Here is a 56,118-nt window from a genome sequence, read left to right as displayed (position 1 = left end):
GCGAGCGCGACGGTCAGCCTGCTCGTCTCCGAGAGCAGCACCTTCGGCTTTCGCTCGCTGACCAACACGATGGCGCTGGTGCAGAGCCTGTTCATCGCGCTCGCCTATCGCCTCGAGCTCGACATGCCCTGAGGCGACCTCGCGCTCCCCATCCCGTCTTCCCGTCCCGCTTCCACTGATCGGAGTTCCCCATGAAGAACGTCGCCGTCTTCGGCGCCGGCCGCATCGGCCGCATCCACGCCGCCAACCTCGCCGCGCTGCCAGGCGTGACGCTGAAATACGTCTGCGACCCCATGGGCGACGCGGCCGCGCAGCTCGCGGCGCAGCTCGGCGCCCAGGTCTCCACGCCCGAGGCCGTCTTCGCGGACGCCGGCATCGACGTCGTCGCCATCGCCGCGCCGACCGACGCGCACAGCGACCTCATCACGCGGGCCGCGCAGTCGGGCAAGCACATCTTCTGCGAGAAGCCCATCGACCTGTCGGTGGCTCGCGCGCAGGCCTGCGCGGAGGCGGTGCGCGCGGCCGGCGTCGCCTGCATGATGGGTTTCCAGCGCCGCTTCGACCCGACGTTCAACGAGGCGAAGGAGCGCCTGGCGCGCGGCGACATCGGCAAGCCCGAGATGCTCGTCGTGACGAGCCGCGACCCCGGCGCCCCGCCCGCGCACTACCTGAAGGGGTCGGGCGGCATCTTCCGCGACATGCTGATCCACGACTTCGACATCTTCCGCTGGATCCTGTGCGCCGACGGCGACGAGGCCGAGTGGCTCGCGGCCACGGGCTCGTGCCTCGTCGACCCCGAGATCGCCACGGTGGGCGACATCGACAGCGCCGTCGTCACGCTGCGCACGCGCCAGGGCCGGCTGGCCCAGATCAACGCCAGCCGCCGCGCCGCCTACGGCTACGACCAGCGCTTCGAGATCCTCTGCTCGAACGGCATGCTCCAGTGCGGCAACCACCGGCCCAGCGAGGTCGTGCAGTCCGACGCAGCGGGCGTGCATGCCGACAAGCCGGAGCATTTCTTCCTGCAGCGATACCGCGAGGCGTATCGGCTCGAGCTCGCGCACTTCTTCGAGACGCTGCAGTCGGGTGGGGCGTTCCGCACGACGATCGAGGACGGTGTCGCGGCGCAGAAGCTGGCCGATGCGGCCAGCGAGTCGTTGGCCAGCGGGCAGGCCGTGAGGCTCTGACGCCGCGTCTCGCGGCGGCCGCTCCCGCTACGGGCGCGACAGCCCGAGCCGCGCGAGGACGCTGTCCCGGCTTCGCTGCAGGATCGAGTCCGACTGCGCCTTGTCTCCCACCGCCCGCGACAGGGCCAGTGCGCCGATGAGTTCGGCAACGACGGAACCAGCCGCCGCATCGGCGTCCGCGTGTTGCAGCGCGCGCAGCCGTTTCGCGACCAGCTCCGTCAAGCCCGCGACGATGGCGCCGTAGTGCTTGCGCGGCGACGCGCCCAGGCGCGCCACGTCGCCCGCGACCCAGGGCAGCGGGCACGAGGTCTGGTCGTTGTCGCGGTGCTTCGGCGACAGGTAGAAATCGATGTAGGCCCGCAGCGCCTCGTCGGGGCCGAGGTCGCCGGTGACGGCCTCGAAGCGGCCGCGCGCCTGCAGGATCATCTCCTTGATCGTCTCGTCGATCAGCGCGTCCTTGGAGTCGAAGTGCGCGTAGAACGCGCCGTGCGTGAGGCCGGCCTTGGCCATCACGTTGGCGACGCCCATGCCCGGGATGCCTTCGGCGCGCATCGTCTTGCTGGCCTCGGCCAGCACCTTCGCGCGCGTCTTGGCCTTGTAGTCGGGTTCGTATCGCATGGCTGTCTCCAATCGGGTCGATTGTCGCCTCAGCGGCTGGCGACCTGCGGCGAGGCGGGCAGCGTCCAGCCGCCGCCGAGCGCGCGGAAGGCCGCGACCGCGGAGCGGGCGTCGTCGGTGCGCACGCTGGCGAGCAGGTCCTGCGCCGCGAGCAGCTGGCGGTCCTCGTCGATGACCTCGACCAGGCTCACCGCGCCGCCCTTGTAGGCGTCCTGCGCGGCGTCGCGCGCCTGCACGTGCGCGTCGACCTCCCTGGCGAGCAACGCGTGCTGGCTCTCGAGTTCGGTGAGCGCGACGATCGCGTTCTCCACATCCTCGGTCGCGCGCAGCATCGCCTCGCGATAGCGCAGCAGCGCCTCGCGGTTCGCGCCGCGCGCCTGGTCGACCTCGGCATCGACGCGCCCGAAATCGAACAGCCGCCAGTGCAGGCCGACGAGCGCCGCGGGCTGGAACGCGGAGGCCGTCAGCGTCTTGCCGACGTCGAGCGACTCGAAGCCGAGGGCGCCCGACAGCGAGAACGACGGATAGTAGCCGGCGATCGCGACGCCGATGCGCGCGTTGCTCGCGGCGAGCCGCCGTTCGGCGGCGACGACGTCGGGACGCCGCCGCAGCAGTTCGGCGGGCCCGCCGGCCGTGGCGATGGCGGGCACCTTGAACGCGACCGGCGTGGCGGTGACCTCGGCCTCGGACGTGCCCGGCACCACGCCGGTCAGCACGTCGAGGCGGAACAGCTGCGACGCCATCTCGCGCCGCAGCGGCGGCACGGTGGCCTGCGCCTGCAGCAGCACGCCCTCGGCCTGGGCGACCTCGCGCGCCGTGCCCAGGCCCTTGTCCTTGCGCAGCCGGACGAGGTCGACCAGCTGCGCCTCGTCGGCGATCTGCGACTGCGCGATGGCGATGCGCGCCTGCGCGCCGCGCACGCGCAGGTAGGCGTCGGCGGCCTCCGCGGCCAGCGAGACGCGCACGCCCGCGTGCTCCGCCTGCGCGGCCTGCAGCTCCGCGTCGGCGGCCTGCTCGCCGCGCCGCAGGCCGCCGGCGATGTCCGCCTCCCAGCTCGCACCGACGCCGAGCTGCGCGAGGTCCTGCGTCCGCTCGTAGCCCGGCAGGTGGCTGGCGACCTTGCCGAGCGGGCTCTCGAGCGACTGCCGCTCGCGCGCGACGCTGGCGTCGACGCTGGCCTCGGGCAGGCGATCGGCGCCCGCGCGCGCGGCCGCGGCGCGCGCCTGGGCGACGCGCTCCTGCGAGGCGGCGAGGTCGAGGTTCTGCGCGATCGTGCGTTCGACGATGCGCGCGAGTTCGGGGTCGTCGAAGCCGCGCCACCATTCGGCCAGCGCGGGCGCCGGCGCCTCGCCCTCGCGCGCCGCGAGCGTCGTGGCACCGTGGTAAGCGAAGGTGCCGGTCATCTCGGGCGCCTGGTAGTTCGGCCCCACGGCGCAGCCGGCAAAAGTGGAAAACGCGACCGCGGCGGCGACGATGGCGGACAAGCGGGGGAGGAGGTCAGTGCGCATCGGCGGAAGGTCCCTTGGGCGGCGCCACCTTGCGCATCAGCGGCACCAGGACGGTGGCGACGGCGAAGCAGGCCAGGATGGAGAAGAAGGCGTCGTGGTACGTCAGCACCTGCGCCTCGCGGAACGTGAGCTGCCACAGCGAGCGCAGCGCGGAGGTCTGCGCCTCGGGATCGGTCGAGCCGCCGGCGATGTTGGCGAGCAGCCCGTTCATCGCCTCGTTGGCCGGATTCAGGTGCTCGGCGAGGCGGTAGAAGTGCAGGTTGGTGCGGTTGGTCAGGATCGTCGCGCAGGCCGCGATGCCCATCGCGCCGCCGAGATTGCGCATCAGGTTGAACAGCCCCGACGCCTGCTTCAAGCGGTTCGGCGCGAGCGCGCCGAGCGACAGCGTCACCGTCGGCGGCACCGCCAGCTGCTGGCCGATGCCGCGCAGCGCCTGCGGCAGCAGCAGCTCGTGCGCCGACCAGTCGTGCGTGATCGGCAGGTACTCGATCATCGAGACCGCGAACAGCGCGAGCCCGGCCATCAGGATCCAGCGCAGGTCGAAGCGGCTCGCGAGCATCGCGTAGACGGGAATGGTCAGGATCTGGAACACGCCGGTCGAGAACACCGCCTCGCCGATCTGCAGCGCGCTGTAGCCCTCGACGCGGCCGAGGAACAGCGGCGTCAGGTAGATCGACGAGAACAGCCCGATGCCGGTGACGAACGAGAACAGGCAGCCGAGCGCGAAGTTGCGGTCCTTCAGCGCGCGCAGGTCGACCACCGGATGCGCCGCCGCCAGGCCGCGCCAGATGAACAGCACGCCCGAGATCGCGGTGATCCACGCGGTGGTGCGGATCGTTCCGTCCTGCATCCAGTTCCAGCGCGGGCCCTCTTCGAGCGTGTACTCGAGGCAGCCGAGGAACGCGGCGATCAGCGCGATGCCGATCCAGTCGCCGGTCTTCAGCAGCGCGAGGTTGACGTGGTCGATCTTGACCAGCATCGGCACGACGAACATCACGAACAGCCCGGGCGCGAGGTTGATGAAGAACAGCCAGTGCCACGAGTAGTGGTCGGTGATCCAGCCGCCCAGCGTCGGGCCCAGCGTCGGCGCGAGCGAGGCGAGGGCGCCGATGGTGGCGGCCGCGACCACGCGCTTCTTGCCGTCGAAGAACACGAACGCGCTGGTGAACACCATCGGGATCATCGAGCCGCCGAGGAAGCCCTGCAGCGCGCGGAAGGCAATCATGCTGTGGATGTCCCACGCGACGCCGCACAGCAGGCTCGCGACGGTGAAGCCGGCGGCCGACGCGGCGAACAGCCAGCGCGTCGAGAACACCTGGCTCAGCCAGCCCGAGAGCGGGATGACGACGATCTCGGCGATCAGGTAGCTCGTCTGGATCCACGCCGTGTCGTCCGCGCCGGCCGACAGACCGCCCCCGATGTCGCGCAGCGAGGCCGAGACGATCTGGATGTCCAGCAGCGCGATGAACATGCCCACGCACATGCTCGCGAAGGCGAACACCTTCTGCGCCTGCGTGAGGCTGGCGAGGTTCGAGCTCATCTCACGACTTCGTGTTGATCGACGCCTTGACCGACAGCCCCGGCCGCAGCAGCTCGAGGTCGCCGTCCTTGCCGTCGAGCGCGATGCGCACCGGCACGCGCTGCACGATCTTGGTGAAGTTGCCGGTCGCGTTCTCGGGTGGCAGCACGCTGAACTGCGCGCCCGTGGCCGGGGCGAGGCTCACGACGTGGCCCTTGAACGCGCGCTCGGGCGCGACGTCCGCGCGCACGTCCACCGCCTGGCCGACGCGCAGGTGCTCCAGCTGGTCTTCCTTGAAGTTCGCGTCGACCCACAAACCGTGCGATGGCACGACCACCAGCAACTGGCTGGCGGACGTCGCGTACGCGCCTTCGCGCGCGCGGCGGTTGCCGATCACGCCGTCGACCGGCGCGCGCAGCTCGGTGTACGACAGGTTCAGCTTCGCGGCGTCGAGTTCGGCGGTGGCCTGCGCGAGCGCGGCCTCGGCCTGCTGGCGCTGGCTGGCGATGACGTCGAGCTGGCGCTGCGAGCCCTGCTGCGCGGCGCTCGCGCGATCCTTGCCGGCCTGCGCCGTCTGCGCCGCGGCATGGGCGCGCTGCGCGCTCTCGATCGACACCGCCGAGCGGCTCGCGAGGTCGCGGTACCGCGAGTCGTCGAGCTGCGCGCGCGTGGCCTCCGCATCGGCCGCGGCCACGCCGGCGGTGGCCTGCGCGATGACGCTGCGCTGCAGCTTCTCGGTGGCGTCGAGGTTGACCAGCAGCGCGCGCGCCGCCGCGACGCTGGCCTCGGCCTTGGCGACCGCGGCGCGGTAGTCGCGGTCGTCGATCTTCACGAGCAGGTCGCCGCGGTGCACGAGCTGGTTGTCGGTGACGGCCACCGTCTGCACGTAGCCCGCGACCTTCGAGGCGATCACGGTGACGTCGCCGCCGACGTAGGCGTCGTCGGTGTCCTGCAGGAAGCGGCCCACCGTGTACCAATGCGTGCCCCACACGGCCGCCGCGACGGCCAGCGCGAACGGGATCGCGATCTTGCCGAGACGGCGTTTCGACCTGGGCGGCGGCGCGCTCGCCTCGGGTTGGGCGTCGTGGACGACTTCAAGGGCGGCGGCAGCGGTCACGGGTGCACCTGTTCGACATTGCTATGACGTTCATAATATTATGAACGTCATACCAATGCGCGCGGGTCGGGTATCCCGGGCCGCCGGCCTGGCCGCGGCTACCTCGCGTTGATGACGCGCTTCATGGATTTCTCGATCTCGCCGCCGCAGTAGCTGTCGCCGAACTGCTCCCAGGACACCCTGGCCAGGTTGGCCAGCGCCGGCTCGGACACCAGGCGCCCGGTGAGTCCCGCGATCGCGGGGGCTTCGTCGTCCAGCATCTCGCCGATGGCCGGGAAGCGTTCGCCGGCCGTGCTCCACAGCGTGGCCGTGACGATGTCGGCCACACCGGCCTTGCCGCCCAGCAGGTGGCCCGCGTCGGCGGTGAGCCCATGGCGGAGGCCGGTCTCCTCGAAGATCGCCATCCAGCGCTTCAGCCGCGGCCGGAACGCCTTCCAGCGCCGTGGCGTCCACATCTGCTTGCCGCCGTCCTGGCTCAGCTCGTCGATGATGTCGTTGGCGTCGTTGACGACCTTCAGCGTCAGCGCCTTGCCGTCGACGCTCGCGGGCAGCAGCCCGTGCTTCTCGCCGAGCCAGTACGCGATGGCCGGCATCTGCGCGAGCGCGAAGTCGCTGCGCCTGTCGACGAGCATCGGTGGCCCCTTGAACGGGATCGCCTGCTTGCCGACGTTGGCCTCCATCGTCTTGCCCACGATGCCGTCGTCGAACTCGTCCCAGCGCTGGCCGGCCCACGCGAGGATGGCGCGGATGAACTGGCCGCGGAAGGGCATCTGCCAGTAATAGAGCGCGTAGTCGGACATGGCGGCCTGGGGTCGAGTGGCGGAACCGACCGGGCGGCAATCGACGCGCCCTCGCGCGCTCAGGCGTGCGCGGCGGCCTCGGGCAGCGGGATCCAGTCGGCCTTCGCCTCGGCCAGCGGCGCGTCGCCGAAGGTGGCGATGTAGAGCACCGAGACGCCGCCGGGCGGCCCGTCCGGCGCCGTGCGCGGCGCGGGCGGATCGTCGGTGGCCTTGTTGGCCGAGGCCCACTCGTGCGCCTGCCGGCCGACGCTGTCGACGCTCGCGATCAGCTCGTCGACGTAGGCCTCGAAGCTCTGCTCGCGGTCGATGGTGGACGTGAGCTTGGCGTTGACCTCGACCGACAGGAACGACTGGATGAACGCCAGCGCGGCGCGCCGCCTGGGCAGGTCGACGCCGCCGACGCGCTGCACCTGGTGCTCGAACGGAATCGAGCGCTCCAGCAATTGCCGGACGAGGTGCGACCAGTGGTCCTCCGGCGGGGCGTCGACGTGCCACGGCCGGCCGTGCGCGCCGCTCACGAGGCCGGCCAGCGCGGCGGCCAGGCTCAGCGTGCCGCGCGATTCGCGCCCGTGCCCCGGCTCGGGCGGCAGCGCGCCGCCCACGGCCCAGGGGCAGTTGTCGGGAAACTTCTGGCCCTTGCACGAGCGCTGGCTGGAGACGATGCCGTAGACGCTGGTGACCGGATGCGGCGCCGGGCCCGGGCCGAGGATCCACTTGTCGCCGACCGGCGGCGGGCCGATGTCGCCGTTGGGAAACGCGAAGGGCGTCGACCAGTCGGCCTGGAGGTCGAAGCGATGCGCGTCGCGGCCGGTCAGGCGGCCGGTGCGCGGCGTGGTCGATGCGCGGGCCTGCAGCAGCAGCGCGCGACCCTCCGGGCGCGTCTGGCCGGTCTGGAAATGGTGGCGCACCAGCAGCAGGTCGGCGAGTTCCACCTGCGACGCGCTCTTGCCGAAGCGCACCCTGGGCGGATGCGCATGGAAGACGCCCGAGACCAGCGGGCTGCCCTTGCAGAGCTCGGGCGCCAGGCCGGACTGCACCGCCTTCGCCAGCCTGCGGCGCAGCAGCGGCGAGTCGGCGAGCATCGAGACGAATGCGGGCTCGCCGGGCATCGTCCACTTGTCGGTCGTGCGGCGCGACAGGCCATAGAGCGCGGCGTTGCTCCTGATCCAGTCGAACTGCGACCATGCGGTGTGGCAGGATTGCTCGATGAGCTTCTGGAGGTCGGCGGCGAGTGTCATCGGCGGGGGGCTGGTCCGGTGTCGGGCGGCGAGGAAACGGCAGGGGGCGCCAGTCTATGCGCTCGGCCCTGCGGATCCGGCCGAGCTATCCGCGAACAGGCATGGATCGATGACGAATGCACGCACTTGCCGGGCGGGACCGCAAGGCCTTTGGCGCGGAGGTAACCTTGGGGGATCCATCTGACCCGGAACCCTGCCAATGACCGAGACCACCTCCTCCTATCCCGACACCCGCCTGCTGATCGCCGGCGAGTGGCGCGACGCCACCGGCGGCAAGAAGATCGCCGTCGCCAACCCGGCCACCGGCCAGACGATCGGCCACGTCGCGCACGCGAGCATCGCCGATCTCGACGCCGCGCTCGCGGCCGCGCAGTCCGGCTTCGACAAGTGGCGCAACATCCCCGCGGCCGATCGCGCCGCGATGATGCGCAAGGCCGCCGGCCTGCTGCGCGAGCGCGCCGACGCGATCGCGCGCGTCATGGTGCAGGAGCAGGGCAAGCCGCTCGCCGAAGCCAAGGTCGAGATCGTGGCCGGCGCCAGCATCATCGAGTGGTTTGCCGACGAGGGCATGCGCGTCTACGGCCGCATCGTGCCGTCGCGCAACCTGGCCGCGCAGCAGCTCGTGCTGAAGGAGCCGGTGGGCCCCGTCGCCGCGTTCACGCCGTGGAACTTCCCGATCAACCAGATCGTGCGCAAGCTGGGCGCGGCGCTGGCCACCGGCTGCTCGTTCCTGTGCAAGGCGCCGGAAGAGACGCCGGCCTCGCCCGCCGCGCTGCTTCAGACCTTCGTCGACGCCGGCGTGCCGGCCGGCGTGGTGGGCCTGGTCTTCGGCGACCCGGCCGAGATCTCGAACCACCTGATCACGAGCCCGATCATCCGCAAGGTCACGTTCACCGGCTCGACGCCGGTCGGCAAGCAGCTGGCGGCGCTGGCCGGCCAGCACATGAAGCGCGTGACGATGGAGCTGGGCGGCCATGCGCCGGTCATCGTCGCGGAGGACGCCGACGTCGCGCTGGCCGTCAAGGCCGCCGGCGCGGCCAAGTTCCGCAACGCCGGCCAGGTCTGCATCTCGCCGACCCGCTTCCTCGTGCACAGCAGCCTGCGCGACGAGTTCGCGGCGGCGCTGGTCAAGCACGCGCAGGGCCTGAAGCTGGGCGACGGCCTCGAGGCCGGCACCAACCTCGGCCCGCTCGCCAACAGCCGGCGCATCACCGCGATGGCCAAGGTGATGGAGGACGCGCGCGCCAAGGGCGCCAGGATCGCCACCGGCGGCGAGCGCGTCGGCAGCACGGGCAACTTCTTCGCGCCGACGGTGCTCACCGACGTGCCGCTGGACGCCGACGTGTTCAACAACGAGCCCTTCGGCCCGGTCGCCGCGGTGCGCGCGTTCGACACGCTGGACGAGGCGATCGCCGAAGCCAACCGCCTGCCCTACGGACTGGCCGGTTATGCGTTCACCAAGTCGATCAAGACCGCGCACATCCTGGGCCAGCGGCTGGAGCTGGGCATGCTGTGGGTGAACCAGCCGGCCACGCCGTCGCCCGAGATGCCGTTCGGCGGCGTCAAGGATTCGGGCTACGGCACCGAAGGCGGTCCGGAAGCGCTCGAGCCCTACCTCGTGACGAAGGCGGTCTCGATCCTGGGCGTCTGACCGCGCGGGTCGACATGCCGCGCTGAGACAATCGCGGCATGATCGACATCGGCGTCAACTTCCATTCCTCGCAGCTCAAGGGCCTTGCGCCCGAACTGCTCGCGCGCGCGGCGGCCGCGGGCGTCACGCACATCCTGGCCACCGGCACCTCGCTGCACGCCAGCGAGCTCGCGCTGGCCTTCGCAGGCTCGCACGAGCGCGTGTGGGCGACGGCGGGCGTGCACCCGCACGACGCGAAGCACTGGGATGCGGCGTCCATCGCGGCTTTCGAGGCGATGTGGGCGGACGAGCGCGTCGTGGCCGTCGGCGAATGCGGCCTCGACTACAACCGCATGTTCTCGCCGATGCACGAGCAGCGCGCGGCCTTCGAGGCCCAGATCGCCGCCGCCGTGCGCACGGGCAAGCCGCTGTTCCTGCACTGCCGCGACGCCTTCGACGACTTCGCGGCGATGCTGCGCGACGCTGCCGCGGCCGGCGCGCACGGCGTCGTCCACTGCTTCACCGACGGTGCTGCCGAGGCCGAGGCCTTCCTCGCGCTGGGCTTCGACATCGGCATCACCGGCTGGGTGACCGATGCCACGCGCGGCTCGGCGCTGCGCGACGCCCTGCGCGTGATCCCCGCCGACCGCCTGCACCTGGAGACCGACGCGCCCTATCTGCGCCCGAAGAACGCGGGCAAGACGCGGCCGTACAACGAGCCCGCGCTGCTGCCCTTCGTCGCCAGGGCGGTGGCCGAGTTGAAGGGCATGGACGCGGCGGCGTTGTCGGCGCAGGCCACGGCCAACAGCCGGCGCCTGTTCAAGCTGCCGGAGTGACGATGGGAACGTGATTTGCCGCTCGTCGCCTGGCCGGGTCTGCGTTGTGTCGGGGGTCACCACAAGGAGTGCGATCTTGGGGCAGTCGACCAACAACGCGCGCGGGCGAGTCGCCCTGAGTCTGATGTTCGCCGCCAGCATGCTGGCGCCGGCCGCGTCGGGCGCGAAGGAGCTGACCTCGCCGTACGGCATCTTCATCGAGGGCGGAATCTCGGACGACTCGCGCTCCGCGGTCGCCGGCATCGCGTGGACGTGGGTCCAGCCCTCGAAGTGGGGCGCGGGCAACGCGAGCGGCTACCTCGAGACGTCGATCGGCGAGTGGGCCTGCCACCGCCGCCAGGGCGAGCGCTACCACGCATGTTCCACGCAGGTCGGCGTGACGCCGGTGATCCGCTACCAGCCCGAGGCCTGGGAGCACTGGTACATGGAACTGGGCATCGGAGCCGACGTCGTCGCGCCGGCCTGGAAGACCGACCGGCGCCGCTTCTCGACCGAGTTCAACTTCGGCGACCACGTCGGCCTGGGCCGCAAGTTCGGCGACGAGGGCCGCGACGAGATCGAACTGCGCGCCGAGCACTATTCGAACGGGGGCTACAGGAACCCCAACTCCGGCGAGAACTGGTTCCAGCTGCGTTACATGCACTGGTTCTAGACACGCCTCGTCGTAACCGAGCAGTCCCGCCTTCACGAAGCTGGTTTATTCTCGTTTTCGATGTGTCGCCGAGCTCGGCGGTGCCTGCAACGAGATGGAGACCGCGATGAACCCAGCAACGAACGAGGGCACGCCCCAGTTCCCGATCAACGGCCGGTCGCACGTGGCGGGCTGGACGGACATCCCGCTGTCCAACGCGACCATCTACGGCCTGCTGGCCGACACCGCGAAGGCGTATCCGGATCGCCCCGCGGTCGTGTTCCGCGAGCAGGGCATCCGCTGGACCTGGGCCCAGTTCCTGCAGGAGGTCGACGACCTCGGCGCCGGCCTCGCCGGGCTGGGCCTGGCCAAGGGCGACCGCGTGGGCATCTGGTCGCCCAACCGCGTCGAGTGGCTGGTGACCCAGTTCGCCACCGCGCGAATGGGGCTGATCCTGGTCAACATCAACCCGGCCTACCGGCTGTCCGAACTCGAGTACGCGCTGAAGGTGTCCGGCTGCCGCGCCATCGTCTCGGCGGAGCGCCTGAAGACGTCGATGTACCTGGAGATGCTGCAGAAGGTCCGGCCCGGGCTGCCGGCGCTGGAATTCGTCATCCGAATGGGGAGCGACCAGACGCCCGGCATGCTCAATTACGCCGACGTGCTCCAGCGCGGCCGCGGCGAGCCCGTGCCCTTCGCCGACTGCCTCGCGCACGACGCGATCAACATCCAGTTCACCAGCGGCACCACGGGCAACCCGAAGGGCGCCACGCTGACGCACCACAACGTGGTCAACAATGGCCGCTTCATCGCGATGGCGATGGACTTCGACGAGAAGGACTCGCTGTGCATCCCGGTGCCGCTGTATCACTGCTTCGGCATGGTGCTGGCGGTGCTGGCATCGGTGTCGACGGGCGCGGCGATGGTGTTCCCGGGCGAGGTCTTCGACCCGGCTGCCGCACTCGCCGCCGTCGCCGACGAGCGCTGCACCGCGCTGCACGGCGTGCCGACGATGTTCATCGCGGAACTGGCCCATCCGCGCTTCGCCGAGTTCGACCTCACGTCGCTGCGCACCGGCATCATGGCCGGCTCGCCGTGCCCGATCGAGACGATGAAGCAGGTCGTCTCGCGCATGCACATGCGCGAGGTGACGATCGCCTACGGCATGACGGAGACGTCGCCGGTGTCGTTCCAGAGCTCGACGAGCGACCCGCTCGATCGCCGCACCACCACCGTCGGCCGCGTCCAGCCCCACCTCGAATGCAAGGTGATCGATCTCGACGGCAACATCGTGCCGGTGGGCGAGAAGGGCGAGCTGTGCACCAGGGGCTATTCGGTGATGACCGGCTACTGGGGCGACGAGGAGCGCACGCGGCAGGCGGTCGTCGACGGCTGGATGCACACCGGCGACCTCGCGACCATCGATGAGGAAGGCTACTGCAACATCGTCGGCCGCGTGAAGGACATGCTGATCCGCGGCGGCGAGAACGTCTATCCGCGCGAGATCGAGGAGTTCCTGTTCCGCCATCCGAAGGTGCAGTCGGTGCAGGTCTTCGGCGTGCCTGACGAGAAGTACGGCGAGGAGGTCTGTGCCTGGATCGTGCTGAAGCCGGGCGAGGCCTGCGTCGAGGACGAGATCAAGGATTTCTGCCGCGACCAGATCGCGCACTACAAGGTGCCGCGCTACGTGCGCTTCGTCGACGAACTGCCGATGACGGTGACGGGCAAGGCGCAGAAGTTCGTGATGCGGGACCAGATGATCGAGGAGCTGAAGCTGCGGCGGGCGACGACGGCATGATCTCGCGCGCGCCCCGCGATCGAAGCCCAGCTCAACGCATTCCTCGACGAACGAGCGCCACGACATCCGGCGGCAGCGCCACATAGCCCAGGTCGTTCGCAACGCCCGAGCCCGACGTCAACGCCCAATCGAAGAACGCATCCACCCGTTCAACCGCCGCACCGGAACTGCGAACCAGCACATAGCTCGCCCCCACGATCGGCCAACTGCCCGCCCCCGGCCCGTTCGTCAGGCTGCCCGCCAGATCCTCCACCGAGTGCCAATGCGCCCCCGCGAGCGCCGCCTCGAACGCACCGCGCCCCGCCCGCACCACGGGCCCGTCATGCGACGGCAACGCCACGTCGCTCAAGTGATGCTCGCGCGCATACGCGTACGCCACGTAGCCGATCGCCGCCCGCGTCCGCTGCACCAGCGACGCCACGCCCTCGTTGCCGAGTCCCTCGGCGCCGACCGGCCACGCGATCGTCGAGCCCGTGCCGATCTGCTGCTGCCAGAACGGGTCCGACTCCGACAGCCAATGCGTCCACAACCACGTCGAGCCCGACGCGTCCGCGCGATGCACGACGGTGATGCGCGCGTCCGGCAGGGCCAGCCCGGGGTTCAGCTTCGCGATCGCGGGATCGCGCCAGTTGACGATCTCGCCGCGGTAGATCGCGCTGATCGCGAAGGCGTCCAGCACCAGCCTGCCCGGCGCGATGCCGGCGATGTTGACGACCGGCACGACCGCGCCGACCACGACGGGAAACTGCCGCAGGCCGGCGGCGGCGAGCTGGTCGGCGGACAGCGGCGCGTCGGTCGCGCCGAAGTCGACGTGGCCCTTGGTGGCCATCTCGATGCCCAGGCCCGAACCCACCGGGTCGTAGCGCACCCGCATGCCCGACGCTTGCTCGTAGGCCTCGGCCCACGCTTCGTAGACCGGCGCCGGAAACGTCGCGCCGGCGCCGTGCAGGGGTTCGGCTGCGCGTGCGCCGCAGGCCAGCGTCAGGGACAGCGTCAACCAGAGTCGGGCAGCAGTCTTCATGGGCGCAGTGTCCCCAGTTCGCATGGCGGCGGCGTGACAGGAGACACGGGCTTGTCACCTTGAGCCGGCAGACTGCCCGGCGCGGCCAGGGCTGTCCGGGCCGCCCGATGAGGGACTTCTCTTGGCCGTGCGCGCAAGCCTGCATTTCTCCGTCTTCACGCTGGCACTCGGCCTCCCGCTCGCCGCGTTCGCCGCGCACCCGTTGCAGACCGAGGACACCGGCACCCAGGGCGCGGCCAACGTCGAGATCGAGAACGGCCTGTCGCGCGCGCGCTTCGACTCGACGACGCTGACGGTCTACCAGCCGCAGGTCTCCGTGGGCCTGGCGACCACCGTCGACGCCATCGTGCAGCCGTCGGTCGTGTGGCTGCGCGCGCCGGGGCAGTCGTCGAAGTCCGGCCTGGGCGACACCAACTTCGACGGCAAGTGGCGCTTCTGGGGCAGCGACCCGTGGTCGTTCGCGATCCGTGCCGGCGTGCTCGCGCCGACCAGCCAGAAGGGCCTGGGCATGCCGCACGGCGACGTGTCCGAGCACGCGCTGCTGGTGGCCACCTGGGACGGCACGCCGACCACCGTGCACGCCAACCTCGGCCTCACGCGCGTGCCGCGCGCGCCCGGCACGCGCGCGACGGTCGCCCACGCGTCGGCGGCGGTGATGCAGCAGATCAACGAGAAGCTGATCCTGACGGCGGACGGCGAGCTCGACCAGGATCCCGATCCGTCGCGCAAGGCCTTGCCGGGCTCGCTGCTGGTCGGCGCGATCTGGACGGCGCGACCGGGCCTCGACCTCGACGTCGGCTGGCAGCGCAGCTTCAGCGCACAGCCGGTCAACCGCCAGTGGATGGCGGGCCTGACGTACCGGTTCGCGCTGTAGTCAGCGGTCGACGTTGGCCATGCGCTCGGGCGAGTAGCGCGGGCCCTGCACCTTGCCGGGCGCCAGCGCGGCGCCGAGCGCGGCGAGCGTCTCCGGGCTCAGCTGGATGTCGGCGGCCGCGATGTTCTGCTCCAGCCACTTGCGGCGCTTGGTGCCGGGGATGGGCACGATGTCGTCGCCCTGCGCCAGCACCCACGCGAGCGCCACCTGGCCGGCGGTCGCGCCGATGCCCCTGGCGATCTCGTGCACCCGCGCGGCCGCGGCCACGTTGGCGTCGAAGTTCGCACCCTGGTAGCGCGGGTCGTCGTGGCGGAAGTCGTCCTTGGGCAGGTCCTCGGCGCGCTTGACCTCGCCGGTGAGGAAGCCTCGGCCCAGCGGGCTGAACGGGACGAGGCCGATGCCCAGCTCGCGCAGCGCGGGGATGACGTCGGCCTCGAGGTTGCGCTCCCACAGCGAGTATTCGCTCTGCACGGCCGTCACGGGGTGCAGCGCGTGCGCGCGGCGGATGTTGGCGACGCCGGCCTCCGACAGCCCGAAGAAGCGCACCTTGCCCTCCCTGACCAGCTCGCCGACCGTGCCCGCGATCTCCTCGACCGGCACCTTCGGGTCGATGCGGTGCTGGTAGAGCAGGTCGATGTGGTCGGTGCCGAGGCGCCGCAGCGAGCCCTCGACGGCCTCGCGGATCTCGGCCGGGCTGCTCGCGCGCGCGCCGGGGATCTGCTTGCCGTCCTGGAATTTCCACGCGAACTTCGTCGCGATCGTCACCTCGTGGCGGCGGCCCTTGAGCGCCTTGCCCAGCAGCGCCTCGTTGGTCAGCGGACCGTAGACCTCGGCGGTGTCGAGGAAGTTGCAGCCGAGCTCGATCGCGCGGTGCAGCGTGGCGATGGCCTCGGCCTCGTCGGCTGGCCCGTAGGACTGGCTCATGCCCATGCAGCCCAGTCCGATGGCCGAGACCTCGAGCCCCTGGCTGCCCAGCTTGCGTCGTTGCAAAGTCATCATCGCTCCGTCGAACGGTTGGTGTTGCACGACTCTATGCCGGGCGCGAAGTCAACGCCTGCGTGAGGACTTGCCGCGTGGGTTGCGATCGGCGAGTTCGGGCTCGAGGCGTTTCTGGAGCCGGGTACGTTGCTTGGGCTGGCTGCGTGGCGTTGTGGTCCTTGCCCGCGGCGCTGTTTGCCGCCCGGCCGGTGTGGGACATCGTCGCTTGCGGCAGGGCGGACCACCTGATTGGGGTCACATCCACCCGATTGGGGTCACACCCCACCCGATTGGGGTCAGGTCTTGCCTTTTGCCCGCTGCCGTAGAGTGAAAGCCAGCTGCAGACGATGCGATGCGGCATCGTCGCGTCAGCTTCGAGTGCACACGCGCTCGCATCGGTTCGTGGGGCCCGACAGAGTGACGGAAGGCCTCGATAGCAGGCAAAAGGCAAGACCTGACCCCAACCGACAGGCAAAAGGCAAGACCTGACCCCAACCGACAGGCAAAAGGCAAGACCTGACCCCAGCCGACAGGCAAAAGGCAAGACCTGACCCCGAACTGAAAGGCAAGACCTGACCCCGAATGGGACTTGACCCCGAACGGGACTGATGGGAGACAAGGCGCGTCTCGCCAAAGCTCGGCAGGCAAAGGCACTACCGCATCCGAGGTACGCTGCCCACATGCTCCTCCTCCTGATCCTGGCCGCCGGCCTCTGGGCCGGCCTGCAGAACACCCTCGCTGGCGGCGGTTCCTTCGTCACGCTCGCCGCACTCGTCGTCTCCGGCATGTCCCCGCTCGCCGCCAACATCACGTCGACCGTCGCGCTGTTCCCCGGCCAGGTCACCGCCGGCCTCGCCGGACGAAGCCTGGTCTCGGGCGTCGGCAAGCTGTCGTTCAAAGCACTGTTCATCCTGAGCCTGATCGGCGGCGCCGCTGGCGGACTGTTGTTGCTCAACACGCCGCCGACGCTCTTCGCGCGCCTGGTGCCGTGGCTCGTGCTGTTCGCGACCGCGGTGTTCGCGTGGGGCAGCTTCCGCAACAAGCCGATCGAAGGCACGGCGCACATCGGGCCGCGCGCCGCGGCCGCCGCGCAGTTCCTGATCGGCATCTACGGCGGCTATTTCGGCGGCGGCATCGGCTTCCTGATGCTGGCCGCGCTCACGTTGGCCGGCTTGCCGACACGCAACGCCGGCGCGACGAAGAACGCGCTCGCCAGCGTGATGAACGCGGCCGCCGTGCTGCTGTTCGTGACGTCGCCGCAGGTGCACTGGACGCAGGCCGTGGTGCTCGGCGCGGGTGCGATCGTCGGCGGGCTCGCGGGCACGTGGGCGTTGAAGCGCGTCAACGAGAAGGCCTTGCGCATCGCGATCGTCGCACTCGGTATCGCGTTGACGATCGGGCTGTTCCTGCGGCCGATCTAAGTCTCGTAACGCAGCACGACGTCCGACAGCGGCCGCGCCACGCACGGCAGCACCAGGCCCTCGGCCTTTTCCTCGCGCGTCAGCCCCGGCCACTTGATCTCGTAGGCGATCTCGCCGCTGTCGAGGCGGCACAGGCAGGTGCGGCAGGTGCCGTTGCGGCACGAGCTGCGCATCGGCGCCATCGCGCGCAGGCCGGCCTTGAGCAGCGACTCGTCGGCGCGCGCCTCGAAGTGCTCGGCGTGCGGCAGCAGCGTGACGCGGAAACGCGGCGGCTCGCTCATTCCAATGGCTTGAGCGACTGCAGCATCGTCGGGATCAGCTCGCTGACGGTCGGATGGATGTGCATCGTGCGCGAGATCGCGGTGTAGGGCAGGCCGGCGGACATCACGTCGAGCAGGCAGTGGACCGCCTCGTCGGCCTCGATGCCCAGCAGTGTCGCACCGAGGATGCGCTGCGTGTCGGCGTCGACCAGCGCCTCGAGAAAGCCATCGGTCTCGCCGCGCTCGCGGGCCCGGCCGACGCGCGACATCGGCAGGTGGCCGACGAGGACCCGCTTGCCCGACTGCCTCGCCGCCGCGCGCGACATGCCGATGCGCGCCAGCGGCGGATCGGTGTAGAGCGCATACGCCGGCACGCGGTCGCCGACGCGGCGCGGGTCGCCATCGAGCAGGTTGGCGGCGACGATCTCGTAGTCGTTGTACGAGGTGTGCGTGAACGCGCCGCGGCCGTTGACGTCGCCGAGCGCCCAGATGCCCGGCACGCTGGTTCGCAGCTGCTCGTCCACTTGCACGATGCCGTGCGCGTCGCACGTCACGCCCGCGCGCGCGAGGTCGAGCGCCTCGACGTTGGGCCGGCGGCCGATCGCGACCAGCACGTGGCTGCCGCCGACGCGCTGCCCATCGACGACCAGCGCAACTCCGGTGCCGTCGCGCTCCAGCGCCGTCGCGTTCGCGCCGATCATGAAGCGCACGCCATCGCGCTCGAGCACGGCCTTCACCGTCGCGGCGACCTCGTCGTCCTCGCGCGGCAGCAGCCGGTTGCCGTGCTCGATGATGGTGACCTGACTGCCGAAGCGCGCATACACCTGGGCGTATTCGAGCGAGATGTAGCCGGCGCCGAGGATCACGAGGTGCGAGGGCAGTTCGCGCAGCCCCATCAGCGATTCGCTCGTGAGGTAGGGCACGCCGGACGCCGCGACCCAGTCGGGCACGACCGGCCGCGCGCCGACGTTGAGGAAGATGCGCGGCGCCTGCAGCACCTGCTCGCCGACCTGCACGCTGTCCGCACCGACGAAGCGCGCCTCGCCGTGCACCAGGCTCAGGTTGGCGGTGCCGGCGATCCAGTGGCCCAGGCCGTCGCGCGAGCCCTGCACGACGGTCATCATGCGGGCGTGGACGGCGGCGTAGTCGATCGAGACCTCGCCGGCGATCCTCACCCCGAAGTCGGCCGCGTGCTTCGCGACCCACGCGGCGCGCGCGCTTGCCACCAGCGTCTTGGTCGGCGTGCAGCCGTTGTTGACGCAGGTGCCGCCGAGTTCGCCGCGCTCGACGAGCGCGGTTCTCCAGCCGTGTTCGGCGAGTCGGACCGCGAGCGACGGGCCGGCCTGGCCGCTGCCGATCACGAGGGCGTCGAAGGGCGTGGACGTCATGGGGAGGATCCTTTCGAGTCGATGCCTGGCTTGCGGCCGGAGATCAGCCACCAGGCGCTGAGCGCGCTCGCCAGCGCGAGGCCCGCGGAACAGAGCATCACCGCGCGGAAGCCGGCGACGAAGGCGTGGCCGACGGCGTCGCGCACCTGCGCCGCGACGGCCGACGCCGCGCCGGCCGGCGCGGCGATCGCGCCGAGCTTGCTGCGCTGCGCGTAGACGGCATCGGCGACGCCCGCGGGCAACTGCGCGTGGGCGAGCGCATCGTGCAGCCGCGGCTCGAACACCTGCGCCAGCACCGCGCCGAGTGCGGCGATCGCCAGCAGGCCGGCGGCGCGCGACACCGCGTTGTTGACGCCCGAGGCCGTGCCGGCCAGCTTCTCGCCGAGGGCGTTCATCACCGTGGTCGTGAGCGGCGAGATCGTGATCGTCATGCCCAGGCCCAGCACGGCCATCGCGGGAAAGAAGGTCGTCCAGTAGCTGCCGCCGACGCCGGGGCGTGCGAGCAGCGCGAAGCCGGCGGCCGCGATCGCCGGGCCGACGACCAGCGGGATCTTCGCGCCCATGCGGTCGACCAGCGAGCCCGCCCAGCGCGACAACGCGAACATGATCGCGACGAAGGGCAGCAGCGCGGCGCCGGCCGCGGTCGCGGCGTAGCCCTGCACCTGGATCAGGTTCAGCGGCACGAAGTAGAGACTGCCGCCGAGCGCGGCGTACAGCAGCAGCGTGAGCAGGTTGGCGCCGGCGAAGTCGCGGTCGGCGAACAGGTGCAGCGGCAGCATCGGGTTGCGCACGCGCGCCTCGCAGGCGATGAAGGCGGCGAGGCCGGCGAGCCCGACGACACCCGCGATGGCCACGGGCGCCGAGCCCCAGCCGCGCGTGGGCGCCTCGATCAGCGCGAACACGACGCCCGCGAGGCCCAGCGTCGCCGTGACGGCGCCGGCGAGGTCGACCGGGCCGTCGGTCGCGTCGCCGCGGCTCTCGGGTACCTTGGCCAGGCATGCCAGCACCAGCACCCCGCCGATCGGCACGTTGAGCACGAAGGCCCAGCGCCACGAGAAGTGGTCGACGAGGAAGCCGCCCACCACCGGCCCGATCGCCGCGGTGATGCCGCTGAACGCCGACCACGTGCCGATCGCGCGGCCGCGGCTGGCCTCGGGGAAGTTGGCGCCCAGCAGCGCGAGGCTGCCCGGCACGAGCAGCGCGGCGCCGATGCCCTGCAGCGCGCGCGCCGCGATCAGCTGGCCGGTGTCCTGCGCCGCGGCGCAGGCCGCCGACATCGCCGTGAAGACGACCACGCCGATGAGGAACACGCGCTTGCGGCCGAAGCGGTCGCCGAGCGCGCCGCCCACCAGCAGCAGCGCGGCGAGGAACAGCGCGTAGGCCTCGATCAGCCACTGCGCGTCGGCGCCGCTCGCGTTCATGCTGCGCTGGATCGCCGGCAGCGCGACGTTGACGACGGTGCCGTCCATGAAGGCCATGCTGGAGCCCAGCACGGCGCTGACCAGCGTCCAGCGGCCCGCGCTGGCGTCAGGAGAAGGAGTGGCGCGGGCCGTCATGCGGCGCATTCTCCGCCTTGCGCGGCGGCCGCGTCAGCGTGCGGCTACCAGCAGAAGCGCTCGTGGTCGTGCGTCGCCGCGCGGCGCTCCTGCAGCGCGGCCAGCATCTTGGGATCGGCCAGCGCCGTCGTCTCGCGCTGGAGGTCGTCGCGCAGGGCCTGGATGGCCGCGGCCAATGCCGCGTTGCGATCGTCGGCGACCGCCGGCAGCTCGGTGTAGCCGAGGAGCTTGTACGGATGCGCGGCGACCCAGTCGATCGCGCGGCGCTCGATCTCCTCCTGGCGCGCGACGCTGCACATCGCGTAGCCGTCCATCGCGGGCTCGGTGGCGTTGATGAAGCTCTGCACGATCGCGGCGGACCGGACCAGCTGCAGCGAGCGCATGTCCAGCACGGCCTGCATCGTCAGGAAGCGGCTGCGGCCGACGTAGTACCAGAACACCGCGTCGTCGCGCAGGTCGACGTCGTACAGGCGCATCGCCAGCGCGAGCAAGGTCTGCGGCTTGACGAGGCCGGGGTTCGCGCCGATGCCTTCCTCGGCACGCCTGATGTCGTTGCGGTTCGCGGAGGACAGCAGCTTGTCCCAGTCCGGGTCGACATTGACCTTGGCGGGCGAGTTGAGCTTGTCACCCGAGAAATAGTAGGGCGGCACGTCGACGTAGAGCTTGTGGACGGGTCGCGCGCTGATCGCGGGCTGCGCGTCGGACGCCGGGGCCGACGCCGGCTGTTCCGCGGCGAGCAGGGGCGCGGCGAGCAGCGCGGACAGGATGGGAACGAGGAGAGATCGCATGGGCCGGTTGACGTCACGGGGACGCGAAATGCTGTGCGGCGGATTGTCCTTGAAGTGCGACGAGGATCGCGCCGGCGTGACGCGCTTTGCATGCGCGCAACGCGCGAATGGCCCTCGACAGCCGCGCCTCAGGCTGGCGTGCTCATAATCGACGGCTCATGCGCAAGCTGCTGCTCACCTTCGTCCTGCCGCTGATCCTGCTGTTCTCGCAGCAGGGCGCGGTCGTGCACGAGCTGAGCCACTTGACCGACGCCATCGCCCGCGCGGCGGCCGGCGAGGGCTCGTCCGGCCAGCAGGCCGGCGACCTGCAGTGCGAGGCCTGCCTGGCCTTCGCGCACCTGGCCGGCGTGGCCACGGCGCACGTCGCGCATCCGGCGCTGCTGAGCTTCAGCTTCGCGGTGCCCGAGAACGAAGCGCCGGTGTTCATCGCCGCCGACGCGCCGACCGCGCGCAGCCGCGGACCGCCCCGCCTCCTCTGACTCCCGTTTCAGTTCGTCGACCCGCATGACGGGCTGCGCTTTCGCGCGGCCGCATGCGGCGCACCTGCATTCGTCTCCAGAGGATTTCCCACATGTTCGGTTTCAAGCACCGGAACGTGGCGCGCGCGCTCGTTCTTTCCGCACCCCTGTCCGTTTCACTTTCCGCGTTCGCCGACGACGTGCCCGCGCCCGCGGCCGCGGCCTCCGCGCCGCCGTTCGCCAGGACCGTGGTCGCCGCCGCGTCGGCGGGCTCGCAGACCGTGGTGGTGGCCGCCGCGCGCCAGAAGCTCGACGCCGCGCGCAACGGACTGTCGCCCGACACCGGCAGCAACGTCTTCAAGTTCGGCGAGGCCGACATCGACGCGCTGCCGATGGGCGAGGCCACGCCGCTGAACCAGGTCGTGCTGCAGGCGCCCGGCGTCGTGCAGGACTCGTACGGCCAGTTGCACGTGCGCGGCGACCACGCCAACGTGCAGTACCGCATCGACGGCGTCGTGATCCCCGAGGCGATCAGCGGCTTCGGCCAGTCGCTCGAGACGCGCTTCGCCGACAACATCGACGTGCTGACCGGCGCGCTGCCGGCGCAGTACGGCTACCGCACCGCGGCCGTCGTCGACATCAAGACCAAGGCGCAGGCCGAGGGCACCAGCGGCAGCGTCAGCGCCACCGGCGGCAGCAACGGGCACCACGAGGAGAGCGGCGAGATCGCCGGCGCGAAGGGGCCGCTCAGCTGGTACCTCACCGGCTCGCTGCTGAAGGACGGCATGGGCATCGAGAACCCGACGTCCTCGCGCAGCGCGCTGCACGACCAGACGCAGCAGACCAAGGGCTTCGGCACGCTGTCGTACCTGCTGGGCGACGACAGCCGGCTGAATTTCATGTTCGGCGTGTCGAACAACCACTTCGAGATCCCCGACGTGCCGGGCCAGACGCCGCAGTTCTCGCTGGTGGGCGATCCGACCGTGAACTCCGCGGCGCTGGACGCGCGCCAGCGCGAGCGCAATGCGTTCGAAGTCCTGTCGTATCAAGGCCACTTCGGCGACGCCACCGACTACCAGCTGTCGTATTTCCACCGCGAGACCGACGTGCACTACGCGCCCGACCCGGTCGGCGACCTCGTGTTCGATGGCATCGCCGCCGACGTGAGGCGCAAGAACACCGCCGACGGCGTGCAGCTCGACTCGAGCCATGCGCTGGGCAAGACGCACACGCTGCGCGGCGGCATGTTCTTCCAGCACGAGCGGTTCACGGTCGACAACCAGTCGTCGGTGTTCCCGGCCGACGCCGACGGCAACCAGACCAGCACGACGCCGATCTCCATCGCGGACGACACGCGCATAGCCGGCAACCTGTGGGGCGTCTACCTGCAGGACGAGTGGCAGCCGGTCAAGAGCCTGACGATCAACTACGGCGCGCGCTTCGACAACGTCGACACGGTGGTCGACGAGCACCAGCTGAGCGCGCGCCTGGGCGTGGTGTGGGACGCGAGCACGTCGCTGCGCCTGCACGCCGGCTTCGCGCGCTACTTCACGCCGCCGCCCACCGAGAAGATCGACACCACCTCGGTGGCGAAGTTCGCCGGCACGACCAACGCGCTGCCGTCGGACGCGGATACGGCGGTCAAGTCGGAGCGCTCGAACTACTTCGACGCGGGCCTGGCCTGGGACGCGACGTCCAACCTGTCGCTGGGCGTCGATGCCTACGACCGCGAGGTGCGCAACCTGCAGGACGAGGGCCAGTTCGGCAACGCGCTGATCTATTCCGCGTTCAACTACGCCAAGGGCCGCGTGCGCGGGCTCGAGCTGACCGCCAACTACAAGCTCGCCGCCTTCACCGCGTACGGCAACCTCGCGTTCTCCAAGGCCGAGGGCCAGCAGATCGTCACCGGCCAGTTCAACTTCGACCCGGAGGAGATCACCTACATCGCCTCGCACTGGGTGCATCTCGACCACGACCAGAAGGTGACGGCCTCGGCCGGCGCGTCGTATCGCTTCGCGACGCAGACGACGCTGGGCGCGGACGCGCTGTTCGGCAGTGGCCTGCGGAGCGGCTTCGCCAACAGCGAGCACCTGCCCAGCTACACGCAGGTCAACGCCTCGCTGTCGCAGGCCTGGGACTTCGGCGGCTGGCTCGGCAAGGTGGACGGCCGGCTGTCGGTGCTCAACGTGTTCGACCACGTCTACGAGCTGCGCGACGGCACCGGCATCGGCGTCGGGGCGCCGCAGTTCGGGCCGCGCCGCACGGTGTACGCGAGCGTGACGAAGTCGTTCTGAGCTTTACGCAAGCCGCCGGCTCGACGGCGGCTGACGGGAACCTGTCTTGCCCGTTTCGTTGACCACGGGTCGCCGCAGGAGGCGGCGGCCCGGGCAACGATCGGCGACATGGGGTCGCCGGCGCATCCTGGAGCTTTGCCCGATGAACCCGCTTGCTGCAAACCGTACCGTCATCCGTCCGCTGCCTCCGCACGGACGCGCGCAACGCTGTTCCTATGTCGAAGACTTGAACTGGCCCGCCGCGCGGCCCACGCCCGACAAGAAGCCGGCGCGCCCGACCGAGGTCTGGGTGCCCGGGCCCAACGGGCAATGGGAAGGCATCACGCCGACGCTTCAATGAACATCGTCAGCGCAACAAGAAGGCCGCCTCGATCAGGCGGCCTTTTCTCTTGCGCGGGATCAGTTGCTGGCGGCGGAGCTGGCCGACATGGCGGCGCTCGCGGCATCGGAGCCGGCCACGGCGCTGGCGCTGCTGATGCTGTCCATCGGCGTCGACGCGGTGCCCATCGCGCTGGAGGCGCCCGTGTCGGGGGCGCTGGCGGCGGTGTCGGACGTCGGGGTGTTGCTGACGTCTTCCTTCTTGCTGCAGCCGCCGAGGGCGAACTGCGAGGCGAGGGCGACCGCGAGGGTCAGGGACAGCGAGAGCGAACGAATCATGGCGGACTCCTCTTGGAAGTGAATGCGGCGCCGCGATCGCGGCCAAGCCGCCAAAGGGCATCCGGCATGCCCGCGCGCTCAGTTCGCCGACGCCCGGTACGCATCCCTGTGCGGCGCGCCGGCGACCCGCAGCGGCGCCACGTCGACGAGGAGCCCGGCGGGCTCGTGCGCGAACTCCACCAGCAGCCTGTGGACGCGTTCGGCGGCGCGTTCCCAGGTGCACGAATGCACCGCGATCAGTGCGTCGATCCGGCGCTGGCGGCGCAGCGGCCCGCGTTCGCACATCGCGACGCGGCAGGCCTCGACGAAGGCATGCGCGCCGTCGGCGATGCGCACGGTGTGGCCATGCAGCGCGGCGACGTCGTGCACCGGCGTGCTGACCACCGACTTCTGCCCCGCCAGGTACTCGAGCGCCTCGATCGGCGCCGCGCGGTGCGCGCAGACGTCGACCTTGAGCGGCAGCAGGCACACGTCCCAGTGCGCCTGCAGGTGCGGCAGGATCGCGTAGGTCTGCGCGCCCAGCCACGTCAGGTTGCCGCGCCGCGGCAGCGCCTCGGGCGCGACGCCGCGCAGCGGGCCGGCCATCACGAAGTGCCAGTCGGGGCGCAGGTCGGCCATGCGGGCGAGGAGGTCGAGGTCGACGCGCTCGTCGATGACGCCGAAGAAGCCCAGCCGCGGATTCGGGATCGCCGCGTGGATCGCGCGCGCCGAGACGGCCTCGATCGACTTGGCCGACATCGCCGGCGGCGCGAAGTGCGTCGCGGCTACCGCGTTGGCGATGCAGTGCACGTTGGCGTGGCGGCCACGATGCGACTGGTACAGCGACGGGCCGCCGGCCACGACGACGTCGGCCAGCTGCATCAGCCTCGCCTCGCGGTGGCGCAGGATGTCGTCGTCCGACGTCGCCGCGGCGTCGTCGTGGCAGTCGTAGACGATGCCGCGCGGATCCAGCGCCTCGGCCAGCGGCAGCGGGGCCGGCGTGTCCAGCCAGACGAGCGGCCGGGCGATGCCGCGCTCGCGCATGAACGTCGCCAGCAGGCGGCCGACGACGGGCAGCTGCTCGTCGTGGAAGCCGCGGGCGTCGCAGCGCGTGTGCGCGACCAGCACCTCGACGCCGGGCGCGGCCTCGCCGCATTCGAGCCACGGATCCTGGTGCGTGGTGCGCGGCTCCTCGACGTAGAGCACCCGGTAATGCTTTGCAAGCCGGGTCAGCAATTGTTGCGGTCGCTGCCAGTCGAAACGCCAGCGCGTGGCGGCGAACACGACCAGGGGCGGCCGCTCCGCGGCGCCGTCCTGCAGCGTGGGACGGGCGGACGTGGCGTGCGCGGCGGAGAAGTTCATGGCCGGTTCCTGCTGCCTGCGGCGTTGAAACAAGTTGTCGATGCTGTTGCGGCTGGCGGCTAAGCCTGTCGTGCAGCGCGTCGATGCGATCACCAGAATGGGTCAGCAAATGACGTGCCGCAGTGCAACATGAACACATCGCGTGAGAGAATGGCCCGAAGCAACGAACTCCCGTCGTCAACCCCTTGGGGTTACCACGGAGAGGGCGCCAACCCGGGCAACACGGGCGCCGACCCTGGAGGGCAACCTCCGGCAGATTTCCGACACGACAACGACGATCCGGTGCCGCGCTTCTTCGACGAGGCGCTGGTGGACTCGATGTCCGGATCCAGTGGAGAGGGCAGAGTGACGATCGTGACGAACGCGCCTGACAAGATAGGCAAGTACCGGATCACCGGCGTGATCGGCGCGGGCCTGAGCGGCGTCGTCTTCAAGGCGTTTGATCCGTCGTTGCAGCGCGTGCTGGCGGTCAAGTCGCTGCATCGCGACGTGCCCCCCGACGCGCGCGCCGCGCGGGCGTTCGCCGGCCGGCTGGTCGAGCAGGCGCAGGCCATCTCGCGCGTCAACCATCCGAGCATCGTCACCGTCCACCAGATCGACGAGGCCGACGGCCGCGCCTTCATCGCGATGGAACACGTCGCCGGCCTGAACCTGGCGCAGTGGCTGTCGGTGACGCCGCTGCCGCCGCAGGCCGCGCTGCTGCAGGTGATGGACCAGCTGCTCGACGCGCTCGAGTGCGCGCACCACGCCGGCGTACGCCATGGCGACCTCAAGCTCACCAACGTGATCGTCACCAGCGCCGGACTGGTCAAGCTGACCGACTTCGGCCTCGCCCGCGCGGAGGGCCGCTCGGGCCTGCTCGCCGGCGTCGCGCCCGAGTACCAGACCGGGCGCCTGATCGACCAGCGCGTCGACATCTACGCGGCCGGGGCGATCCTGTACCGCATGCTGGTCGGGCGCGATCCTTACGCCAACGCGCTGGCCGACACCGCCGCCGACGCGCTCGGCGGCACGCTGCGCCTGCCCAGCACGATCGCCGAGGCCCAGCGTCCTCCGGTGTTCGACGCCGTGGTGTCGCGCGCGCTCAAGCTCGATCCGGGCCAGCGCTTCAGCACGGCGTCCGAGTTCCGCGACGCCTTGCGTGACGCCACCCAGGTGCGCGTGCCCGAGCACGGCACGCGCGCGGTGACGATCGATTCGACCGGCACCGCGGTCGCGAGCAACGCCGCCACCATCGCGCCGATGCTCGGCGAGATCGCCCACGAACCCATGTCGGGCCGCCGCGCCGCCCCGAGCGGCAAGAGCGTGCCGACGCTGACGATCGCCATTCCCGACAGCGTGCTGTCCATGCCCTCGCACGACCCGTGGGCACATGGCGGCTCCGCTGCCGGCGTTCCGGTCGATCGCCGCGAGAGCGTGCTGGCGTCCGACCTGGTCGCCAACGACGACGGCTATGCCGCGGCGCTGCAGAGCCAGATCGAGCGCAACCGCCGCGCCGCCGCCGCGGCCGCCACCGCCGCGCTGACCGCCGCCGCCGACTCGGCCGCCGCCGAGCCGCCGGCGGTGCCGTATTCGCGGCGCGCGCCGCCGCCGAGCGCGACCATCCCGACGCTGATGTCGTTCCCCAACGAGGTGCCGGTGGGCACGGGCACCGGCATCGTCATCAGCGGGCCGGTGGCACAGTCCACGTCCTCGCTGAACCCCTCGCTGTCCAGCGGTGCCGGCGACTACGCGCAGACCGACCACCTGGACCTGCCGCTCGCCGGCGACGGCGTCGGCATCCCGGCCGAGGCGCTGCGCCGCCTGACACGCGTGCTGTCGCAACACTTCGGCGACATGGCGCCCGAGATCCTCATGCGCGCGGCCCCGCGCGCGGGCACGATCCCCGAGCTGCACACGCTACTGCTGGCCCAGGCCGGCGCGAGCATCGACAAGAAGCGGCTCGCGAAGCAGCTGAAGGCGATCGCGAAGCTGCCGCTCTGAGAACTGCCGGCGAACCGGGCCGCTGCCTCCGCGCCCGACCGCTTGCGCTTCAGAGTGCCCCGACGCAGTTCGGCGCCCCGCACCGGCACCGCAGCTTGCCCTCATGGTGCGTCTCGCCGTAGTTCACGGTGATCTCCTCGCCCGGCTCGATGCCGCGCAGCGAATAGAACTCGATGCGCCCGGCGATGATGGCCAGGCGGGCGTTGGCCTGGCAGGAGTGGTTCGTGAAGCGCATCGGATCGGTGGACTTCGACGCGTCGATCGCGGTGCGCGGCGACACCTCCACGATCATGATCCGCTGCAGCGACGCCGCCCGGCGCCGGCCTTCGGCGCAGGTGATCGCCTCGCCGCGGATCTCGCCGATCTTCAGGCGCGGCGGGATCATCTCCGCCGCGAACACGCCGTGGCCGTCGATCTCGCTCCTGCGGACGATGACGTCGAACTTCTGGTACGGCGCGCGGACGACGACCGGATCGGCAGCGTGTCTCGACATGCTCAGAGCAGGCCGACCGCGTGGCCCAGCGAGGCGACGGCGGGCAGCTCGACGCGCGGCGCGGGCGTCCAGCCCTTCTTGCGATGCTCGACGACGACGTTGGTGTAGATGCCGCCGCGCACGTACCACTTCGCGGTGATGCGCACGAAGCGCGGGTCGGTGGCCGCGACGATGTCGTCGAGGATCGTGTTGGTGACCTTCTCGTGGAACGAGCCCTCGTTGCGGTAGCTCCACATGTACATCTTGAGGCTCTTCAACTCGATGCACGTCTGGTCGCAGATCATGTCGATCGTGAAGTGCGCGAAGTCGGGCTGGCCGGTCAGCGGGCAGTTGCACGTGAACTCGGGGATCTGGAACTGGATGACGTAGTCGCGGCCCGCGGACGGGTTCGCGAACACGTGCAGCTCCTTGCTCGGCGCGGTCGGCGGGTTGGGCGGCATGTCGCGGGCACCGACCTTCAGCGCGGTCTTCGCGGCGGCCTTGGTGGCGCGCTTCGGGGTGGTCGGGGCGGGGGTCTTCTTGGCCATGGGTTTGCCTTGGGGCATGCCGGCGGGCGATGCGGATTTCTGGGGGGCGCGACTGGTCGCCAGTCTGCGGAAGGGGAGGGTCGCGATGGTATCATCCCGGGCCTTTTCCCGTGTCCGCGGGGGTGCTCGCCGGCCTCTTGAAGACGCGAAGAAACCTCATATAAATCAACACGTTAGCGCACATCAAAGCCGTCGCCGGGAGCGCCTCCCGGCGGCTGGACTGACATCCGCTCCTCGACGTGCTCCCCAGGCGCACCACCGTTCATGCGGCTCAATTCGATCAAGCTTTCCGGATTCAAGTCCTTCGCGGATCCGACCACCTTCCAGCTGCCCGGCCAACGCGTCGGCGTCGTCGGGCCCAACGGCTGCGGCAAGTCCAACATCATGGATGCGGTGCGCTGGGTGCTGGGCGAGAGCAAGGCCAGCGAGCTGCGCGGCGAGTCGATGCTCGACGTCATCTTCAACGGCTCCGGCTCGCGCAAGCCGGCCGCGCGCGCGAGCGTCGAGCTCGTGTTCAACAACGAGTCGGCGCGCGCCGGCGGCCCGTGGAACCAGTTCGCCGAGATCGCCGTCAAGCGCGTGCTCACGCGCGAGGGCGGCTCGAGCTACTTCATCAACAACCAGCCGGTGCGGCGCCGCGACGTGCAGGACGTGTTCCTCGGCACCGGCCTGGGCCCGCGCGCCTACGCCATCATCGGCCAGGGCACGATCGCGCGCATCATCGAGTCGCGGCCGGAAGAACTGCGGCTGTTCCTCGAAGAGGCGGCGGGCGTGTCCAAGTACAAGGAACGCCGGCGCGAGACCGAGAACCGGCTCAAGGACACGCGCGACAACCTGCTGCGCGTCGACGACATCCTGCGCGAGCTGAACAACAACCTCGAGAAGCTGGAACGCCAGGCCGAGGTCGCGACCAGGTACAAGACGCTGCAGGAGCAGGGCACGACCAAGCTGCACCAGCTGTGGTTCCTCAAGCATCGCGATGCGTCGACCGAAGCCGATCGCGTCAAGAAGGCCGTGCTGGAGTCGACCAACGCGCTCGAATCGCGCATGGCCGACCTGCGCCATGTCGAGGCGCAGCTGGAAGAGGTGCGCGTCGCGCACTACGCGTCGTCGGATCGACTGCACGCGTCGCAGGGCGAGCTCGCGCAGGCGCAGCTGGAGGTCAGCCGGCTCGAGGAGCGCATCCGCTACGTCGTCGAAGGCCGCCAGCGCGCCGAACAGCGCCTGGCCGAGCTGCAGGCGCAGAACGCGCAGTGGGTCGCGCGCCAGGAAGACGCGAAGTTCGAACTCGAACAGAACGCGGAACAGATCGCGGGCGCGGCAGAACAGGCCGAGCTGCTCGCGGCGCAGGCCGAAGAGGAATCGATGCGCCTGCCCGACGTCGAGGAAGCCGTGCGCATGGCGCAGGCGCGCGCCAGCGGCCAGCGCGGCGAGGTCACGCAGGTGCAGCAGCAGATCCAGGTGCTGGCGGCCGAGAGCCGCAGCATCGAGGAGCAGGCGCGCGCGCTGCGCAGCCGGCGCGAGCGCCTCGCCGCCGAACGACAGCAACTCGCCACGCCCGACCTGGCCAGGCTGGAAGACCTGAAGCAGCGCAGCGCGCAGGCCGACGAGTCCAAGGACGAGATCGAGGCGCGGCTGCACGAGGTGAGCGAACAGGTCCCCGAGCTGGACGAGCAGCGCCGCACGCAGCAGGAGACGCTCAATCGCGACCAGTCGCGCCAGGCCGACCTCACGGCGCGTCTCGAAGCCCTGCGCGCGCTGCAGGAAAAGGTGCAGACCGAAGGCAAGCTCAAGCCGTGGCTGGCCAAGCACGGCCTCGACGGCCTGGCCGGCCTGTGGACCAAGGTGCACATCGAGAGCGGCTGGGAGACGGCGCTGGAGTCGGCGCTGCGCGAGCGGCTCAATGCGCTGTCCGTCGGCCGGCTCGACATCGTGCGCGCCTTCGTCGGCGACGCGCCGCCGGCCAAGCTGGCGTTCTATTCGCCGCCGCAGGACGCGATCGCCAACACGCACCGCACGCTGCCGCGGCTGTCCGACCTGCTCAAGTTGAACGACGCCGGCCTGCAGGCCTTGCTCAACGACTGGCTCGAAGGCGTCTATACGGCACCCGGTATGGACGAAGCCCTGGCGCAGCGCGGCCAGCTGACGCACGGCGAGGTCATCATGACCCGCGACGGCCACGCCGTCTCGCAGTTCGCCGTCGCCTTCTACGCGCCCGATTCGGAGCAGGCCGGCATGCTGGGCCGCGCCCAGGAGATCGAGCACCTGGAGCGCGAGTCCAAGGCACAGGTGATGATCGCCGACGAGGCGCGCGCCACGCTGATCCGCATGGAGGCGGCCTACACCGACGCGGCGCAGCGCCTGCAGTCGGTGCGCCGCGAGGCGTCCGACGCGCAGACGCGCGCGCACGAGCTGCACGTCGAGCTGCTGCGCCTGTCCTCGCAGGCCGAGGCCGCGACGACGCGCCGCACGCAGCTGGAGGACGAGCTCGCCGAGATCGACGCGCAGGACGAAGGCCTGATCGAGCGCCGCATGACCGGCGAGGCGCGCTTCGAGGAACTCGACCAGCAACTGGCGACGACGCAGGAGCGCCAGGCCGATCTCGAAGAGGGCGTGATCGCCGCGGAGCGCAAGCTGTCCGACGCGCGCGAGCAGCTGCGCGCGCTCGAGCGCCGCGCGCAGGAAGCGCAGTTCAACACGCGCGCGCTGTCCGCGCGCCAGGGCGAGCTGCAGCGCGCCATCGAGACCGCCGCGCAGCAGGTGCAGACCAACACGCAGGCCGGCGAGCAGCTCACGCTGGAGCTCGACTCGTTCAACGACCAGGCCGCCGGCACGGGCCTGCAGGAGGCGCTGGAGCTTCGCTCCGAACGCGAGGCCGCGTTGGGCACGGTGCGCGGCGAGTACGACGAGCTGTCGCTGCAGCTGCGCAAGGCCGACGAGCAGCGCCTCGAGTTCGAGCGCAGCCTGCAGCCGCTGCGCGACGCCATCACCAAGCTGCAGCTGGAAGAACAGGCCGCGCAGCTGGGCGGCGCGCAATACATGGAGCAGCTCGTGGCCGCCGAGGTCGACCTCGAGCTGCTGGGCAAGAGCATCGAGGACGGCGGCGTCAAGCTGCACGGCCTGCAGACCGAAATCGACCGCATCGGCCGCGAGGTCAACGCGCTCGGGGCGGTCAACCTGGCCGCGCTCGACGAGCTCGTCTCGGCGCGCGAGCGCAAGACCTTCCTCGACGCGCAGACCGCCGACCTGAACGACGCCATCGGCACGCTGGAAGGCGCGATCCACAAGATCGACCTCGAGACGCGCGACCTGCTGATGAAGACGTTCAACCTCGTCAACGAGCAGTTCGGCCGCATGTTCCCGAGCCTGTTCGGCGGCGGCCAGGCCAGGCTGGTGATGACCGGCGACGAGATCCTCGATGCCGGCGTGCAGGTGATGGCCCAGCCCCCGGGCAAGAAGAACTCCACCATCCACCTGCTGTCCGGCGGCGAGAAGGCGCTGACCGCCATCGCGCTGGTCTTCGCGATCTTCATGCTCAACCCGGCGCCGTTCTGCCTGCTCGACGAAGTCGACGCGCCGCTGGACGACGCCAACACCGAGCGCTACGCCAAGCTGGTCAACGAGATGTCGTTCAAGGGCACGCAGTTCCTGTTCATCTCGCACAACAAGATCGCGATGGAGATGGCCGAGCAGCTGATCGGCGTGACGATGCAGGAGCAGGGCGTCTCGCGCATCGTCGCGGTCGACATGGAGGCCGCGCTGTCCATGGCCGAGCTTGCCTGAAGGCGCCGCTTCGATGTCCGTCAACCTGACCACCGCGCTCATCGCGCTCGCCGTCCTCGTCCTCGTCGGCATCGTCGCCCAGGGGCTGTGGAAGGCGCGCCGCATCAAGGCGAGCACGGCCCGCAGCGGCGGGCTCAACGTCGTCGTGGGCGACGAGCCCGGCGCGCGCCGCGAGCCCGCGATGGGCGGCGAGCCCGCGCCGGCCGACGCCGACCTGCCCGCCGCCGCGTCGCCGCGTCCCGACAGCCGCCTCGCGCCGGTGCGCCGCTCCGTGCGCCTCGATGCGCTGATCGACGCCATCGCCACGCTGACCGTCGACGCGCCCGTCGCCGGCGAGCGCGTGCTGGCGCACGTGCCCGGCGCCAATCGCGTCGGCACCAAGCCGTTCTTCATCGAAGGCCTCAACAGCGAGACCGGCGAGTGGGAGGCCATCGTGCCCAACGCGCGCTACGGCGAGTTCCAGGCCGGCGTGCAGATGGCCAACCGCAACGGCGCGTTGAACGAGATCGAGTTCTCGGAATTCGTGCAGAAGCTCGAGGCCTTCGCGCAGGCGATCGGCGCGTCGACCGACCTGCCCGACATGCTCGAGAGCGTCGCCCGCGCGCGCGAGCTCGACGCGTTCGCGAGCCAGCACGACGCGCAGCTGGTCGCGCTGCTGCGCGCCAACTCGGTCGCGTGGTCGGTCGGCTACCTCACGCAGATCGCGCAGCGCCACGGCTTCGTGCCGGGCGCGGTGCCGGGGCGTCTCGTGCTGCCGGCCATCGAGGAGGGCGCGCCGCCGGTGCTCGTGCTGGGCTTCGACGGCCAGGCCGCGCTCGCCGACGACCCCGGCCAGGCCGCCGTGCGCGAGCTGACGCTGGGCCTGGACGTCGCGCAGACCGAGGAACTCGCCGAGCCCTTCGCGGCCTGGCACGGCGCGGCGCGCAAGCTGGCCGACGACCTCGACGCCGCGATCGTCGACGACCAGGGCCAGACGATCACGCTGCACGCGTTCTCCGCCATCCACGCCGAGCTGACGCGCTTGTACGAGGCCTTGATGGCGCACGACTTGGCCGCCGGCTCGCCGGGCGCGCGCCGACTCTTCAGCTGAGCGCCATGCCGGCCGCCGCCGAACCCATCGCCTTCGACTGGCGCCGCGCCACCGGCGCCGACGTGTTCACGCTGGCCGCGCTGTATCGCGACGCCGCGCTGCGCCTGGGGCCGCGGGTCTACACGCCGGAGCAGGCCCGCGCCTGGGCCTCGTTCGCGGACGACCAGCCCGGCTTCCGCAAGTACGTGCTCGGGGCCGAGACCTGGATCGCCGAACGCGCGGCCGACGGTCGCGCGCTGGGCTTCTGCGGCATCGCTGCCGATGGCGACCCGCGCGAGGTGCATTCGCTGTACGTGACGCCGCCGATGACGCGTCGAGGCGTGGGCAGCGAGATGCTGTGCCGCACGCTGGAGCGCGCCGAGGCCGACGGCGTCACGCGCTTCGCCGCCTGGGTCACGCCGTTCAGCCGCCCCGTCTTCCTGGCCGCGGGCTTCGCGCTGACGGAGACGGTGACGGCGCCGTTCGCGGGCGTGATGTTCGAGCGCTACCGGGTCGAGCGCGGCTAGCCGAAGAACACGTCCAGCGTCGGGAACTCCGCGCGCTCGCGCAGGCAGTCCCACAGGAAGATCGCCAGCCCGATGTCGCCCGTCCACAGCGAATGGCGCAGGCGGCCGGTGCGTGCGGTCTCGTCCTCGAACTGCGCGATCGCGTGCATCGCGAAGGCCCGCGCGCGCTCGCGCCAGCGCGTGTCGCCCGTGCGCGCGTGCAGCACCATGAACGCGTAGGCGTTGCCGGCCGTGCCGTGGCAAAGGTTTCCCCCCTTGGCGAGCGGGCCGGCGGCCCACGTCGCCTCGCCCGCCTCGACCAGCAACGGGTCGAGCACCCGGCCGGGCAGGTCGGCGAGGCAGACGACGAAGCCGGGCGCGCCGTGGCAGAACTGCATGAGCCACTTCTGCGGCGTGCCGGGCGGCTCGTCGGCCGACACGGGCCAGGTCGCGCGGCCGTCCTCGCGGATCGCGGTGTGGGCGATCGTCGTCTCGATGCAGCGCTGCCACTCGGCCCAGTCGTCGGCGGGCAGCAGGTGGCGGCCCATGATCAGCGCGCGGGCCGTGGCGACGAAGCCGTGCACGGCGTCGAGGTAGCGCACCTGGCGGCCGTACAGGTCCTGCGACCAGTAGTGGCAGGACTGCCGCTCCGACCACGACAGCTGCTCGCGCAGCCGCTGCGCGACGCGGCGGAACAGCGCGGCCCAGCGCTCGTCGCCACTGCGGCGATGCATCAGCGCCGCCGCCAGCAGCGAGCCTGGCGCCCCCCACATCAGCTCGCGCGACGGGTGGTCGATGTTGGCCTCGATCAGCGAGGCGATCGCGTCGGCGCGTTGGGCGCTCGGCGACTGGCCCCACGCCATCATCTCGAACGGCAGCTCGCCCATCAGGTAGCTGCCCGCGTTGTCGCCGGGCTCGGCGGCGAGCCAGGCGCGATTGCGCTCGCGGATCGCGTCCAGGTGCGACGCGAGCGACGGGCTCGGCGCGGCGCCGACGGCGTCCAGGTAGTCCAGCGCCCAGACGACGCCGGCGGCGCCGAAGTACAGGCAGGTCGCGGGCGCGTCGGGGTCGTCGTCCGGATTCTGGTCGCGCGGATGCACCGGCCACAGCGTCTCGGGCGAGAACGCGGCGACGGTGGCCTCGACGATGCGTGCGATCGTCGCGCGCACGCGGGCCTCGTCCCAGGCGATGGCCAGCAAGGGTTCATGGCGGGCGGGGTCGTGCAGCATGGGGTGGTCCGTTTCAGGTCAGCGTGAACGAGGTCGAGTCCACCTGCGCCATCGCGCCCACGTGCATGGTGCGCGTGTGCGCGACGCGCGCGGGCCACGCGCTGGCGGTGTCGACGACGAAGTCGCCGCGCTCCTCCAGCGAGACCGGCGGCAGCACGACCTGGCCGGGATCGGCATCGACGGCGCTGTCGACGATACGGCCCGCCGTATCGACGCCGGCCCGCGCCGCCGCGGTCGTCGCGACCGGATCGCCGACCATCGGCCAGCCCGCTCGGCCCGCCCCGTGCGAGCCTGGAGCGCGGATCGGCTCGAAGGACGGCGGCCCGGCGTCGGCGCAGCGGCCGAAGATCGGCGGCGAGGCGATCAGGCCCAGCAGGGTTCGGCGTTCGACGTCGGTCATGCGGTGTCGTGGCGAGACAGGGTGCACAGCATACGTGGACGCGGCGCTTCGAGGTAGGCTGTCGGGATGCGCATGAAGCTCCTGCTCTCGCTCGCGGCGCTCGCCGCGACACTCGCCGCCTGCAGCACCCCGGCGCCGTCCCCGTCGACGCCGCGTCCGTCGACCGCCGGCCCCGGCGTCCATGTGCTCGCGCAGCGCCTGGCCATGCCCGGCCTCGGCCGCGAGCGCACGCTGCGGCTGTACCTGCCGCCGTCGTACGAGACGTCGCCGGACGCGCGTTATCCGGTGATCTACATGCACGACGCGCAGAACCTGTTCGACGACGCGACGTCCTTTGCCGGCGAATGGGGCGTCGACGAGACGCTGGACGCCTTCGCCCGCACGCGCGGCCTCGAGGCCATCGTCGTGGGCATCGACAACGGCGGCGCGGATCGCAACCACGAGCTGTCGCCGTGGAGCAATCCGAAGATCGATCCGGCGCAGGGCGCGCAGTACATGGCCTTCGTCGTCGACGTCGTCAAGCCCTTCGTCGACGCGCACTACCGCACGCGGCCCGATCGCGCCAACACCGCGATGATCGGCAGCTCGCTGGGCGGGCTGGTCACGCACTACGCGCTGCTGCGCTATCCGCAGGTGTTCGGCAAGGCGGCGATCTTCTCGCCGTCGTACTGGATCTCGAACGAGGCCTACACGCAGACGGCGGCGCATCCGTGGCCCGCGGACACGCGCGTCTACTTCTACATCGGCGGCAAGGAGGGCGACGAGTCCGTGCCCGACCTCGAACGCATGATCCCGCTGCTGGCCACGCCCGACCACGCGGTGCGCGGCATCACGCTTCACATCGAGCCCGACGCGCGGCACGACGAGAAGGCCTGGCGCGCCGAGTTCCCGCGTGCGATCGCCTGGCTGTTCGAGGTGAGGCCGCTCGATGCGAAGATGGCGCCTTGACTTGACGACCGAATCGCCGTGAACCGACCCGACCTGCCTGACCGCGCCTACGCCGCCTTCCTGTTCGACATGGACGGCACGATCCTCAGCTCGATCGCCTGCGCCGAGCGCGTGTGGACGCGCTGGGCGCTGCGCCACGGCCTCGACGTCGCCGCGTTCCTGCCGACGATCCACGGCATGCGCGCCATCGAGACGGTGCGCAGCCAGAACCTCGCGGGGGTCGACGCCGAGGCCGAGGCCGCGCGGATCACGGCCGAGGAGATGGACGACGTCGAGGGCATCGCGGAGATAGCCGGCGTGGCCGCGTTCATGGCGGCGCTGCCGGCGGGTCGCTGGGCGGTCGTCACGTCGGCGCCGCGCGAGCTGGCAACGCGCCGCATCGTCGCGGCCGGGTTGCCGCTGCCGCCGTTGCTGGTCTCGGCCGACGACGTCGCGCAGGGCAAGCCCGCGCCGGACTGCTTCCTGCTCGCCGCGTCGCGCCTGGGCGTGCGCGCGAGCGACTGCCTCGTGTTCGAGGACGCCCCGGCCGGCATCGCCGCGGCCGAGGCCGCCGGCGCGAGCGTGCTGGTGATCACCGCGACCCATGCGCATCCGCTGGACACGCCGCATCCCGGCGTCGGCGACTACGTGAAGCTGGCGCCGCGCGTCGACGCAGACGGCCGCCTGCGCCTCGTCGCGACGGGAGCCTGAGCGCATGGGATCGACGAGTCTGGTGAAGCGGGCGCTGGCGCCGGCCTGGGTGCGGCCCGAGGCGCTCAATGTCACGCCGGAGCTGCTGGGCATGCCGCTCGCGCCGCACGGCCGGCGCGCGCTGGCGATGGGCGTGGATCTCGCGGTGATCGGGTTGCTGTCGACCACCGGCATGTTCTGGGTGGTGGCCGGCATCGGCGCGATCGTCGTCCAGCTGCGCAGCCCGCCGCCGAACCGGCCGCGCTCGCGCGCCCTGCTGATGTGGCTCGCGCTGGCGCTGCTGATCGTGCTGGCGGTGCGCCACGGCGAATCCTGGTACGAGCACCGCAACGATCCGCCGCGCGCCGAGGCGGCGACGGACGACGACGATGACGGCGACGCCACCGCCGCCGCGGCATCGGCGGCTTCGGCGACGGCCGCGGAGGTCGCGCTGCGCGCCGCGCACAAGGAACAGGCGCACGACGCCGCGCGCATCCGCGATCTCGAGGCGCAGCTGGCCGAGGCGCGCAAGCCGCGGCCGATCCAGTGGCGCGACGCCGCGATGGGCAGCCTGCACAAGCTGGGCCTGCGCTTCGGCTGGGCCATCGCGTACTTCTCGCTGCTGCCGTTCTGGTGGAAGGGCCAGACCGTCGGCAAGCGCCTGTTCGGGTTGCGCGTCGTGGAGCTCACCGGCAAGCCGCTGGGCCTGATGACCTGCTTCGGCCGCTACGGCGGCTATGCCGCGGGCCTGGCCACGGGCGGCACGGGCTTCCTGCAGGTGCTGTGGGATCCGAACCGCCAGGCGGTCGAGGACAAGCTCGCGCACACCGTCGTCGTCGACCTGCGCGGGCCGCGCGCGGCCTGAGCATCCGGCGCGCCGAAACGGCGATTTCGTCGGCCCTGGGCGCCGGCAACCGGGGCCGCGTGCGCCTAAACTCTCGCGCATGACCTCTTCCCTCGCCACCGCCACGAAACGTGCCGACGAGCTGCACGCGATCCTGCACGAGCACGCCCACAAGTACTACGTGCTCGACGAGCCGAGCATCCCCGACGCCGAATACGACAGGCTGTTCCAGGAGCTGCAGTCCATCGAGGCCGCGCACCCCGAGCTGGCGCGCGCCGATTCGCCGACCCAGCGCGTCATCGGCCAGGTGCTCGAGGGCTTCGCCACCGTGCACCACACGGTGCCGATGCTGAGCATCCGCACCGAGACCGACATCACCGAAGGCGGCGCGCTGGCCTTCGACGCCCGCGTGCGGCGCGAGCTCGGGCTCACCGAGGCCGACCCGCCGGTCGCGTACTCGGCGGAGTTGAAGTTCGACGGCCTGGCCATCAACCTGCGCTACGAGCTTGGCGTGCTGGTGCAGGCCGCCACGCGCGGCGACGGCGAGAAGGGCGAGGACGTCACGTCCAACATCCGCACGATCCGCCAGATCCCGCTGCGGCTCAAGGGCGTCGCCGCGCCGGTGCTGGAGGTGCGCGGCGAGGTCTACATGAAGCGTGCCGACTTCGACGCCTACAACGAGCGCCAGCGCGCGCTGATCGCCGGCGGCGCCCGGAACGAGAAGACCGTCGTCAATCCGCGCAACGCCGCCGCCGGCGCGGTGCGCCAGCTCGATCCGAACCAGTCGCGCAAGCGTCCGCTGAGCTTCTTCGCCTACGGCCTGGGCGACGTGCAGGGCTGGACGGTGCCCTCCACGCACAGCGGCCTGCTGGACGCGCTCGCCGCGATGGGCTTTCCCGTCGCGAGGCAGCGCGTGGTCACGCAGGGCGCGGCCGGGCTGGTCAAGTATCACGAGGCCATGGGCGCGGAGCGCGACAAGCTGCCGTATGACATCGACGGCGTCGTCTACAAGGTCGACTCGCGCGAGCTGCAGGCCAAGCTGGGCTTCGTGAGCCGCGAGCCGCGCTGGGCCGTCGCGCACAAGTACCCGGCGCAGGAGCAGATGACGCAGCTGATGGACATCGACATCCAGGTCGGCCGCACCGGCAAGCTGACGCCGGTGGCCAAGCTGCAGCCGGTGTTCGTCGGCGGCACCACGGTGAGCAACGCGACGCTGCACAACGAGGGCGAGGCGCAGCGCAAGGACGTGCGCGTCGGCGACACCGTCATCGTGCGGCGCGCGGGCGACGTCATCCCCGAGGTCGTCGGCGTCGTGCTGGACAAGCGCACGCCCGAGGTCGCGGCCAAGCCGCTGTTCGACATGTTCGCGTGGGTGCACGGCAAGTGCCCGATCTGCGCCAGCCCGATCGCCAAGGAGGAAGGCGAGGCCGACTGGCGCTGCACCGGCGGCATCACCTGCCCCGCGCAGTGCAAGCAGGCCTTCCTGCACTTCGCGAGCCGGCGTGCCGTGGAGATCGAGGGGCTGGGCGACAAGGTGGTCGACCAGCTCGTCGACGCCGGCATCGTGCGCACGCTGCCCGAGCTCTACAAGCTGGGCTTCGCCAAGCTCAACGAACTCGAACGCATGGGCGAGAAGAGCGCCCGGAACCTGCTGGACGCGATCGAGCGCAGCAAGGCCACCACGCTGCCGCGCTTCCTGTACGGGCTGGGCATCCGCCATGTCGGCGAGGGCACGTCCAAGGATCTCGCGCGCCACTTCGGCGACATCGACAAGCTGATGGACTCGAGCGTGGAGCAACTGCTGGAGGTCAACGACGTCGGCCCCATCGTCGCCAACAGCGTGCGCGAGTTCTTCGACCAGCCGCATCACCGCGAGGTCGTCGAGCAGCTGCGCGCGGCCGGCGTGCACTGGCCCGCGATCGCCGGCACCGCCAGCGACGCGCACCGCCCGCTGCTGGGCAAGACGCTGGTCATCACCGGCACGCTGCCCACGCTGGGCCGCGAGGACGCCAAGGAGCTGATCGAGGCCGCGGGCGGCAAGGTCAGCGGTTCGGTGTCGAAGAAGACGAACTGGCTCGTGGCCGGCGAGGAGGCGGGCAGCAAGCTGGACAAGGCGCGCGAGCTGGGCATCGCGATCCTCGACGAGGCCGGGCTGCAGGCGCTGCTCGCGGCGCCGCCGGACGCGGTCGACGCGGCCGCCGGCACCGAGTGACGATGCGACTGCTCGCCGCGTTGCAGAATCACGCCAAGACACTCTTCAAGGCTCAGCCCACCATGACCGTCCGCGAAATCCTCAAGATGGGCGACCCGCGCCTGCTGCGCATCGCCAAGCCCGTCGAGCAGTTCGACACGCCCGAGATGCGCGAGCTGATCGCCGACATGTTCGAGACGATGAAGCACGCCAACGGCGCCGGCCTGGCCGCGCCGCAGATCGGCGTCGACCTGCAGCTGGTGATCTACGGCTACGACAGCAACGTGCGCTACCCCGACGCGCCGCCCGTTCCGAAGACGGTGTTGATCAACCCCGTGATCACGCCGCTGGACGACACCGAGGTCGATGGCTGGGAGGGCTGCCTGTCGGTGCCGGGGCTGCGCGGCGTCGTGCCGCGCTGGGAGCGCATCCGCTACACCGGCTTCGACGAACTGGGCAACGCCATCGCCCGCGAGGCCGACGGCTTCCACGCCCGCGTGGTGCAGCACGAGTGCGACCACCTGATCGGCCGGCTGTACCCGACGCGCATGCGCGACCTCACGCAGTTCGGATACACCAGCGTGCTGTTTCCGGACATGGATCCGAACGCGGACGACTGAGCACGCCGATTGCTCGGCGGCCCGTGCGACCACGCCGGTCGGCCTGCGACTCTCGTCACGCGTTGAATCCTCATGCACACCTTGATCGCACCCGTCCGTCGTCCCGTTCGCTGGTTCGCATTCGCGCTGGTCTCCAGTCTGGTGGCGGCGTCCGCGCACGCGCAGGACGATCCGCCGGCGCGCGTCGGCCGCGTTGCGGAGACGGCAGGCGAGGTCCGCACGATCAATCCCGAGGGCGCCTGGGACACGCTGCTGCGCAACCAGCCGCTGTCCACCGGCGACCGCGTCTCCACCGACAAGACCGGCCGGGCGACGCTGGAGTTCGGCTCGACGGTCGTCCGCGTGGGGCCCGACACCGACCTCGTCGTCACCCAGCTCGACGACCAGAAGATCCGCCTGCATTTCGACCATGGCCAGCTGGCGGTGCGGGTGCGCTCGGACGACATCCCGGGCGAGCTGTTCATCGAGACGGACGAGGGCGCCTGGGTGCCGCACCACCAGGGCGAGTACCGCTTCGACCGCGTCGCGCGCGGCGTGCTGGGGGCGCAGGCCTGGTCGGGCGACATGCTGCTGGAAGCGCCGGACAGTTCGCTGCCCGTGAAGGCGCCGCAACGCGCCGAGGTCTGGCGCACGGGCGCGCAGCAGGCCACGCACTACCGCACGGTGCCCGCGGTCAAGGACGCGTTTGGCGACGCCGTCCTCGCCGCCGACCAGGCCGACGACAAGCTTGCGGCCGTCAACGTGGCGATGAAGATCCCGCCCGAGATGACCGGCGCCGCCGACCTCGCGCGCTTCGGCGCCTGGAGCGTGTCGGGTGCGCTGAACGTGTGGACGCCGGCGAAGCTGCCGGCGGGCTGGGCGCCGTACCAGCAGGGCGCGTGGTCGTGGAACTCGCCCTGGGGCTGGACCTGGATCGACGACGAGCCCTGGGGCTTCGCGCCGTTCCACTACGGCCGCTGGCTGTCGGTGAAGGGCCACTGGGCCTGGACGCCTGGCCAATGGGGCGCGGCGCGGCCCGTCTACGCACCGGCGCTGGTGGGCTGGTTGGGCGGGCCGGCGCTGACGCTGGACGGCGCGCCCGCTGTCGGCTGGGTCGCGCTCGCGCCCGACGAGCCGGTGTTCCCGGGCTATGCCGTGTCGGCGAAATACTGGAACGCGCTGACCGACGCGAGCGTGGCGCCGGCCAGCCGGCGTCCGGTCGCGATCCCCGGCCGCGCGCGCGTGACGCCCGCGGGCGCCGCCACCGGCGCGAATCGCGCCGTGCCGGGCGCGCTGACGGTGGTCGGCTCTTTGGCGCTGTTGCCGCATGTGCCGGTGTCGACGATGCCGGGCCCGCGCGGCGCGGAGCTGCGCAAGCCGGCGTTCGTGGCCATGGTCGACAAGTCCGTGGCGATGGGGCCGCCGGCGGCGCCGGTCGGGCATACGGCGTTGTCGGCGGGCGCCGCGACGGTGTCGATGGCGATCGCGCCCGCCAAGGCCGCGTCTGCCGCTGCGCGCTGAGGCTCAGGCCTTCAGCAAGGGCTTCAGCTGCGCCCAGACGTTGTCGAGGATGATCGGATGCGCCTTGGCGAGCGGGTGGATGCGGTCGGCCTGGAACCAGTCGTCCGCGTCGGGGCGGTCGGCGATGCCCGCGAAGATGAACGGCACCAGCGCGGCGTGGTGCGCGGTGGCGACGTCGGCGTACATCTGCGCGAACTCGGCCTGGTACTTGCGGCCGAAGTTGGGCGGCACCATCATGCCGGCGATCACCACGCGCGCGCCGGCGCCGGTCGCCAGCGTGACCATGGCGTCGAGGTTCTTGCGCGTCTCGCTCATGGCCGTGCCGCGCAAGGCGTCGTTGCCGCCCAGCTCGATCACGACGATCTTCGGATGACGCTGCTTGAGCACCGCGGGCAGGCGCGCGAGGCCGCCGGACGTCGTGTCGCCGCTGATGCTCGCGTTGTCCACCGACCAGGGCGACTTCTCGGCCGCCAGCCGCTGGCCCAGCAGCGCGACCCAGCCGGCGCCGCGCGCCAGCCCGTATTCGGCGGAGACGCTGTCGCCCACGACGACGATCTCGTGGCTGGCATCCGCGCTCGCCGGCGCGGCCGCAAGGCCGAGGGTCAGCGCCGCCGCGACGCTCGCGCTAAAGTGCAGGAATCTGCGGCGCGTCGTCCGCGCCCCGAAAAGTGAATGCATGTCTGAGCCCATCATCGTCGTCGATCGCCTCACCCGGCAGGTGAGCGACGCCACCGGAACCCTGACGATTCTCCATGACATCTCATTCACCCTGAGCGCGCGCGAGTCGGCCGCCATCGTCGGCGCGTCCGGCTCCGGCAAGAGCACGCTGCTTGGACTGCTCGCCGGCCTGGACGTTCCCACCTCCGGTTCGGTCCGCATGGCCGGCAGCGACCTGTTCTCGCTCAGCGAGGACGCGCGCGCCGCCGTGCGCGCCGAGCGCGTGGGCTTCGTCTTCCAGAGCTTCCAGCTGCTGGCGCATCGCACCGCGCTCGAGAACGTGATGCTGCCGCTCGAGCTCGCGGGCGCGCGCGACGCCCGCGCGCGCGCCACCGAGATGCTGGCGCGCGTGGGCCTCGGCGAGCGGCTGAACCACTATCCGCGCGTGCTGTCCGGCGGCGAGCAGCAGCGCGTGGCGCTGGCGCGCGCCTTCGTCGTGCGCCCGCAGGTGCTGCTGGCCGACGAGCCCACCGGCAGCCTCGACTTCGCCACCGGCGAGACCGTGATGCAGCTGATGTTCGACCTGAACCGCGAGATCGGCACGACGCTGGTGCTCGTCACCCACGACAAGTCGATCGCGGCGCGCTGCGATCGGCAGCTGCACATCGAGGCGGGCCGGCTGCTGGACGCGTTGCCGGCCTGAGCGGCTCTCAGCGCGCGCTCGCGAAGTAGGCGTCGACCGCCTCCAGCATCGCCTCGGTCTCGCGGCTCCAGAGATGGAACGTGTGGCCGCCGGGCTCCTCGGCGTAGTCGAAGGGCACGTCGCGCTTCTTCAGCTCGGCGACCAGGTCGCGGTTGGTCGGCAGCAGATGATCCTGGCCGCCGCAGCGCAGGAAGAATCGAGTCGGCAGCCCGCGCGCCTTGTCGATCTCCTGCAGCAGTTCGGGCGGATACCAGCCGCTGAGGCCGGCGCCGAAGCCGTACTGCTGCGGATGGCGCACCGCCAGCGCCACGCTGCCGTAGCCGCCCAACGACATGCCCGCCAGCGCGGACTTCGCGCGCCCCGGATGCAGGCCGTAGGTCGACTGCAGCCACAGCGGCAGCTCGGTGGCGATGAAGCGTTCGCTGGCGCCGTCGTACGAGTGCTCGCCGCGCGCGCCGCTGGGGATCACGATCACGAACGGACGGATCTTGCCGGCCGCGAGCAGGTGATCCATGTAGCGCTCGATGTGGGCGGTGCGGAACCACTGGTCGGCGTCCATGCCGCTGCCGTGCAGCAGCCACAGCACGGGCAGATCCTGGCCGCGCCTGAAGCCGGGCGGCAGGTAGACGTTGACCGACATCGTCTGCCCCAACTCGCGCGACGCGACCTGCTGCACCTGCACCTCGCCGCGCGGCGTGCCGGGCGCGACTGTCCATGGGCCCGCGCCGACGAACACGAACGAGTGCTGGCCGCCCTGGCCGTCGGCATCGTGGTCGGGCGTGGCGGGATCGTGCACCCACTGGCCGTCGACCACGAACTTGTACACCCACTGCCCGGGCTCGAGATCCAGCGTCGCGTGCCAGGTGCCGGCGTCGTCGCGCTCCATCGCGCGCTTGCCGGCGTCCCAGTCGGTCATCTCGCCGGCGAGGAACACCTGCCTGGCCTGCGGCGCGGCGATGCTGAAGGTGACCGGATCGGCACGGGCCTCGAGGGCGAGTGCGGTCAGCAGGCTGGCAACGAACAGCGCGAATTGGCGCATGGCGGCATGGCGAAGTGGCGGCCGCCCATCTTAGGCCTCGCTCGTGCGCGCAAGGGAAAGCGCGCGAGCACAAGGAAAAAGCGCCCGGCCTTTGCAGGCGGGCGCTTTCGCGGTTCAGCTCGGCGCACGCGGCGCCGCGACGAAGGAGGCTTACTTCTTGGCCGGAGCCGGCGCCTGCTGCTGCTGCTGCTCGCTGGCGAACTTGTAGTCCGTCTTGGCGGCCTTGCGCAGGCTTTCCTGGTATTCCTGCAGCTTGACCTGTTCCATCTGCTGCTTGACCTTTTCCTTGACTTCATCGAACGACGGGAACTGCGCCTGGCGCGTGTCCTCGAGCTTGATGATGTGGTAGCCGAACTGCGTCTTGACCGGGGTCTCGGTCATCTGGCCCTTCTTCAGGCCTTGCAGCGCGGTGGAGAACTCGGGCACGTAGGCGCCCGGCTTGGCCCAGTCGAGGTCGCCACCGTTTTCGGCGGAGCCGGTGTCCTTCGAGTTCTTCTTGGCCAGGTCCTCGAACTTGGCGCCGGCCTTGATCTGGGCGATCAGCTTCTTGGCGTCGTCTTCGCTGTCGACCAGGATGTGGCGGGCGTGGTATTCCATGCCCGACTGCTCGGCCTTGATCTTGTCGTACTCGGCCTTCGCGTCGGCGTCGGTGACCGGGTGCGTCTTGACGAAGTTCTGGAACAGCATGCCGATCAGCACGGTCTGGCGGGCCAGCTCCAGCTGCGCCTTGTAGTCGGCCGAGTTGGCGACGCCGTCCTTCTCGGCGGCCTGCGCGAAGATCTCGCGCATCACGGCCGTGTCCTTGGCCTGCTGCTTGAGTTCCGGCGGCGCGTCGCCCTGGCCGTGCGTGGCCGACTTGATCAGCGCGTCGACACGCGCCTGCGGCACGGGCTTGCCGTTGACGGTGGCGACGTTCTGCGCCATCACGGCCAGCGGCAGGGCGAGGATGCCGATCAACGCGGCCGAGGATTTGAAATTCATGCTGGGAGACTTTCGAGCAAACGGTTTTGGACGTGACCAGGGACGAACAAGTTCCTGGGGGGTTTCACCATGTCGCGGAGGAGTTCAGGTTGCAGAAACCCGATACCTCCGGGACATATCAAAAGGCACCCATCGAGAAACTCTATCGAGGTTCCGGGACGTGGATGCGAAGCGGAAGGGATTTTCAGACTTCGTCCGGCGTGCGGGCGTCGATGGCGAGCGCATGGACGCCCTCGGCCATCCAGGGGCGGAGGGCATCATACACGAGGCGATGTCGGGCAACCCGGGGCAATCCCGCGAACCGGGCGCTCACGATCCGCAGGTTGAAATGCGCGCCGGAACGCGCGCCAGCGTGGCCCGCGTGCGCGGCGCTGTCGTCCTCGAGCTCGAGCGCGACGGGTTGCAACCGCTCGGTCAGCGCCTGTGTCAGCGCGTCGTGCAGCGTGGCGGCGGTCATGCGCGCGGTGCCGGCTCGTCCGCGGCGGGGTGCGGCTCGAGGTGCTTGCCGAGGTAGAAGAACACGCCGACGAAGAACGCCAGCATCAGGCCGACGGTGCCGAAGGTGTGGAAGGCCACCCAGTAGTCGCGCCAGAAATAGACCACCGCGAGATTGAGCAGGCCGATCAGCGCGCACAGCGCGACCCACGAGAAATTCAGGCGCTGCCAGACCGGGTCCGGCAACTCGATCTCGGCGCCCAGCATGGCGCGGAACAGGTTCTTGTTGAACAGCGTCTTGCTGGCCCAGAACACGAGGCCCGTGCCCCAGAAGTAGATGCTGGGCTTCCACATGATGAACATCTGGTTGTGGAACCACACGGTGAGGCCGCCGAAGACGACGATCAGCACGAGGCTGATCCACAGTGCCATGTCGATCTTGCGGCCGGTGGCCTTCATCCACGCGACCTGCACCAGCGTCGCGGCGAGCACGACGACCGTGGCCAGCAGTGCGGGCGCCTCGGTCGCGCCGACGACGCCGCCCTGGACGATCGCGCCCAGCCAGTGCGTGGCGAAGGCCGCGCCCTGGTCGGGCATGTGCCCCGCGAACTTGTAGGTCGCGAAGAAGAAGATCAGCGGCAGGACGTCGAAGAGTAGTTTCATGGTCGGCGGGGCGCCCGGGTGAGGTTCGAACAGAGGGCGCTTGCGGCGGCCGGGAGGCAGCGCGGCAGGAACGGGAAACGGCGATCGCGGGGGCGAAGTCTAGCGCAGGCGCATTTCAGGACGAGCACGACACCTCGATGTGCCGCGCCCAATCGGGCGGAAGCGCGGCGTAGTGCGCATTGCCGGGCTGCTCGTCGTACGGGCGCCGGAGCAGCTCGTGCAGCGCACGCACCTCCCCGAAATCGCCCTTGCTGGCCTGATCGATCGCGTTTTGGGCCAGATGGTTCCGCAGGATGTATTTCGGATTGACGCGGTCCATCGCGGCGCGGCGGTCGGCGTCCGAGCGCGTCTCCGATTCCAGCCGGTGCAGGTAGCGCTCGCCCCAGGCGTCGGCGGCGCCGCGGTCGATGAAGTGGTCGCGGAACGCCGACGGCGTGGCCGCGGTTCCGCGGTCGAAGGCGCCGAGCGCCCGCATCGCGATCGTGTGGTCGACGCGTTCGGCCGCCAGCAGGCCCAGCAGGTCGTCGAGCAGCGCCTTGTCGCCGTCCTGCGCGAGCTCCAGGCCCAGCTTGGCCCGCATGCGGTCGGAGTAGGCCTGGACGAAGTGGTCGCCGAAGGTGTCGAGCACGGCGGGCAGCGTGGTGTCCGGGTCGTCGCACAGCGGCTTGAGCGCGTGGCCCAGCGCGTGCAGGTTCCACCACGCGACGTTGGGCTGGCGCGCGAACGCGTAGCGGCCGCCGGTGTCGGAATGGTTGCAGATGTGGCCGGGGTCGAAGCCGTCGAGGAAGCCGAACGGACCGTAGTCGATGGTCAGGCCGAGGATGGACATGTTGTCGGTGTTCATCACGCCGTGCGCGAAGCCGACAGCCTGCCAGTGCGCGACCATCGCGGCCGTGCGGCGCACCACTTCGGCGAGCCAGGCGTGCAGCGGGTCGAGACCGTCCTGGCCGCCCGCCAAGTCGGGGAAGCAGGTTGCGATCGTGAAGTCCACCAGGCGCCGCAGCGCGTCGTGCTGGTCGGTGTGCGCGAAATGCTCGAAGTGGCCGAAGCGCAGGAAGCTGGGCGCGACGCGGGTGACGACGGCGCCGGTCTCCATCGTCTCGCGCATCACCGGCAGCGCCGAGCCGGCCACCGCCAGCGCGCGCGTGGTGGGCACGCCCAGCGCGTGCATCGCCTCGGAGCAGAGGAACTCGCGGATCGACGAGCGCAGCACGGCGCGGCCGTCGCCCATGCGCGAGTAGGGCGTGCGGCCCGCGCCCTTGAGCTGCAGCTCGAACGACGGCTCGCCTTGCCGAGCCTGCCATTCGCCCAGCAGCAGCGCGCGGCCGTCGCCCAGCTGCCCGGCCCAGACGCCGAACTGGTGCCCGCTGTAGACCGTCGCCATCGTCTGCAGGCCGGGCCAGGTGGCGCGGCCGGTGAGGACGTCGATCGCGCGCCAGTCGTCGCGCGTGGCCCAGTCGGCGGGCCAGCCCAGCAGCGCGGCGCAGTCGTCGCTCGTGGCGACCCAGTGCGGGTCGGGGAAGGCCTGGGCGGGCAGGTCGGTGCCGAAGGTGTGGCGGCGCACGGGCGACGGCGCGGTCTCGTCGTCGCGCCGGACGTCGGGCACGTCCTGCGTGAAGCGCGCGAAGCGGTTGATCCAGTTCGACGGGTCGGGTCCGATGGGAGCGGTGTCTGTCATTTCGGCCAGTCTAGCGAGCCCCCTGGCGCGCGGCCGGCGAAGGGCTATAAAGTAAGGCAACGCTCGCGAGAGGGCGAGACGAACGACAAGGAGACAAGCATGAGCGTCCTGATGGGCCAGATGATGAAGCTGCCGTTGACCGTGTCGTCGCTGATCCGGCACGCGGCGCGGCATGCGGGCGACGTCGAGATCGTGTCGCGGCGCTGCGAGGGCGACATCCACCGCAGCAACTGGGCCGAGGTCGAGAAGCGCGCGCGCCAGCTGGCGCAGGCGCTCGAGGCGCTGGGCGTCGCGCCCGGCGATCGCGTCGCCACGCTGGCCTGGAACGGGCATCGCCACGTCGAGATCTACTACGGCGCGTCCGGCTCGGGCCGCGTCTGCCACACGATCAACCCGCGCCTGTTCCCCGAGCAGATCGAGTGGATCGCCAACGACGCGGAGGACGCCGTGCTGTGCTTCGACGCCGGCCTGCTGCCGCTGGCCGAGAAGCTGGCGCCCAAGCTCAAGACGGTGCGCCACTTCGTGCTGATGGGCCACCGCGGCCAGATGCCCGCGGAGACCGGCATCCCGAACCTGCTGTGCTTCGACGACCTGCTCGCGCAGCAGGACGGCGACTACGCGTGGCCCGAGCTCGACGAACAGACCGCCGCCACGCTCTGCTACACCTCGGGCACCACGGGCAACCCGAAGGGCGCGCTCTACAGCCACCGCTCCATCGTGCTGCACTCGTACGGCGCGGCGCTGCCGGACGCGATGTGCCTGTCCACGCGCGACGTCATCCTGCCCATCGTGCCGATGTTCCACGTCAACGCCTGGGGCATCCCCTACACCGCCGCGATGACCGGCTCCAAGCTGGTGATGCCCGGCGCCTGGCTCGACGGCGCGTCGCTCTACAAGCTGTTCGAGTCCGAGAAGGTCACGTTCAGCGCCGGCGTGCCCACCGTCTGGCTGGGCCTGCTGAACCACATGAAGGCCAACGACCTGCACTTCAGCACCTTCAAGCGCACCGTCATCGGCGGCTCGGCCTGCCCGCCGGCGATGATGAAGTCGCTGCAGCAGGACTACGGCGTCGAGGTGATCCACGCCTGGGGCATGACGGAGCTGTCGCCGCTGGGCACGCTGTCGCGGCTGCAGTCCAAGCACGAGTCGCTGCCGGCCGAGGCGAAGCAGAAGCTGCTGCAGAGCCAGGGCCGCGTGATCTACGGCATCGACATGGCCATCATCGACGACGAGGGCCACTCGCTGCCGTGGGACGGCCAGGCCGCCGGCAACCTCGTGGTGCGCGGGCCATGGGTGATCTCCCGCTACTTCAAGGCCAAGGACTCGCCGCTGGTGAGCGTCGACGGCGAGCCCGGGTGGTTCCCCACCGGCGACGTCGCGGCCATCGACGCCGACGGCTTCATGTTCATCACCGACCGCAGCAAGGACGTCATCAAGTCCGGCGGCGAGTGGATCAGCTCGATCGAGCTCGAGAACATCGCCATCGCGCATCCCGCGGTGCACGAGGCCGCGGTCATCGCCTGCAAGCACCCGAAGTGGGACGAGCGCCCGCTGCTGGTGGTCGTGCCCAAGCCGGGTGCGACGGTCTCGCGCGAGGAGTTGCTGGCCTTCTTCGACGGCAAGATCGCCAGGTGGCAGATCCCCGACGACGTCGCCGTCGTGGCCGAGCTGCCGCACACCGCCACCGGCAAGCTGCAGAAGCTCAGGCTGCGCGAGCAGTTCCGCGATCATGTCCTGCCCACGGCGGCCGTGTCGCAGTCGTGACACGGCTGTTCGGGGTAGTCCCTCAAGGCGACGTCGCGGCACTGCGCTAACGTCGCTCGACGACCGCGGGCCACGCGGCGACCACGGAGACAAAGCCATGACTTTCCCGAAGAAGTTCGCCGTCCTCGCACTAGCCGCCCTGGCGCTGCAGCACGGCGCCGCGTTCGCGCAGAAGGGCGAGACCGTCAAGATCGCCTGGATCGACCCGCTGTCCGGGCTGATGGCCCCGATTGGCCAGAACCAGTTGAAGAGCTTCCAGTACCTCGCCGAGCTGTTCAACAAGAACAACCCGGCCGGCGTGAAGTTCGAGATCGTGCCGTTCGACAACAAGGTGAGCCCGGCCGAGTCGCTGACGGCGCTGAAGTCGGCCCTCGACCAGAACATCCGCTACATCACCCAGGGCGACGGCTCGGGCTCGGCGGGCGCGCTGGTGGACGCCATCAACAAGAACAACGAGCGCAATCCCGGCAAGGAAGTGCTCTACATGAACTATGCGGCGGTCGATCCCGACCTGACCAACAGCAAGTGCAGCTACTGGCACTTCCGGCTCGACGCCGACACGTCGATGAAGATGGAAGCGCTGACCACCTTCATCAAGGACCAGAAGGACATCAAGAAGGTCTACATCATCGGCCAGAACTACGCGCACGGCGTTCAGGTGGCCAAGTACGCGAAGGCCGACCTGGCGCGCAAGCGTCCGGACATCGAGATCGTCGGCGAGGACCTGCACCCGCTCGCCAAGGTAACCGACTTCGCGCCCTACGTCGCCAAGATCAAGGCGTCGGGCGCCGACACCATCATCACCGGCAACTGGGGCTCCGACCTCTCGCTGCTGGTCAAGGCGGCCAACGAGGCCGGCCTCAACGTCAAGTTCTTCACCTACTACGCCAACAACTCCGGCACGCCGACGTCACTCGGCGCCGGCGGCGCCGGGCGCATCTACTTCGTGGGGTATGGCCATCCCAACATGGGCGGCCCGATCCGCAAGCTGCAGGACGACTTCAAGGCCAGGTTCAACGACGACTTCTATGTCGCCGACCTCTACACCGAGCTGCAGCTGCTGTCCGAGGCCATGGCCAAGGCGAAGTCGACCGACCCCAACAAGGTGGCCGTGGCGCTGGAAGGCCTGAAGCTCAAGAGCTACAACGGCGACATCGAGATGCGCAAGACCGACCACCAGCTGCAGCAGGACCTGTGGATCTCGGTCTGGCAGAAGACGGACGCGAAGAATCCGTACTCGGTCGAGAACACGGGCTACACGTTCGCGCCGGTCGCGCATTACGACGCCTACGTCGCGAGCACGCCCACGTCCTGCCAGATGAAGCACTGAAATGTTGATCCCCACGCTCCCGCTGGTCGCTGCCTCCCGAGGGGGAGCTCGGTTTGGCTCGGGTGGTGAGCCTCGCTGCCCGAGAGCTTGGTTGGGCCTGCGGCCAGCGCGCGGCGCTTCGCGCCGCTGAAGGCGGCGGTTGGACCAGGTCGTCATCAACCTGCTCAACGGCCTCAGCTCGGGGCTGTTGCTGTTCATGCTCAGCGCGGGGCTGACGCTGATCTTCAGCATGATGGGCGTGCTCAACTTCGCGCACGCCGGCTTCTACATGCTGGGCGCCTACGTCGGCTATGCAACGTCGCGCATCGTCGGCTTCTGGCCGGCGCTGGCGGTCGCGCCGGTCGTGGTGGGCGGGCTCGGCGCGGTGTTCGAGCGCGCCTGCCTGCGCCGCGTGCACCGCTTCGGCAACGTGGCGGAGCTGCTCGTCACCTTCGGGCTCAGCTACCTCATCCTGGAGCTCGTGCAGGTCGTCTGGGGCCGCGCGCCGGTGGCCTTCGATCCGCCGGCCGTGCTCGCGCAACCGGCGTTCACGCTGGTGCAGTCGACGACGACGGGGCTGTCGCTCGTCTTCGGCCATGCGGACGCGGCGGCCTGCGCGCACGCGGTCTGCACGACGTTCCCGGCAACGCGCGCCTTCATGATGGGCGTGGCGCTGCTGATGCTCCTCGCGCTGTGGCTGCTGCTCAAGCACACGCGCGTGGGCCTGGTGATCCAGGCGGCGCTGACCCATCCCGAGATGGTCGAGGCGCTGGGCCACGACGTGCCGCGCGTGTTCATGCTGGTGTTCGGCGCGGGCTGCGCGCTGGCCGGGCTGGCCGGCGTGATCGGCGGCGCCACCTTCGTCACCGAGCCGGCGATGGCCGCGGCCGTCGGCTCGATCCTGTTCGTCGTCGTGGTCGTCGGCGGCACCGGCTCGCTGGTCGGCGCCTTCGTCGCCTCGTTGCTGATCGGGCTGCTGCAGACGGTGCCGTTGACGGTCGACAAGTCGCTGGTCAACGTGGCGGCCGCGGTCGGCTGGACGGTGTCGACCGACAGCGTCGCCTGGCCGCTGATGAAGCTCACGCTGGCGCAGGTCGCGCCCATCCTGCCGTACCTGCTGCTGGTGCTGGTGCTGATCGTGCGGCCGCGCGGGCTGTTCGGGACGCGCGATGACTGAGCGTGTCTTTCATTTCCGGCCGATCGACATCGGCCGCTGGATCGTGTGGGGCGGCTACGCGCTGATCCTGCTGCTCGCGCCGCTCGTGTTCAACAGCAGCCTGTCGCAGACGTTGCTGTCGCAGATGGGCATCGCGATCATCGCCTGCCTGTCGTACAACATGCTGCTGGGGCAGGGCGGCATGCTCAGCTTCGGCCATGCGGTCTACAGCGGGCTTGGCGGCTTCCTGGCGATCCATGCGCTCAACAAGGTGGGTGACGGCTCGCTGCACCTGCCCGTCAGCCTGGTGCCGATGGTGGGCGGCCTCGCGGGCCTCGTCTTCGCGGCGCTGTTCGGCTTCGTGACGACGCGCAAGTCGGGCACGACCTTCGCGATGATCACGCTGGGCATCGGCGAACTGGTGTATTCGATGTCGCTGATGCTGCCCGAATTCTTCGGCGGCGAGGCGGGCATCAACAGCAACCGCGTCGTGCCGCCGGCGACCCTCGGCGTCACGTTCGGCCCGCAGATCCAGGTGTATTACCTCATCGCGCTGTACTGCTTCGTCTGCACCGGCCTGATGTTCGCGTTCACGCGCACGCCGCTGGGCCGCATGCTCAACGCGGTGCGCGACAACCCCGAGCGCGTCGCCTTCATCGGCTACGACACGCAGCGCGTGCGCTGGCTCGCCTTCATGATCTCGGGCCTGTTCGCGGGCATCGCCGGCGGGCTCGCGGCGATCAACTTCGAGCTGGCGACGGCGGAGGTCGTCGGCGCACAGCGCTCCGGCGCCTACCTGCTGTTCACGTTCCTGGGCGGCTCGACCGCGTTCTTCGGCCCGATCATCGGCGGCGTGCTGATGGTGCTGGCGACGGTCGTGCTGTCCAACATCACCAAGGCCTGGCTGCTGTACCTGGGCCTCGCGTTCATGCTGATGGTGATGTACGCGCCGTCCGGGGTCGCGGGGCTGGTCCTCGCAAACCTGCGGCTCGCGGCGTTCGGCAGGCTGCGGCCGCTGTTGTCCGGCTATCTCGCGTTGTTCGTCGCGGGCGCGATCGCGTTCACGGGCGCGAGCGCGATGGTCGAGATGCTTTACCACCTGCAATTGAACGAGGCCCTCGGGCCGGTGATGACGTTCGGCGGCGTGTCGCTGAACGCGAAGGGCGCCGGCGCCTGGGTCGGCGCGGCGTTGCTGTTCGTCGCCGGCGCCATCGCCTTCGAGCTGGCGCGCCGGCGTTTCCGCGTGCGCTGGGACGCCGCGCAGCACGACATCGAGCGCGAGCTGAAGCGCCGGGAGGCCGCGTGACCGAGCGTGTCGCCCTCGAATTGCGCGATGTCCACAAGCGCTTCGGCAAGACGGAGATCATCCGCGGCGCGTCGCTGCGCGTGAACGCCGGCGAGCGCGTCGCGATCATCGGGCCCAACGGCGCCGGCAAGTCCACGCTGTTCAACCTGATCAGCGGACGCTTCGCGCCCAGCTCGGGCGAGATCCTGCTGAACGGCGCGCGCATCGACGGCGCCGCGCCGCATCGCATCAACCGGCAAGGGCTCGCGCGCAGCTTCCAGGTCAGCAACCTGTTCACGCACCTGTCGGTGTTCGAGAACCTGCGCTGCGCGGTGCTGTGGTCGCTCGGCTATCGCTACGCGTTCTGGCGCTTCCTGGCCAACCTGCGCGACGCCAACGAACGCGCCGAGGAGGTCATGGCCATGCTGCAGCTGCAGCGCCGCCGCGACGCGCTCGCGATGAACCTCACCTACGCCGAACAGCGCGCGCTGGAGATCGGCCTGACCATCGCCGGCGGCGCCGACGTCATCCTGCTGGACGAGCCCACCGCCGGCATGAGCAAGAGCGAGACGCGCCGCTTCGTGCAGCTGATCCGCGACGTCACCGCCGGCAAGACGCTGCTGACCGTCGAACACGACATGGGCGTCGTCTTCGGCCTGGCCGACCGCATCGCCGTGCTGGTCTACGGCGAGGTGATCGCCTTCGACACGCCCGAGGCCGTGCGCGCCAACCCGCGCGTGCAGGAGGCCTACCTCGGCTCCGTGCTCGCGCAGGCGACGGAGGCGTGATGCTCAAGCTCGACAAGCTCCACGCCTTCTACGGCAAGAGCCACGTGCTGCACGGCGTCGACCTGCAGGTCGCGCCCGGCGAGATCGTCGCGCTGCTGGGCCGCAACGGCTCCGGCCGCTCGACCACCGCGAAGGCGATCATGGGACTGGTCGATACCCAGGGCGGCATCGCGTGGCAGGGCCGGTCGCTCGCTGGCCTGAAGCCGTACGAGATCGCGCAGCGCGGCATCGGCTACGTTCCCGAGAACCGCGACATCTTCCCCAAGCTCACCGTGCACCAGAACCTGCAGCTGGGCCAGAAGTCGCGCGCGAAGAGTCCGCGCTGGACCTTCGACGACATGTACGCGCTGTTCCCGCGCCTGCGCGAACGCCAGCACACGGAGGCCGGCGTGCTGTCCGGCGGCGAGCAGCAGATGCTGACGCTGTGCCGCACGCTGATGGGCGACCCCGAGCTGATCATCATCGACGAGCCCACCGAGGGTCTCGCGCCCAAGATCGTCGAGCAGGTGGCCGAGTACCTGCTGGCGCTGAAGGCGCGCGGGCTGTCGGTGCTGCTGATCGAGCAGAAGCTCACCATCGCGCTCGAGATCTCGCAGCGCTGCGTGGTGATGGGGCACGGACGCGTGGTGTTCGAGGGCACTCCGGCGGCGTTGAAGGCGGATGCGGGCGTGCGCAAGGAGTGGCTGGAGGTCTGACCGCCGACGCGCCGGTGCTAGTCTCGCGGCATGAACCTCCCATTCCTTCGCGCGGCCGTGCTGGCCGCCACGGTCGCGTCGGCCGCCGGCGCCCACGCCGCCGAGATCGTGCTGGAGCAGTCCGCCGTCCAGAAGCTGGTCGTCGAATCGCTGTTCCGGGACCACGGCCGCTACGTCCTGCAGGGCGGCGCCTGCAGCGCCTGGCTCGACAACCCCACCGTGACGCTCGCCAACGGCCGCGTCGTCATCCGCGCCCACCTCAGCGCCCGAGTCGGCATGGACCTC

The 56,118-nt window shown here is 70.6% G+C and carries 52 protein-coding genes (2 of these 52 running past the window's edge); 28 read left to right on the top strand and 24 right to left on the bottom strand.

Features of this window, described 5'->3' with window-relative positions; genetic code table 11:
- Together LPC04_RS17370 and iolG are read left to right on the top strand one after the other, a co-directional pair.
- A protein-coding gene (locus LPC04_RS17370; protein ID WP_275683516.1) for a MurR/RpiR family transcriptional regulator crosses the window boundary here: on the top strand, positions 1-132 show its end. 810 nt of this gene lie to the left of the window's left edge; only the last 132 of its 942 coding nucleotides appear in the window; its start codon lies beyond the left edge, outside the window; the stop codon is at positions 130-132.
- 59 nt (positions 133-191) lie between these two features.
- Positions 192-1,187 carry an inositol 2-dehydrogenase gene (gene iolG / locus LPC04_RS17365; RefSeq protein ID WP_275683515.1) on the top strand — a complete coding sequence of 332 codons (996 nt, stop codon included), beginning with the start codon at positions 192-194 and terminating at the stop codon, positions 1,185-1,187.
- A gap of 27 nt (positions 1,188-1,214) precedes the next feature.
- Here the strand turns inward: iolG and LPC04_RS17360 are convergent, their stop codons facing one another.
- The 6 genes from LPC04_RS17360 to LPC04_RS17335 form a co-directional block, all read right to left on the bottom strand.
- Positions 1,215-1,805 (bottom strand): TetR/AcrR family transcriptional regulator, encoded by a 591-nt coding sequence (locus tag LPC04_RS17360; protein ID WP_275683514.1) that lies wholly within the window; start codon positions 1,803-1,805, stop codon positions 1,215-1,217.
- 29 nt (positions 1,806-1,834) lie between these two features.
- On the bottom strand, positions 1,835-3,313 hold the full coding sequence (locus tag LPC04_RS17355) for an efflux transporter outer membrane subunit (RefSeq protein WP_275683513.1): 1,479 nt from the start codon (positions 3,311-3,313) through the stop codon (positions 1,835-1,837).
- The gene (locus LPC04_RS17350; protein WP_275683512.1) at positions 3,303-4,853 is read right to left on the bottom strand and encodes a DHA2 family efflux MFS transporter permease subunit; all 1,551 of its coding nucleotides are present in this window, start codon (positions 4,851-4,853) and stop codon (positions 3,303-3,305) included. Before LPC04_RS17350 ends, LPC04_RS17355 begins: the two co-directional genes overlap by 11 nt.
- A gap of 1 nt (position 4,854) precedes the next feature.
- Positions 4,855-5,949 (bottom strand): efflux RND transporter periplasmic adaptor subunit, encoded by a 1,095-nt coding sequence (locus tag LPC04_RS17345; protein ID WP_420854735.1) that lies wholly within the window; start codon positions 5,947-5,949, stop codon positions 4,855-4,857.
- 98 nt (positions 5,950-6,047) lie between these two features.
- Positions 6,048-6,749: a glutathione S-transferase gene (locus tag LPC04_RS17340; protein ID WP_275683511.1), complete on the bottom strand. Its 702-nt coding sequence runs from the start codon at positions 6,747-6,749 to the stop codon at positions 6,048-6,050.
- Positions 6,750-6,808: 59 nt separating this feature from the next.
- Entirely contained in the window at positions 6,809-7,987 is a 1,179-nt protein-coding gene (locus tag LPC04_RS17335) for a hypothetical protein (protein ID WP_275683510.1), read from the bottom strand.
- Positions 7,988-8,186: 199 nt separating this feature from the next.
- Here LPC04_RS17335 and LPC04_RS17330 point away from each other — a divergent pair, with 199 nt between their 5' ends.
- The 4 genes from LPC04_RS17330 to LPC04_RS17315 all read left to right on the top strand — a co-directional run bounded on the left by LPC04_RS17330 (position 8,187) and on the right by LPC04_RS17315 (position 12,882).
- On the top strand, positions 8,187-9,638 hold the full coding sequence (locus tag LPC04_RS17330) for an NAD-dependent succinate-semialdehyde dehydrogenase (protein ID WP_275683509.1): 1,452 nt from the start codon (positions 8,187-8,189) through the stop codon (positions 9,636-9,638).
- A gap of 38 nt (positions 9,639-9,676) precedes the next feature.
- The gene (locus LPC04_RS17325) at positions 9,677-10,453 is read left to right on the top strand and encodes a TatD family hydrolase (RefSeq protein WP_275683508.1); all 777 of its coding nucleotides are present in this window, start codon (positions 9,677-9,679) and stop codon (positions 10,451-10,453) included.
- 76 nt (positions 10,454-10,529) lie between these two features.
- The gene (locus LPC04_RS17320; RefSeq protein ID WP_275683507.1) at positions 10,530-11,105 is read left to right on the top strand and encodes an acyloxyacyl hydrolase; all 576 of its coding nucleotides are present in this window, start codon (positions 10,530-10,532) and stop codon (positions 11,103-11,105) included.
- 106 nt (positions 11,106-11,211) lie between these two features.
- Positions 11,212-12,882 carry an AMP-binding protein gene (locus LPC04_RS17315; protein ID WP_275683506.1) on the top strand — a complete coding sequence of 557 codons (1,671 nt, stop codon included), beginning with the start codon at positions 11,212-11,214 and terminating at the stop codon, positions 12,880-12,882.
- A 31-nt stretch (positions 12,883-12,913) separates the two neighbouring features.
- Here the strand turns inward: LPC04_RS17315 and pstS are convergent, their stop codons facing one another.
- Positions 12,914-13,879 (bottom strand): phosphate ABC transporter substrate-binding protein PstS, encoded by a 966-nt coding sequence (pstS, locus tag LPC04_RS17310; protein WP_275683505.1) that lies wholly within the window; start codon positions 13,877-13,879, stop codon positions 12,914-12,916.
- 151 nt (positions 13,880-14,030) lie between these two features.
- Between pstS and LPC04_RS17305 the strand changes: the two genes are divergently transcribed.
- On the top strand, positions 14,031-14,777 hold the full coding sequence (locus LPC04_RS17305; RefSeq protein ID WP_275683548.1) for a transporter: 747 nt from the start codon (positions 14,031-14,033) through the stop codon (positions 14,775-14,777).
- Here the strand turns inward: LPC04_RS17305 and LPC04_RS17300 are convergent, their stop codons facing one another.
- Entirely contained in the window at positions 14,778-15,773 is a 996-nt protein-coding gene (locus tag LPC04_RS17300) for an aldo/keto reductase (RefSeq protein WP_275683504.1), read from the bottom strand.
- Between the two features lie 662 nt (positions 15,774-16,435).
- Here LPC04_RS17300 and LPC04_RS17295 point away from each other — a divergent pair.
- The gene (locus LPC04_RS17295) at positions 16,436-17,176 is read left to right on the top strand and encodes a sulfite exporter TauE/SafE family protein (protein ID WP_275683503.1); all 741 of its coding nucleotides are present in this window, start codon (positions 16,436-16,438) and stop codon (positions 17,174-17,176) included.
- Here the strand turns inward: LPC04_RS17295 and LPC04_RS17290 are convergent.
- From LPC04_RS17290 to LPC04_RS17275, 4 genes are read right to left on the bottom strand one after another with little or no spacing between them, the layout of a single operon-like run.
- Positions 17,173-17,457 (bottom strand): 2Fe-2S iron-sulfur cluster-binding protein, encoded by a 285-nt coding sequence (locus tag LPC04_RS17290; protein ID WP_275683502.1) that lies wholly within the window; start codon positions 17,455-17,457, stop codon positions 17,173-17,175. The two genes, LPC04_RS17295 and LPC04_RS17290, sit on opposite strands and share 4 nt — an antisense overlap.
- Positions 17,454-18,824: an FAD-containing oxidoreductase gene (locus tag LPC04_RS17285; protein WP_275683501.1), complete on the bottom strand. Its 1,371-nt coding sequence runs from the start codon at positions 18,822-18,824 to the stop codon at positions 17,454-17,456. The genes LPC04_RS17290 and LPC04_RS17285 overlap by 4 nt, the downstream gene beginning before the upstream one ends.
- Positions 18,821-20,380 (bottom strand): MFS transporter, encoded by a 1,560-nt coding sequence (locus LPC04_RS17280; RefSeq protein WP_275683500.1) that lies wholly within the window; start codon positions 20,378-20,380, stop codon positions 18,821-18,823. Before LPC04_RS17280 ends, LPC04_RS17285 begins: the two co-directional genes overlap by 4 nt.
- Before the next feature lie 44 nt (positions 20,381-20,424).
- Entirely contained in the window at positions 20,425-21,168 is a 744-nt protein-coding gene (locus LPC04_RS17275) for a hypothetical protein (protein ID WP_275683499.1), read from the bottom strand.
- Positions 21,169-21,326: 158 nt separating this feature from the next.
- Here LPC04_RS17275 and LPC04_RS17270 point away from each other — a divergent pair, with 158 nt between their 5' ends.
- Together LPC04_RS17270 and LPC04_RS17265 are read left to right on the top strand one after the other, a co-directional pair.
- Positions 21,327-21,647, top strand: a complete 321-nt coding sequence (locus LPC04_RS17270) for a hypothetical protein (protein ID WP_275683498.1) — start codon at positions 21,327-21,329, stop codon at positions 21,645-21,647.
- Positions 21,648-21,739: 92 nt separating this feature from the next.
- The gene (locus tag LPC04_RS17265; RefSeq protein ID WP_275683497.1) at positions 21,740-23,920 is read left to right on the top strand and encodes a TonB-dependent receptor; all 2,181 of its coding nucleotides are present in this window, start codon (positions 21,740-21,742) and stop codon (positions 23,918-23,920) included.
- A gap of 399 nt (positions 23,921-24,319) precedes the next feature.
- Here the strand turns inward: LPC04_RS17265 and LPC04_RS17260 are convergent, their stop codons facing one another.
- On the bottom strand, positions 24,320-24,577 hold the full coding sequence (locus LPC04_RS17260; RefSeq protein WP_275683496.1) for a hypothetical protein: 258 nt from the start codon (positions 24,575-24,577) through the stop codon (positions 24,320-24,322).
- A 78-nt stretch (positions 24,578-24,655) separates the two neighbouring features.
- Entirely contained in the window at positions 24,656-25,918 is a 1,263-nt protein-coding gene (locus LPC04_RS17255; RefSeq protein ID WP_275683495.1) for a glycosyltransferase, read from the bottom strand.
- 345 nt (positions 25,919-26,263) lie between these two features.
- Between LPC04_RS17255 and LPC04_RS17250 the strand changes: the two genes are divergently transcribed.
- Complete coding sequence (locus LPC04_RS17250) at positions 26,264-27,901, top strand: serine/threonine-protein kinase (RefSeq protein ID WP_275683494.1); 1,638 nt, start codon at positions 26,264-26,266, stop codon at positions 27,899-27,901.
- A 49-nt stretch (positions 27,902-27,950) separates the two neighbouring features.
- Here the strand turns inward: LPC04_RS17250 and LPC04_RS17245 are convergent, their stop codons facing one another.
- Positions 27,951-28,394, bottom strand: a complete 444-nt coding sequence (locus LPC04_RS17245) for an SET domain-containing protein (protein ID WP_275683493.1) — start codon at positions 28,392-28,394, stop codon at positions 27,951-27,953.
- 2 nt (positions 28,395-28,396) lie between these two features.
- Positions 28,397-28,834, bottom strand: coding sequence for a preQ(1) synthase (gene queF / locus LPC04_RS17240; RefSeq protein ID WP_275683547.1), 438 nt, complete (start codon positions 28,832-28,834; stop codon positions 28,397-28,399).
- Between the two features lie 351 nt (positions 28,835-29,185).
- On the opposite strand from queF, the gene smc reads away from it, so the two are divergent.
- Genes smc through LPC04_RS17225 form a run of 3 tightly spaced genes read left to right on the top strand, consistent with a single transcriptional unit; the run spans position 29,186 to position 34,300 of the window.
- Positions 29,186-32,704 carry a chromosome segregation protein SMC gene (gene smc, locus LPC04_RS17235; protein ID WP_275683492.1) on the top strand — a complete coding sequence of 1,173 codons (3,519 nt, stop codon included), beginning with the start codon at positions 29,186-29,188 and terminating at the stop codon, positions 32,702-32,704.
- A gap of 13 nt (positions 32,705-32,717) precedes the next feature.
- Complete coding sequence (locus tag LPC04_RS17230) at positions 32,718-33,794, top strand: cell division protein FtsZ (protein ID WP_275683491.1); 1,077 nt, start codon at positions 32,718-32,720, stop codon at positions 33,792-33,794.
- A gap of 5 nt (positions 33,795-33,799) precedes the next feature.
- Positions 33,800-34,300, top strand: coding sequence for a GNAT family N-acetyltransferase (locus LPC04_RS17225; RefSeq protein WP_275683490.1), 501 nt, complete (start codon positions 33,800-33,802; stop codon positions 34,298-34,300).
- Here LPC04_RS17225 and LPC04_RS17220 read toward each other — a convergent pair.
- Together LPC04_RS17220 and LPC04_RS17215 are read right to left on the bottom strand one after the other, a co-directional pair.
- Positions 34,297-35,508: a lanthionine synthetase C family protein gene (locus LPC04_RS17220; protein WP_275683489.1), complete on the bottom strand. Its 1,212-nt coding sequence runs from the start codon at positions 35,506-35,508 to the stop codon at positions 34,297-34,299. The genes LPC04_RS17225 and LPC04_RS17220 overlap by 4 nt on opposite strands.
- Before the next feature lie 13 nt (positions 35,509-35,521).
- Complete coding sequence (locus LPC04_RS17215) at positions 35,522-35,908, bottom strand: hypothetical protein (protein ID WP_275683488.1); 387 nt, start codon at positions 35,906-35,908, stop codon at positions 35,522-35,524.
- 72 nt (positions 35,909-35,980) lie between these two features.
- Between LPC04_RS17215 and LPC04_RS17210 the strand changes: the two genes are divergently transcribed.
- The 6 genes from LPC04_RS17210 (at position 35,981) to LPC04_RS17185 (ending at position 42,680) form a co-directional block, all read left to right on the top strand.
- Complete coding sequence (locus LPC04_RS17210) at positions 35,981-36,856, top strand: alpha/beta hydrolase (protein WP_275683487.1); 876 nt, start codon at positions 35,981-35,983, stop codon at positions 36,854-36,856.
- Between the two features lie 18 nt (positions 36,857-36,874).
- Positions 36,875-37,546 (top strand): HAD-IA family hydrolase, encoded by a 672-nt coding sequence (locus LPC04_RS17205; protein ID WP_275683486.1) that lies wholly within the window; start codon positions 36,875-36,877, stop codon positions 37,544-37,546.
- Between the two features lie 4 nt (positions 37,547-37,550).
- Positions 37,551-38,390, top strand: coding sequence for an RDD family protein (locus LPC04_RS17200; protein ID WP_275683485.1), 840 nt, complete (start codon positions 37,551-37,553; stop codon positions 38,388-38,390).
- Positions 38,391-38,469: 79 nt separating this feature from the next.
- Positions 38,470-40,581 carry an NAD-dependent DNA ligase LigA gene (ligA, locus tag LPC04_RS17195; protein WP_275683484.1) on the top strand — a complete coding sequence of 704 codons (2,112 nt, stop codon included), beginning with the start codon at positions 38,470-38,472 and terminating at the stop codon, positions 40,579-40,581.
- Between the two features lie 62 nt (positions 40,582-40,643).
- Positions 40,644-41,180 carry a peptide deformylase gene (gene def / locus LPC04_RS17190; protein WP_275683483.1) on the top strand — a complete coding sequence of 179 codons (537 nt, stop codon included), beginning with the start codon at positions 40,644-40,646 and terminating at the stop codon, positions 41,178-41,180.
- Positions 41,181-41,252: 72 nt separating this feature from the next.
- The gene (locus LPC04_RS17185; RefSeq protein WP_275683482.1) at positions 41,253-42,680 is read left to right on the top strand and encodes a DUF6600 domain-containing protein; all 1,428 of its coding nucleotides are present in this window, start codon (positions 41,253-41,255) and stop codon (positions 42,678-42,680) included.
- A 3-nt stretch (positions 42,681-42,683) separates the two neighbouring features.
- Here the strand turns inward: LPC04_RS17185 and LPC04_RS17180 are convergent, their stop codons facing one another.
- Positions 42,684-43,358 (bottom strand): arylesterase, encoded by a 675-nt coding sequence (locus tag LPC04_RS17180; RefSeq protein ID WP_275683481.1) that lies wholly within the window; start codon positions 43,356-43,358, stop codon positions 42,684-42,686.
- On the opposite strand from LPC04_RS17180, the gene LPC04_RS17175 reads away from it, so the two are divergent.
- The gene (locus LPC04_RS17175; RefSeq protein ID WP_275683480.1) at positions 43,357-44,040 is read left to right on the top strand and encodes an ABC transporter ATP-binding protein; all 684 of its coding nucleotides are present in this window, start codon (positions 43,357-43,359) and stop codon (positions 44,038-44,040) included. The two genes, LPC04_RS17180 and LPC04_RS17175, sit on opposite strands and share 2 nt — an antisense overlap.
- A gap of 7 nt (positions 44,041-44,047) precedes the next feature.
- On the opposite strand, the gene LPC04_RS17170 is transcribed toward LPC04_RS17175, so the two are convergent.
- From LPC04_RS17170 to LPC04_RS17150, 5 genes are all read right to left on the bottom strand, one after another.
- Entirely contained in the window at positions 44,048-45,079 is a 1,032-nt protein-coding gene (locus LPC04_RS17170; RefSeq protein ID WP_275683479.1) for an alpha/beta hydrolase-fold protein, read from the bottom strand.
- Positions 45,080-45,229: 150 nt separating this feature from the next.
- Positions 45,230-46,060: a peptidylprolyl isomerase gene (locus tag LPC04_RS17165; protein WP_275683478.1), complete on the bottom strand. Its 831-nt coding sequence runs from the start codon at positions 46,058-46,060 to the stop codon at positions 45,230-45,232.
- Positions 46,061-46,244: 184 nt separating this feature from the next.
- Positions 46,245-46,517 carry a BolA family protein gene (locus LPC04_RS17160; protein ID WP_275683477.1) on the bottom strand — a complete coding sequence of 91 codons (273 nt, stop codon included), beginning with the start codon at positions 46,515-46,517 and terminating at the stop codon, positions 46,245-46,247.
- Positions 46,514-47,158, bottom strand: a complete 645-nt coding sequence (locus tag LPC04_RS17155; RefSeq protein WP_275683476.1) for a septation protein A — start codon at positions 47,156-47,158, stop codon at positions 46,514-46,516. The genes LPC04_RS17160 and LPC04_RS17155 overlap by 4 nt, the downstream gene beginning before the upstream one ends.
- A 115-nt stretch (positions 47,159-47,273) precedes the next feature.
- Entirely contained in the window at positions 47,274-48,836 is a 1,563-nt protein-coding gene (locus LPC04_RS17150) for a protein adenylyltransferase SelO (RefSeq protein WP_275683475.1), read from the bottom strand.
- 99 nt (positions 48,837-48,935) lie between these two features.
- On the opposite strand from LPC04_RS17150, the gene LPC04_RS17145 reads away from it, so the two are divergent.
- From LPC04_RS17145 to LPC04_RS17115, 7 genes are all read left to right on the top strand, one after another.
- Positions 48,936-50,600: a 3-(methylthio)propionyl-CoA ligase gene (locus tag LPC04_RS17145; protein ID WP_275683474.1), complete on the top strand. Its 1,665-nt coding sequence runs from the start codon at positions 48,936-48,938 to the stop codon at positions 50,598-50,600.
- Positions 50,601-50,697: 97 nt separating this feature from the next.
- Positions 50,698-51,930, top strand: a complete 1,233-nt coding sequence (locus LPC04_RS17140) for a branched-chain amino acid ABC transporter substrate-binding protein (protein WP_275683473.1) — start codon at positions 50,698-50,700, stop codon at positions 51,928-51,930.
- A gap of 196 nt (positions 51,931-52,126) precedes the next feature.
- Positions 52,127-53,086 (top strand): branched-chain amino acid ABC transporter permease, encoded by a 960-nt coding sequence (locus tag LPC04_RS17135; RefSeq protein ID WP_420854737.1) that lies wholly within the window; start codon positions 52,127-52,129, stop codon positions 53,084-53,086.
- Entirely contained in the window at positions 53,079-54,371 is a 1,293-nt protein-coding gene (locus LPC04_RS17130; protein WP_275683471.1) for a branched-chain amino acid ABC transporter permease, read from the top strand. The genes LPC04_RS17135 and LPC04_RS17130 overlap by 8 nt, the downstream gene beginning before the upstream one ends.
- On the top strand, positions 54,368-55,138 hold the full coding sequence (locus LPC04_RS17125) for an ABC transporter ATP-binding protein (RefSeq protein ID WP_275683470.1): 771 nt from the start codon (positions 54,368-54,370) through the stop codon (positions 55,136-55,138). The genes LPC04_RS17130 and LPC04_RS17125 overlap by 4 nt, the downstream gene beginning before the upstream one ends.
- Positions 55,138-55,833, top strand: coding sequence for an ABC transporter ATP-binding protein (locus LPC04_RS17120; protein WP_275683469.1), 696 nt, complete (start codon positions 55,138-55,140; stop codon positions 55,831-55,833). Before LPC04_RS17125 ends, LPC04_RS17120 begins: the two co-directional genes overlap by 1 nt.
- A gap of 30 nt (positions 55,834-55,863) precedes the next feature.
- Positions 55,864-56,118, top strand: the 5' end (the start) of a protein-coding gene (locus tag LPC04_RS17115; protein ID WP_275683468.1) for a hypothetical protein. 321 nt of this gene lie beyond the right edge of the window; 255 of the gene's 576 nt are visible here — the first part of the coding sequence; its start codon is at positions 55,864-55,866; its stop codon lies beyond the right edge, outside the window.

It is taken from the genome of Scleromatobacter humisilvae (assembly GCF_023231945.1).
GTDB classification, from domain to species: domain Bacteria; phylum Pseudomonadota; class Gammaproteobacteria; order Burkholderiales; family Burkholderiaceae_C; genus Scleromatobacter; species Scleromatobacter humisilvae.
Note: the sequence above shows the minus strand (reverse complement) of the source record. Positions and strands in the feature narration are given on the sequence as shown.

Excerpts from the sequence above, each read along its gene's own strand:
- iolG (WP_275683515.1), top strand. The coding sequence starts at position 192 with ATGAAGAACGTCGCCGTCTTCGGCGCCGGCCGCATCGGCCGCATCCAC.
- LPC04_RS17360 (WP_275683514.1), bottom strand. The coding sequence starts at position 1,805 with ATGCGATACGAACCCGACTACAAGGCCAAGACGCGCGCGAAGGTGCTG.
- LPC04_RS17355 (WP_275683513.1), bottom strand. The coding sequence starts at position 3,313 with ATGCGCACTGACCTCCTCCCCCGCTTGTCCGCCATCGTCGCCGCCGCG.
- LPC04_RS17350 (WP_275683512.1), bottom strand. The coding sequence starts at position 4,853 with ATGAGCTCGAACCTCGCCAGCCTCACGCAGGCGCAGAAGGTGTTCGCC.
- LPC04_RS17340 (WP_275683511.1), bottom strand. The coding sequence starts at position 6,749 with ATGTCCGACTACGCGCTCTATTACTGGCAGATGCCCTTCCGCGGCCAG.
- LPC04_RS17335 (WP_275683510.1), bottom strand. The coding sequence starts at position 7,987 with ATGACACTCGCCGCCGACCTCCAGAAGCTCATCGAGCAATCCTGCCAC.
- LPC04_RS17330 (WP_275683509.1), top strand. The coding sequence starts at position 8,187 with ATGACCGAGACCACCTCCTCCTATCCCGACACCCGCCTGCTGATCGCC.
- LPC04_RS17325 (WP_275683508.1), top strand. The coding sequence starts at position 9,677 with ATGATCGACATCGGCGTCAACTTCCATTCCTCGCAGCTCAAGGGCCTT.
- LPC04_RS17315 (WP_275683506.1), top strand. The coding sequence starts at position 11,212 with ATGAACCCAGCAACGAACGAGGGCACGCCCCAGTTCCCGATCAACGGC.
- LPC04_RS17300 (WP_275683504.1), bottom strand. The coding sequence starts at position 15,773 with ATGACTTTGCAACGACGCAAGCTGGGCAGCCAGGGGCTCGAGGTCTCG.
- LPC04_RS17295 (WP_275683503.1), top strand. The coding sequence starts at position 16,436 with ATGCTCCTCCTCCTGATCCTGGCCGCCGGCCTCTGGGCCGGCCTGCAG.
- LPC04_RS17290 (WP_275683502.1), bottom strand. The coding sequence starts at position 17,457 with ATGAGCGAGCCGCCGCGTTTCCGCGTCACGCTGCTGCCGCACGCCGAG.
- LPC04_RS17285 (WP_275683501.1), bottom strand. The coding sequence starts at position 18,824 with ATGACGTCCACGCCCTTCGACGCCCTCGTGATCGGCAGCGGCCAGGCC.
- LPC04_RS17280 (WP_275683500.1), bottom strand. The coding sequence starts at position 20,380 with ATGACGGCCCGCGCCACTCCTTCTCCTGACGCCAGCGCGGGCCGCTGG.
- LPC04_RS17275 (WP_275683499.1), bottom strand. The coding sequence starts at position 21,168 with ATGCGATCTCTCCTCGTTCCCATCCTGTCCGCGCTGCTCGCCGCGCCC.
- LPC04_RS17270 (WP_275683498.1), top strand. The coding sequence starts at position 21,327 with ATGCGCAAGCTGCTGCTCACCTTCGTCCTGCCGCTGATCCTGCTGTTC.
- LPC04_RS17265 (WP_275683497.1), top strand. The coding sequence starts at position 21,740 with ATGTTCGGTTTCAAGCACCGGAACGTGGCGCGCGCGCTCGTTCTTTCC.
- LPC04_RS17260 (WP_275683496.1), bottom strand. The coding sequence starts at position 24,577 with ATGATTCGTTCGCTCTCGCTGTCCCTGACCCTCGCGGTCGCCCTCGCC.
- LPC04_RS17255 (WP_275683495.1), bottom strand. The coding sequence starts at position 25,918 with ATGAACTTCTCCGCCGCGCACGCCACGTCCGCCCGTCCCACGCTGCAG.
- LPC04_RS17245 (WP_275683493.1), bottom strand. The coding sequence starts at position 28,394 with ATGTCGAGACACGCTGCCGATCCGGTCGTCGTCCGCGCGCCGTACCAG.
- queF (WP_275683547.1), bottom strand. The coding sequence starts at position 28,834 with ATGCCGCCCAACCCGCCGACCGCGCCGAGCAAGGAGCTGCACGTGTTC.
- smc (WP_275683492.1), top strand. The coding sequence starts at position 29,186 with ATGCGGCTCAATTCGATCAAGCTTTCCGGATTCAAGTCCTTCGCGGAT.
- LPC04_RS17230 (WP_275683491.1), top strand. The coding sequence starts at position 32,718 with ATGTCCGTCAACCTGACCACCGCGCTCATCGCGCTCGCCGTCCTCGTC.
- LPC04_RS17225 (WP_275683490.1), top strand. The coding sequence starts at position 33,800 with ATGCCGGCCGCCGCCGAACCCATCGCCTTCGACTGGCGCCGCGCCACC.
- LPC04_RS17220 (WP_275683489.1), bottom strand. The coding sequence starts at position 35,508 with ATGCTGCACGACCCCGCCCGCCATGAACCCTTGCTGGCCATCGCCTGG.
- LPC04_RS17215 (WP_275683488.1), bottom strand. The coding sequence starts at position 35,908 with ATGACCGACGTCGAACGCCGAACCCTGCTGGGCCTGATCGCCTCGCCG.
- LPC04_RS17210 (WP_275683487.1), top strand. The coding sequence starts at position 35,981 with ATGAAGCTCCTGCTCTCGCTCGCGGCGCTCGCCGCGACACTCGCCGCC.
- LPC04_RS17200 (WP_275683485.1), top strand. The coding sequence starts at position 37,551 with ATGGGATCGACGAGTCTGGTGAAGCGGGCGCTGGCGCCGGCCTGGGTG.
- ligA (WP_275683484.1), top strand. The coding sequence starts at position 38,470 with ATGACCTCTTCCCTCGCCACCGCCACGAAACGTGCCGACGAGCTGCAC.
- def (WP_275683483.1), top strand. The coding sequence starts at position 40,644 with ATGACCGTCCGCGAAATCCTCAAGATGGGCGACCCGCGCCTGCTGCGC.
- LPC04_RS17185 (WP_275683482.1), top strand. The coding sequence starts at position 41,253 with ATGCACACCTTGATCGCACCCGTCCGTCGTCCCGTTCGCTGGTTCGCA.
- LPC04_RS17175 (WP_275683480.1), top strand. The coding sequence starts at position 43,357 with ATGTCTGAGCCCATCATCGTCGTCGATCGCCTCACCCGGCAGGTGAGC.
- LPC04_RS17180 (WP_275683481.1), bottom strand. The coding sequence starts at position 43,358 with ATGCATTCACTTTTCGGGGCGCGGACGACGCGCCGCAGATTCCTGCAC.
- LPC04_RS17170 (WP_275683479.1), bottom strand. The coding sequence starts at position 45,079 with ATGCGCCAATTCGCGCTGTTCGTTGCCAGCCTGCTGACCGCACTCGCC.
- LPC04_RS17165 (WP_275683478.1), bottom strand. The coding sequence starts at position 46,060 with ATGAATTTCAAATCCTCGGCCGCGTTGATCGGCATCCTCGCCCTGCCG.
- LPC04_RS17160 (WP_275683477.1), bottom strand. The coding sequence starts at position 46,517 with ATGACCGCCGCCACGCTGCACGACGCGCTGACACAGGCGCTGACCGAG.
- LPC04_RS17155 (WP_275683476.1), bottom strand. The coding sequence starts at position 47,158 with ATGAAACTACTCTTCGACGTCCTGCCGCTGATCTTCTTCTTCGCGACC.
- LPC04_RS17150 (WP_275683475.1), bottom strand. The coding sequence starts at position 48,836 with ATGACAGACACCGCTCCCATCGGACCCGACCCGTCGAACTGGATCAAC.
- LPC04_RS17145 (WP_275683474.1), top strand. The coding sequence starts at position 48,936 with ATGAGCGTCCTGATGGGCCAGATGATGAAGCTGCCGTTGACCGTGTCG.
- LPC04_RS17140 (WP_275683473.1), top strand. The coding sequence starts at position 50,698 with ATGACTTTCCCGAAGAAGTTCGCCGTCCTCGCACTAGCCGCCCTGGCG.
- LPC04_RS17135 (WP_420854737.1), top strand. The coding sequence starts at position 52,127 with ATGCTCAGCGCGGGGCTGACGCTGATCTTCAGCATGATGGGCGTGCTC.
- LPC04_RS17130 (WP_275683471.1), top strand. The coding sequence starts at position 53,079 with ATGACTGAGCGTGTCTTTCATTTCCGGCCGATCGACATCGGCCGCTGG.
- LPC04_RS17120 (WP_275683469.1), top strand. The coding sequence starts at position 55,138 with ATGCTCAAGCTCGACAAGCTCCACGCCTTCTACGGCAAGAGCCACGTG.